This window comes from Micromonospora sp. NPDC049139, assembly GCF_055586845.1.
The window spans coordinates 113,215-158,462 of sequence record NZ_JBVJHK010000019.1 but is presented as its reverse complement, the minus strand read 5'-3'; the positions used below and the strand labels follow the sequence as shown (position 1 = coordinate 158,462).

The 45,248-nt window shown below is 74.3% G+C and carries 43 protein-coding genes, 2 tRNA genes, 1 other RNA gene and 1 pseudogene (1 of these 47 running past the window's edge); 25 read left to right on the top strand and 22 right to left on the bottom strand.

Going from position 1 to position 45,248, the window contains the following annotated elements:
- Positions 1-818: 818 nt before the first annotated feature.
- Positions 819-2,636 (bottom strand): VanW family protein, encoded by a 1,818-nt coding sequence (locus ACZ6Q9_RS27305; protein ID WP_396830060.1) that lies wholly within the window; start codon positions 2,634-2,636, stop codon positions 819-821.
- Positions 2,637-2,818: 182 nt separating this feature from the next.
- Here ACZ6Q9_RS27305 and nudC point away from each other — a divergent pair, with 182 nt between their 5' ends.
- Positions 2,819-3,742 carry an NAD(+) diphosphatase gene (gene nudC / locus ACZ6Q9_RS27300; RefSeq protein ID WP_393271150.1) on the top strand — a complete coding sequence of 308 codons (924 nt, stop codon included), beginning with the start codon at positions 2,819-2,821 and terminating at the stop codon, positions 3,740-3,742.
- Position 3,743: 1 nt separating this feature from the next.
- On the opposite strand, the gene ACZ6Q9_RS27295 is transcribed toward nudC, so the two are convergent.
- Positions 3,744-6,263, bottom strand: coding sequence for a fibronectin type III domain-containing protein (locus ACZ6Q9_RS27295; protein ID WP_396830061.1), 2,520 nt, complete (start codon positions 6,261-6,263; stop codon positions 3,744-3,746).
- A 32-nt stretch (positions 6,264-6,295) separates the two neighbouring features.
- Entirely contained in the window at positions 6,296-7,555 is a 1,260-nt protein-coding gene (locus ACZ6Q9_RS27290; protein ID WP_396830062.1) for a polysaccharide biosynthesis protein, read from the bottom strand.
- 115 nt (positions 7,556-7,670) lie between these two features.
- Between ACZ6Q9_RS27290 and ACZ6Q9_RS27285 the strand changes: the two are divergent.
- Both ACZ6Q9_RS27285 and ACZ6Q9_RS27280 read left to right on the top strand, forming a co-directional pair.
- Positions 7,671-9,203, top strand: a pseudogene (locus tag ACZ6Q9_RS27285) (MmpA family trehalose lipid delivery protein); the annotation flags it as partial.
- A gap of 128 nt (positions 9,204-9,331) precedes the next feature.
- On the top strand, positions 9,332-9,526 hold the full coding sequence (locus ACZ6Q9_RS27280) for a hypothetical protein (protein ID WP_350709619.1): 195 nt from the start codon (positions 9,332-9,334) through the stop codon (positions 9,524-9,526).
- Here ACZ6Q9_RS27280 and ACZ6Q9_RS27275 read toward each other — a convergent pair.
- Complete coding sequence (locus tag ACZ6Q9_RS27275) at positions 9,511-10,722, bottom strand: glycosyltransferase family 4 protein (protein WP_396830063.1); 1,212 nt, start codon at positions 10,720-10,722, stop codon at positions 9,511-9,513. The two genes, ACZ6Q9_RS27280 and ACZ6Q9_RS27275, sit on opposite strands and share 16 nt — an antisense overlap.
- 85 nt (positions 10,723-10,807) lie before the next feature.
- Between ACZ6Q9_RS27275 and ACZ6Q9_RS27270 the strand changes: the two genes are divergently transcribed.
- The gene (locus ACZ6Q9_RS27270; RefSeq protein ID WP_466021441.1) at positions 10,808-15,100 is read left to right on the top strand and encodes an alpha-(1->3)-arabinofuranosyltransferase domain-containing protein; all 4,293 of its coding nucleotides are present in this window, start codon (positions 10,808-10,810) and stop codon (positions 15,098-15,100) included.
- Here ACZ6Q9_RS27270 and ACZ6Q9_RS27265 read toward each other — a convergent pair.
- On the bottom strand, positions 14,992-16,191 hold the full coding sequence (locus tag ACZ6Q9_RS27265; protein ID WP_396830065.1) for an acyltransferase family protein: 1,200 nt from the start codon (positions 16,189-16,191) through the stop codon (positions 14,992-14,994). The two genes, ACZ6Q9_RS27270 and ACZ6Q9_RS27265, sit on opposite strands and share 109 nt — an antisense overlap.
- 111 nt (positions 16,192-16,302) lie before the next feature.
- On the opposite strand from ACZ6Q9_RS27265, the gene pgfA reads away from it, so the two are divergent.
- Positions 16,303-17,415 carry a cell envelope lipid trafficking protein PgfA gene (gene pgfA / locus ACZ6Q9_RS27260; RefSeq protein WP_393271163.1) on the top strand — a complete coding sequence of 371 codons (1,113 nt, stop codon included), beginning with the start codon at positions 16,303-16,305 and terminating at the stop codon, positions 17,413-17,415.
- Between the two features lie 93 nt (positions 17,416-17,508).
- Here the strand turns inward: pgfA and ACZ6Q9_RS27255 are convergent, their stop codons facing one another.
- The gene (locus ACZ6Q9_RS27255; protein WP_393268578.1) at positions 17,509-19,179 is read right to left on the bottom strand and encodes a DUF885 domain-containing protein; all 1,671 of its coding nucleotides are present in this window, start codon (positions 19,177-19,179) and stop codon (positions 17,509-17,511) included.
- A 52-nt stretch (positions 19,180-19,231) separates the two neighbouring features.
- A complete protein-coding gene (locus ACZ6Q9_RS27250) occupies positions 19,232-19,831 on the bottom strand; it encodes a Uma2 family endonuclease (protein ID WP_393268576.1) in 600 nt (199 codons plus the stop codon).
- 117 nt (positions 19,832-19,948) lie between these two features.
- Between ACZ6Q9_RS27250 and ACZ6Q9_RS27245 the strand changes: the two genes are divergently transcribed.
- Positions 19,949-20,926, top strand: a complete 978-nt coding sequence (locus tag ACZ6Q9_RS27245; RefSeq protein ID WP_396830066.1) for a DMT family transporter — start codon at positions 19,949-19,951, stop codon at positions 20,924-20,926.
- Positions 20,927-21,036: 110 nt separating this feature from the next.
- Here ACZ6Q9_RS27245 and ACZ6Q9_RS27240 read toward each other — a convergent pair whose 3' ends face one another.
- Together ACZ6Q9_RS27240 and ACZ6Q9_RS27235 are read right to left on the bottom strand one after the other, a co-directional pair.
- Positions 21,037-22,113: a PHP domain-containing protein gene (locus ACZ6Q9_RS27240; protein WP_393268571.1), complete on the bottom strand. Its 1,077-nt coding sequence runs from the start codon at positions 22,111-22,113 to the stop codon at positions 21,037-21,039.
- Positions 22,114-22,167: 54 nt separating this feature from the next.
- Positions 22,168-22,917 carry a M23 family metallopeptidase gene (locus tag ACZ6Q9_RS27235; protein WP_393268568.1) on the bottom strand — a complete coding sequence of 250 codons (750 nt, stop codon included), beginning with the start codon at positions 22,915-22,917 and terminating at the stop codon, positions 22,168-22,170.
- 60 nt (positions 22,918-22,977) lie between these two features.
- On the opposite strand from ACZ6Q9_RS27235, the gene ACZ6Q9_RS27230 reads away from it, so the two are divergent.
- The 4 genes from ACZ6Q9_RS27230 (at position 22,978) to ACZ6Q9_RS27215 (ending at position 24,931) form a co-directional block, all read left to right on the top strand.
- Positions 22,978-23,364, top strand: coding sequence for a hypothetical protein (locus ACZ6Q9_RS27230; RefSeq protein ID WP_393268567.1), 387 nt, complete (start codon positions 22,978-22,980; stop codon positions 23,362-23,364).
- A gap of 112 nt (positions 23,365-23,476) precedes the next feature.
- On the top strand, positions 23,477-23,644 hold the full coding sequence (locus tag ACZ6Q9_RS27225) for a hypothetical protein (protein WP_350709602.1): 168 nt from the start codon (positions 23,477-23,479) through the stop codon (positions 23,642-23,644).
- 113 nt (positions 23,645-23,757) lie between these two features.
- Positions 23,758-24,285, top strand: coding sequence for a tRNA adenosine deaminase-associated protein (locus tag ACZ6Q9_RS27220; RefSeq protein WP_396830067.1), 528 nt, complete (start codon positions 23,758-23,760; stop codon positions 24,283-24,285).
- A 193-nt stretch (positions 24,286-24,478) separates the two neighbouring features.
- Positions 24,479-24,931: a nucleoside deaminase gene (locus ACZ6Q9_RS27215; RefSeq protein WP_393268592.1), complete on the top strand. Its 453-nt coding sequence runs from the start codon at positions 24,479-24,481 to the stop codon at positions 24,929-24,931.
- Between the two features lie 29 nt (positions 24,932-24,960).
- Here ACZ6Q9_RS27215 and ACZ6Q9_RS27210 read toward each other — a convergent pair whose 3' ends face one another.
- Positions 24,961-26,124 (bottom strand): sensor histidine kinase, encoded by a 1,164-nt coding sequence (locus tag ACZ6Q9_RS27210; RefSeq protein WP_396830068.1) that lies wholly within the window; start codon positions 26,122-26,124, stop codon positions 24,961-24,963.
- Positions 26,121-26,777: a response regulator transcription factor gene (locus ACZ6Q9_RS27205; RefSeq protein WP_396830069.1), complete on the bottom strand. Its 657-nt coding sequence runs from the start codon at positions 26,775-26,777 to the stop codon at positions 26,121-26,123. Before ACZ6Q9_RS27205 ends, ACZ6Q9_RS27210 begins: the two co-directional genes overlap by 4 nt.
- Positions 26,778-26,936: 159 nt before the next feature.
- On the opposite strand from ACZ6Q9_RS27205, the gene ACZ6Q9_RS27200 reads away from it, so the two are divergent.
- The 4 genes from ACZ6Q9_RS27200 to ACZ6Q9_RS27185 are packed head-to-tail and all read left to right on the top strand — an operon-like array spanning position 26,937 to position 30,482.
- Positions 26,937-27,464, top strand: coding sequence for a hypothetical protein (locus ACZ6Q9_RS27200; protein ID WP_396830070.1), 528 nt, complete (start codon positions 26,937-26,939; stop codon positions 27,462-27,464).
- The gene (locus ACZ6Q9_RS27195; RefSeq protein ID WP_396830071.1) at positions 27,461-28,543 is read left to right on the top strand and encodes an efflux RND transporter periplasmic adaptor subunit; all 1,083 of its coding nucleotides are present in this window, start codon (positions 27,461-27,463) and stop codon (positions 28,541-28,543) included. Before ACZ6Q9_RS27200 ends, ACZ6Q9_RS27195 begins: the two co-directional genes overlap by 4 nt.
- Positions 28,540-29,238, top strand: coding sequence for an ABC transporter ATP-binding protein (locus ACZ6Q9_RS27190; RefSeq protein ID WP_396830072.1), 699 nt, complete (start codon positions 28,540-28,542; stop codon positions 29,236-29,238). Before ACZ6Q9_RS27195 ends, ACZ6Q9_RS27190 begins: the two co-directional genes overlap by 4 nt.
- A complete protein-coding gene (locus ACZ6Q9_RS27185) occupies positions 29,238-30,482 on the top strand; it encodes an ABC transporter permease (protein WP_396830073.1) in 1,245 nt (414 codons plus the stop codon). The genes ACZ6Q9_RS27190 and ACZ6Q9_RS27185 overlap by 1 nt, the downstream gene beginning before the upstream one ends.
- A gap of 55 nt (positions 30,483-30,537) precedes the next feature.
- On the opposite strand, the gene ACZ6Q9_RS27180 is transcribed toward ACZ6Q9_RS27185, so the two are convergent.
- From ACZ6Q9_RS27180 to deoD, 3 genes are all read right to left on the bottom strand, one after another.
- On the bottom strand, positions 30,538-31,005 hold the full coding sequence (locus ACZ6Q9_RS27180) for an acyl-CoA thioesterase (RefSeq protein ID WP_396830074.1): 468 nt from the start codon (positions 31,003-31,005) through the stop codon (positions 30,538-30,540).
- Positions 31,002-31,640, bottom strand: a complete 639-nt coding sequence (locus ACZ6Q9_RS27175; RefSeq protein ID WP_396830075.1) for a TetR/AcrR family transcriptional regulator — start codon at positions 31,638-31,640, stop codon at positions 31,002-31,004. The genes ACZ6Q9_RS27180 and ACZ6Q9_RS27175 overlap by 4 nt, the downstream gene beginning before the upstream one ends.
- Positions 31,641-31,757: 117 nt before the next feature.
- A complete protein-coding gene (gene deoD / locus ACZ6Q9_RS27170; protein WP_393268550.1) occupies positions 31,758-32,465 on the bottom strand; it encodes a purine-nucleoside phosphorylase in 708 nt (235 codons plus the stop codon).
- A 75-nt stretch (positions 32,466-32,540) separates the two neighbouring features.
- On the opposite strand from deoD, the gene ACZ6Q9_RS27165 reads away from it, so the two are divergent.
- Positions 32,541-32,627, top strand: a tRNA-Ser gene (locus tag ACZ6Q9_RS27165).
- Positions 32,628-32,774: 147 nt separating this feature from the next.
- Entirely contained in the window at positions 32,775-33,209 is a 435-nt protein-coding gene (locus ACZ6Q9_RS27160; protein WP_396830076.1) for a hypothetical protein, read from the top strand.
- 368 nt (positions 33,210-33,577) lie between these two features.
- Here the strand turns inward: ACZ6Q9_RS27160 and ACZ6Q9_RS27155 are convergent, their stop codons facing one another.
- From ACZ6Q9_RS27155 to ACZ6Q9_RS27140, 4 genes are all read right to left on the bottom strand, one after another.
- Positions 33,578-34,129, bottom strand: a complete 552-nt coding sequence (locus ACZ6Q9_RS27155; protein WP_393268545.1) for a hypothetical protein — start codon at positions 34,127-34,129, stop codon at positions 33,578-33,580.
- Positions 34,130-34,265: 136 nt separating this feature from the next.
- Positions 34,266-34,760 (bottom strand): hypothetical protein, encoded by a 495-nt coding sequence (locus ACZ6Q9_RS27150; RefSeq protein ID WP_396830125.1) that lies wholly within the window; start codon positions 34,758-34,760, stop codon positions 34,266-34,268.
- Between the two features lie 32 nt (positions 34,761-34,792).
- Entirely contained in the window at positions 34,793-35,407 is a 615-nt protein-coding gene (locus ACZ6Q9_RS27145) for a hypothetical protein (protein WP_396830077.1), read from the bottom strand.
- A 144-nt stretch (positions 35,408-35,551) separates the two neighbouring features.
- On the bottom strand, positions 35,552-36,559 hold the full coding sequence (locus ACZ6Q9_RS27140) for a helix-turn-helix transcriptional regulator (RefSeq protein ID WP_396830078.1): 1,008 nt from the start codon (positions 36,557-36,559) through the stop codon (positions 35,552-35,554).
- Between the two features lie 62 nt (positions 36,560-36,621).
- On the opposite strand from ACZ6Q9_RS27140, the gene ACZ6Q9_RS27135 reads away from it, so the two are divergent.
- Both ACZ6Q9_RS27135 and ACZ6Q9_RS27130 read left to right on the top strand, forming a co-directional pair.
- Positions 36,622-37,032, top strand: coding sequence for a VOC family protein (locus ACZ6Q9_RS27135; RefSeq protein WP_396830079.1), 411 nt, complete (start codon positions 36,622-36,624; stop codon positions 37,030-37,032).
- Between the two features lie 5 nt (positions 37,033-37,037).
- Positions 37,038-37,610, top strand: a complete 573-nt coding sequence (locus tag ACZ6Q9_RS27130; protein WP_396830080.1) for a YdeI family protein — start codon at positions 37,038-37,040, stop codon at positions 37,608-37,610.
- Positions 37,611-37,677: 67 nt separating this feature from the next.
- Here ACZ6Q9_RS27130 and ACZ6Q9_RS27125 read toward each other — a convergent pair whose 3' ends face one another.
- Positions 37,678-37,869 (bottom strand): DUF397 domain-containing protein, encoded by a 192-nt coding sequence (locus ACZ6Q9_RS27125; protein ID WP_357456327.1) that lies wholly within the window; start codon positions 37,867-37,869, stop codon positions 37,678-37,680.
- Positions 37,860-38,627, bottom strand: coding sequence for a helix-turn-helix domain-containing protein (locus ACZ6Q9_RS27120; protein WP_396830081.1), 768 nt, complete (start codon positions 38,625-38,627; stop codon positions 37,860-37,862). The genes ACZ6Q9_RS27125 and ACZ6Q9_RS27120 overlap by 10 nt, the downstream gene beginning before the upstream one ends.
- Before the next feature lie 411 nt (positions 38,628-39,038).
- Here ACZ6Q9_RS27120 and ACZ6Q9_RS27115 point away from each other — a divergent pair, with 411 nt between their 5' ends.
- Together ACZ6Q9_RS27115 and ACZ6Q9_RS27110 are read left to right on the top strand one after the other, a co-directional pair.
- Positions 39,039-39,395: a hypothetical protein gene (locus tag ACZ6Q9_RS27115; RefSeq protein WP_396830082.1), complete on the top strand. Its 357-nt coding sequence runs from the start codon at positions 39,039-39,041 to the stop codon at positions 39,393-39,395.
- Entirely contained in the window at positions 39,392-39,640 is a 249-nt protein-coding gene (locus ACZ6Q9_RS27110) for a flavin reductase (protein WP_396830084.1), read from the top strand. The genes ACZ6Q9_RS27115 and ACZ6Q9_RS27110 overlap by 4 nt, the downstream gene beginning before the upstream one ends.
- A gap of 30 nt (positions 39,641-39,670) precedes the next feature.
- Here ACZ6Q9_RS27110 and ACZ6Q9_RS27105 read toward each other — a convergent pair whose 3' ends face one another.
- Positions 39,671-40,465, bottom strand: coding sequence for a sulfite exporter TauE/SafE family protein (locus tag ACZ6Q9_RS27105; RefSeq protein ID WP_396830085.1), 795 nt, complete (start codon positions 40,463-40,465; stop codon positions 39,671-39,673).
- 293 nt (positions 40,466-40,758) lie between these two features.
- Positions 40,759-40,843: transfer RNA gene (locus ACZ6Q9_RS27100), tRNA-Ser, on the bottom strand.
- 82 nt (positions 40,844-40,925) lie between these two features.
- Between ACZ6Q9_RS27100 and ffs the strand changes: the two genes are divergently transcribed.
- The 5 genes from ffs to ACZ6Q9_RS27075 all read left to right on the top strand — a co-directional run.
- An RNA gene (gene ffs, locus ACZ6Q9_RS27095) (signal recognition particle sRNA small type) lies at positions 40,926-41,016 on the top strand.
- A gap of 108 nt (positions 41,017-41,124) precedes the next feature.
- On the top strand, positions 41,125-43,764 hold the full coding sequence (locus ACZ6Q9_RS27090) for a DNA polymerase III subunit gamma and tau (protein ID WP_396830086.1): 2,640 nt from the start codon (positions 41,125-41,127) through the stop codon (positions 43,762-43,764).
- A gap of 121 nt (positions 43,765-43,885) precedes the next feature.
- On the top strand, positions 43,886-44,194 hold the full coding sequence (locus ACZ6Q9_RS27085) for a YbaB/EbfC family nucleoid-associated protein (RefSeq protein ID WP_218106165.1): 309 nt from the start codon (positions 43,886-43,888) through the stop codon (positions 44,192-44,194).
- Between the two features lie 7 nt (positions 44,195-44,201).
- On the top strand, positions 44,202-44,795 hold the full coding sequence (recR, locus tag ACZ6Q9_RS27080; protein WP_396830087.1) for a recombination mediator RecR: 594 nt from the start codon (positions 44,202-44,204) through the stop codon (positions 44,793-44,795).
- 310 nt (positions 44,796-45,105) lie between these two features.
- A protein-coding gene (locus ACZ6Q9_RS27075; RefSeq protein ID WP_393268514.1) for an ABC transporter substrate-binding protein crosses the window boundary here: on the top strand, positions 45,106-45,248 show its beginning. Its footprint extends 1,522 nt past the window's final position; the window shows 143 of its 1,665 coding nt (coding positions 1-143); its start codon is at positions 45,106-45,108; the stop codon falls past the right edge of the window.

Genomic DNA, 45,248 nt, shown 5'->3' with positions numbered 1-45,248 from the left:
GATGGTACTGCACTCGGGAGGGTGTGGGAGAGTAGGACACCGCCGGACAATCTTTCGTTCAGGGCCACCCCTTTCGGGGTGGCCCTGAACGCATTGGGGGTTCATCCGCTGACGCGGAACAGCGCTCCGGTGGGATGCGGTGAAGGCACCCGCGGACCGGGCAAGTTCATCCCGCCGACATGGGGAAAGGGCGCTGCCGCAGGCCCGCAACATGGGCATGAACGCGACCACCGTGGCTGCCATGGTTGTCGAGCATCGCCCTGCCGAGCTGGGCTGGGTCGAGCCGGACGACAACTCCCCGCAGACAGGGAGAAGGCCTATCGCGGGCCCGCAACGTGGGCGTGGACGCGGGCCGGGAGGCGCGGGCGGTGGGTGACCTCGACGGGGGTGGGGGGGGGGGGGGCGGGGGGGGGGGGGGGGGGGGCCCCCCCCCGGGCCGGGGGGGGGGGGGGGGGGGGCCCCCCCCCCCCCCCCCGACACCAAAAAAACACACCCCCCCCCCCCCCCCCCCCCCCCCCCCCCCCACCCCCACCCACCCGACACCGCAACAAACGCCTCAGACAGCGCCCACCCCCACCCACCCCGACACCGCAACAAACGCCTTAGGCAGCGCCCACCCCCACCCCACCCGGGCCGCCACACAGAACGGGACGCGGACCGAGGCAGGCCCACGCCCGATCAGGGCGAAGGAGTCACGCACCCGTCCGAGATCCGCCGCCTGGTGAGGAACAGAGCCCGCGCGGGTGTGCGTACGCCGGAAAGGAGCTGCCCCGCCGGCGGGGCAGGCGGGGCAGCGACGTGCGGGAGTGGGACGGACGTCAGGACGGTTCGCGGGCGCAGATGAAGCGCGGCTCGGCGTCGTAGCGCCAGGTGAACTTCTCCCGCTTGACGACCTTGCCGTCCTTCTTGATGATCCGGAAGGCGTCCTGGGTGAAGCCCTGGCTGCCGCTGGCGGGGATGCAGGTGGGGCCCGGCTCCAGATAGACGGTCTTCGGCTGGGTGATGTTGCGCCGCGGGCTGTACTCCGTCTTCACGCTGTCCCAGATCTTGGTGCTCCAGACGGACACCGTGATGGAACTGGACGTGTACGAGGTGTCGATCAGGACGCCGTACTCGGTGTTGTTGCGGAACTTGAAGTCCAGGTCCGGCCAGAAGATGGTCGACTCGATGACCGCCGGGTACCGGCTGAACCAGTACGAGTGCGGCTTGTGCTCGACGTCCTCCAGGCCCGCGTAGTAGGTCGCGTTGAACAGCGTGGTGGTGAACTGCGAGGTGCCGCCGCCCACGCCCGGCACCAGCTTGCCGTTCAGGATGACCGGGGCGTCCCGGTAGCCCTGGGCGTAGCCGCGCTCACCGGTGTGCCCGTTGAGCGAGAACGTCTCGCCGGGCAGCACGACCGTGCCGTCCACGTCCTTGGCGATCGTGATGATGTTCTGGCTGCGCGGCGAGGAGAGCCCACCGGTGAACCGGGTGGTGAACGTGGACACCCGCTCCTTGATGCCGAGCCCGGCCAGCTTCTCCGTGGTCAGCTCCGGCTCGGCCGGCTTCAGCTCGCCGGTGACCTTCCGGTCCTCCGCCTTCGACAGGACGGCCAGCAGGTCGCGGCCGAGGGCGGCGCTGTCGAGCTGCTGCCCCGGCTTGCCGTCGACGACCTTCGGCTTGCCTCCGGAGATGGTCATCCGGGCGTCCTTCGGCGGCACCTCGATCGTCGCCAGGTCGTCGCCGAGCGCGGCGCGCAGCCGCTTCACGTCGACCTGTGGGGTCAGCTTGCCGGCCTCGTCGGCGGTGAACCGCAGGCTCCTCGCGATCGCCTTCGGCGGGATCTGCACGGAGCCCTTGTCGGTGGTGAGCGTGACCGGCGCGGCGACGGCCGGCTCCGCCAGCTCGGCGACCAGCCGGTCCACCTCCTCGGCGGTGGTCGCCGGGTGCGTCTCGACCAGCGGCACGGTCACCGGCTGGCGGCTCAGCCAGCCCTCCCGCACCACCTGCGCGGAGCGCTCCGGATCCAGCGCGAGGCTCGGCTTCGGGTGCACCGCCTTCGGCGTGGTGCCCTTCCAGGTGATCGCCGGCATCGTCATCTTCCGGCCCTGGCCGCCGGCCACCTTCTTCAGGGCGGCGTCGAGCCGGGCGACGTCCACGGTCACCACCGGCTGGACCGCGCGGGACCCGACGAGCCGGTCGACCGCGTGCGCGTCCGCCTCGGCCGCCGCCGCCACGGTGGCGTCGACGTCGACCGCCAGGCCGACCTCGGCCGGGACGATCTCGGCGGTTCGCTCGCCGACGCGTACCGACAGGGGGGTCGCGAGCTCGGCGGCGCGGCGGTCCAGCGCCGCCCGCAGTTCCCGGGCGGCGTCCGCGCGGCTCTTTCCGCCGAGCTCCGCCCCGAGCACCGTCGTCCCGCGGGGCACGTCACCGGCGTACGCGTAGGCACCCACCCCCGCTACGGAGGCCAGCACCGCCGTGGCGACACCGGCGGCGAGCAGCAGGCGGACCCGGCGCGACCGGGGCCCTCCGCCCGGTCGGCCGGCGGGCACGACGGGCTCCGGCTCGTCACCCGGCCAGGTCACCGCGGCGACCTGCACGGTGGGCCGGTCGTCGGCAGGTGGGTTCTTCTCGCCGTACAGCGTCACGGTCACCTCGATCGGGGCATACCACAAGGGGGGAGCGCGCGCCCCGCCCGGAAGACACCTACGGTAACCGGCGGCCCGGCACGGCGGCAGTCTGCGCCCCTCCCGTTGCGGCAGCGCGTGTCGCGCGGCGTGTTGGCGGGGGGCCGCCCGGGCGCGGGGCGCGGCGGCGGCCATGGCACGGTAGGGGCATGCGAGCGGACGAGGCGGTCCTGGCGTACGGCGGCGGCTGGCTGGACCGGGCGGGGGAGTTGCGCGCCGACCCGGAGCGGATCGCGGCGCTGATGGCCGACCCGGGCAGCGTCGTCCTGCCGTTCTGGCGGGACCGCTGCCTGGTCGCGGAGGACGTGCCGGTGCGGTTGACCGGCGACCTGGCGGCCGGGGTGCTCGCCCTCGCCGACGAGACCGCCTTCCTGGGCCTGGGCGACGACACGTCGGCCGTCTTCGCGGTGGACCTTTCCGGCCTGTCCGAGGCCGCCGCCGTCGAGGCGGCCGGGGCGGACGCCGCCGTGGACGTCCGGGCGTTGGTCGGCCGGCTCGGTCCGGCCGAGGCGGCCGTCCAGGCGTACGCGCGGGGGCTGCTGCACTGGCACCGGCAGCAGCGCTTCTGCGGCGCCTGCGGGGCGTCGACCGTGGCCCGGGGCGGGGGACACGTCCGGTCCTGCACCGGGGCGGACTGCGGCCGGCTCCTCTTTCCCCGGATCGAACCGGCGGTCATCGTGCTGGTCGAGGCGCCCGGAGCCCCGGACCGCTGCCTGCTGGCCCGGCACGCGGGCGCGCGCGAGGGGGCGTACTCGACGCTCGCCGGTTTCGTGGAGGTGGGCGAGAGCCTGGAGGACGCCGTCCGGCGGGAGATGGCCGAGGAGGCCGGGGTGACGGTGACCGACCTGACGTACGTGGGGTCGCAGGCGTGGCCGTTCCCGGCGGGACTGATGGTCGGCTTCCGGGCCACCGCCGCGTCCGAGGAGGTGCGGGTGGACGGCGAGGAACTGCTGGAGGCGCGCTGGTTCACCCGGGACGAGCTGCGCGAGCGGGTGGCCGCCGGGTGGCCGCTCGGCCGGGTCGACTCGATCGACCACCACCTGCTCCGATCCTGGCTCGCCGCCGGAGCCTGACTCACTCCACGAGCACGGCGACGGGCGCGGACGGCGGGCCCGTGTCGACGCCGTCGGTGGCCGCGACCCGGAACTCGTAGCGGTGGCCCCGGGTCAGCAGTACGGCGGTGAAGTCGGTTCCGGCCACGGGGTAGGGATCCGTCCGCCAGCTCGTACCGGACGTGACATCCCGGAGCTGGACGCGGTAGGCGAGGCCAGGGCCGGCCTGACGCCAGCTCAGCCGCGCCTCACCGTTGCCGCTCGCCGTCACCGCCAGCCCGCCCGGCGTGGGCAGCCGCGGCGTGGCCCGGACCGGCCTGCTCAGCCGACCCGGACCGGCCTGGTTGGCGGCGGCGACCGCGAACTCGTACTCGTGGCCGTTGCGCAGCTGGTGGATGGTGGCCTCGGTGCCCTGCACGGCCACCTTCTCCTCGGTGAATTCCCGCTCCCCGGCGGTGAGGTCCCGCCGGTAGACGCGGTGCCATCCGCCGGGGTTGGTCGAGCGCCAGGCCAGCTCCACCTGACCCGGCCCGACCTTCGTCACCCGCAGGCCGGCCGGCACCACCTTCGGCGCGGTGAACCGCGCCCGGGCCCGGACCGGCGGGGAGAGGGGCCCCTCGCCGCCGCTGTTGACGGCGCTGACGGCGAACTCGTACTCGTGGTCGTGTCGGAGGTACCGGGCGAGGTGGTTCGCCCTGGTGTCCAGCGACGGCGAGCCGAGGCGGGTCTCGCCCGCCGTCACGTCCCGTCGGTAGACGCGGTAGGAGACGCCGGGTCCGAGGCCGGCCCAGTTGAGCCGGATGTCGCCGTCCGGCTGGGGGCTGGCGGTCGGCCGGGCCGGCGCGGCCGGCGGGGTGACGAACGCGGTGGCCCGGACCGGCGCGGAGGGTCGGCTGTCCCCGCCGCCGCCGACCGCGACGACGGTGAACTCGTACGTCCGCGCGTGCCACAGCGAGTCGACGGTCGCGCTGGTGCCGGTGAACGTGCCGACCAGGGCCGGTGCCCGCTGGCCCGATGTGACGTCGCGCTGGTACAGCCGGAACAGTTGGACGAACGGCAGCGGGTCCCAGCGCACCGCGACGTCCCCGGTCCGCCCGGCCGCCGCCCGCAGCCCGCCGGGCGGCGCAGGTGGCGGCACGGTGGCGGTCATCCGCGCCACCGGCGACGGCGGGCCTTCGCCCCGGCGCCCGAGCGTGGTCACCCGGAACTCGTACTCGTGCCCGTTGACGAGGAAGTCGGCGGAGAAGCGGGGCTCGGCGGTCGGCTCGCCGATGCGGACGAAGTGGGTCTGGCCGGCGGTCACGTCCCGGCGGTGGACCAGGTAACGCGGGTCGTCATCGGCCCTGACGGGGCGCCAGCGCAGCTCGGCGTTGCCCGCGCCCCGCGCGTCGGCGGTGAGCGCGGCCGGAGCTGGCGGCACGTCGGCCCGGTCCGGCCGGGGGCGGGGCCAGTCGACCTCGACGAAACGCGGCCGGTAGACGCCGGCGTCGGCGTACGTCACCGCGTCGTCGACGTTGTTGACGTTGTACGAGATCAGCAGCTTTCCCGGACGGGCCAGGTCGGGGTGCAGGTCGGCGTCGTAGACGAGGTGCCCGGCGTCGGTCTCCGCGGCGCTGTGCAGGTAGTCCGGCCCCTCGAACGGCCCCGTCGGCCCGGCGGCGGAGTAGGCCACGAGGTCGCCGCTGAACACGAGGTTGTTCTCGTGGGTCACGAGCACGTACCGGTCCCCGACCCGCTGCACGCCGTACGACGTGCCGACGCCGCTGAGGACGCGGGCGGACCGGTCCACCTCGGACGCCCAGCCGCTGCCCGTCCAGAACTCCCACGGGCCCGTGAGATCGTCCCCGGCGACCCGGGCCACGTGCGCGAACTTGGTGTCGCCGCTCGCCTCGGTCCCGTAGATCCAGGTGTGCCCGCCGTCGCGGAGCAGCGCGGAGCCCCAGGAGATCCGCTGCCCCAGCGGCAGCGGCCGGACGGCGGTGGGAGCCAGGCCGGGTAACGCGAAGGTGGCCAGCGACGTGCCCAGCAGGACGTGGTCCAGCGGGCCGGCGCCGGTCCGGCGGTAGCGGTTGACCAGCATCTGGAGGCTCTGGCCGACGACCTGGGCGTCGCCGACCCAGTGGAACTGGTCGGCGGCCGGTGGTGGCACCAGCGAAGCGGGCTCCTCGGCGGTGCCGCCGTGCACGGTCTCGCGCAGTTCCTCGCCCTGCTGCACGACCATCGAGTTGTTGATGAACGACGCGGTGTCGGGCCGGGAACCGTCCGGATCGACCGGGCCGAGGAAGGTGTCGGAGAAGAGCCAGAGCAGCCGGCCGTCGGGGAGTCGGACGGAGGCTGTCCGGTCGGCGCCGTTCCACCGGCCCGAGGTGTCGCCGTAGCGGTCGAAGAGGGCGGTGAGCCGCTCGGCCGACATGCCGCCCTCGGCCCGCGCCCGGCCGGGGACGCCGGCGGTCAGGCTGACCACCAGCGCGGCGGCGTACAGCACGAGCAGCCAGCGGGTGTGCGGACGGGCCTCCCGTCGGCGGGATCCGGTCGTGGCCATGCTGACGCTCACCAGAAACCCCCGTCTCCTGGTTATCCGTCCCGCACTGTGACATGTGCTCCCGGTGGATGGGTAGTGGCCGTCCGGGCGGGTTTCGCCCTGCCGCCGCGTTCGTGGGCCATCGTCAGCAGCCCGGTCGCCACGGCGGTGACGGCCGCCGTCACCAGGGCCGCCCCGGCGATCCCGGCGATGCTCCGTGGCACGACGGTCGCGACCGCGGCCACGTACACCACCGTCGACAGCCACAGTGGAGCGGCAGGCCACCGGGCCGATGCCGCGACCCGGGCGTTCACCAGGATGAAGACCACCGCGTACAGTGCGCCGGTGGCGGCGAAGAGTGGGGCGTAGCGGCCGGACCCGGCGTACGCCGGGCCGCCGGCCAGGCGGAAGGCGAGCCCGCCGGCCAGCGCCGAGCCCAGCACCAGCACCGCCCCGGCGCCGGCGACCAGGGCCAGCGCGGTGACCAGGGCGCGGCGGTCACCCTTCGCCAGGCGGGGCAGCGCGATCACGGTCACCACCTGCGGCGCCCAGAGGGCGCCCTTGGTCAGCACGGTGCCGACGGCGTAGGGGCCGGAGACGTCCGGCGGTAGGAAGCGGCGGGCGAGCAGCAGGTCCACGTACGAGACGACCAGCATCGCCAGCGTGGCGCCGCTGGCGGTGAGCACGGTCCGGGTGGCGAGCGAGGGTGCCGTCGGGTCGATGCCGGAGCCCCGGTTGAGGCGTACCAGCAGGGCGAGCACCAGGACCGAGGTGACCGCCCCGGCCAGCAGCGACCCGGTGAGCCCGCCGCCGAGCGAGAGCCCCGCCACCATGCCCCCGTAGCGTCCGGCGCCGAGCAGCGCCATGCCGCCGGCGAGCCGCAGGAAGCGCTGGTCGCCCTGCAACTCGCCGAGCCAGCGGCCGGCCGCGACGACCGCCACGGTGAGCACGCCGAGCAGCAGCACCGCCGGGGCGGCCAGCCGGAGCTGCACGGCGGCCACCGGCAGCGTCACGGCGAGCAGCACGGCGGTGACGACGAGCGTGAGCAGGGTCGGTCGCGTGGTGGCGGCGTGGCCGTGGCGGGCCCGGTGCACGGCGACCGCGATCTGCAGCCCGGTGCCGGCCACACCGCCTATCGCGCCCAACGCGAGGAGGGTGGCCAGCGCGCTCAGCTCCGCCGGGTCGAGGTGTCGGGCGCCGAGGACGGGCACCACGTAGGCCAGCCCGTTGACGAAGACGCCGGCCAGCGTCACCGCCACCCCTGCGGCGCCGAGACCGGTCGCCCGGCCGCGCCTGTCCGAATCCGTTCCCATCACCGCCCCGGGTCGCCGGCACTCCCGGCTGTGCGGCGGGCGCGCGTACAGTGGCGCCACGCCGGTGCCACGCCCGGTCAGCGTAGTGAGGAGGTCAACCCTGCGGGAGAGGTCGATGCTCGCCGGGCTCGGGCTGGCCGTCACCCTGCTGGTGCTGGCTCCGCTGGCGGCTCCCGGATACGTGCTCAGTTACGACATGGTCTTCGTGCCGCACCAGCCGTGGCGCGCGGAACTCGTCGTCCCGTCCGACTCGCTGCCCCGGGCGGTGCCGTTGGACGCCCTGGTGTCGCTGGCCAGTCAGGTGGTGCCCGGTTGGCTGGTGCAGCGGCTGGTGCTGGTCGCGGTGCTGCTGCTCGCCACCGTCGGCGCCGGGTTGCTGGTGCCGGCGCGGCACCCGGTCACCCGGCTGGTGGCCGCCGTCGGGTACGCGTGGACGCCATACCTGGCGGAACGGCTGCTGATCGGGCACTGGGGCCTGCTGCTGGCGTACGCGTCGCTGCCCTGGCTGGTGTCGGCGGTGCTCCGGTTGCGCGCCGGTGGGCGGCGGGCGCTGCCGCTGCTGGTGCTGGCCGCCGTGCCTGCGGCGGTGACCCCGACCGGCGGCCTCATCGCCCTGGCCAGCACCGTCGTGCTGGCGTCGCGGCGGGCCGGGGGCCGGGTCGGGGCGGCTGCGGTGGGGCTCGTGCTGCTGCTGAACGCGCCCTGGTTGGTGGCGGCGGCCCTGACCCGGGCGGATGCCCGGACCGACCCCGACGGGGTGGCGGCGTTCGCGGCGCGGGCGGAGAACTGGAGTGGCGCGCTCGGCGCGCTGGCCGGCACCGGCGGGATCTGGAACGCGCAGACGACGCCGGAGAGCCGCTCGTCCCCGCTGGCGCCGGTGGCCACCGCCGTCGTGCTGGCCGTGGCGGTCCTCGGCTACCGGACGTTGAGCCGCCGGTGGTCGGGTGGGCTCGCGCACCGGCTCGCCGGGCTGGCGGCCGGCGGTTTCCTGCTCGCCGCTCTGGGCGTGCTGCCCGGCCTGGGCGGGCTGCTGGAGTGGTCGGTGGCCACGGTGCCGGGGGCCGGGGTGCTGCGCGACGGGCAGAAGTTCCTCGTCCCGTACGCCCTGCTGGTCGCCGTCGGGTTCGCGCTCGGCGTGGAGCGGCTGGCCGAGGCGGCGGGTCGGGTCGGTCGGGTGGGCGCGGGTGCGGTGCTCGCCGGGGCGCTGGTCCTGCCCGTGGTGGTGCTGCCGGACCTGGCGTTCGGCGCGGCCGGCCGGCTGCGACCGGTGGCCTATCCGGCGGACTGGAACGCCGTCGCCGCCCGCCTCGACGGCCGGCCGGGCGAGGTGCTCTCGCTGCCGTTCGGGGCTTACCGGGCGTACCCGTGGAACGGCGGTCGGACGGCGCTCGACCCGCTGCCCCGCTATGTCGACGCCGACGTCCTCGTCGACGACACGCTCTGGGTCGGCCCGAGCGAGGTGAGCGGGGAGAATCCGCGGGCGGCGCAGGTGCGGCGGGTGCTCGCCACCGGTGCTCCGGTGACGGCCACCGGTGTGCGCTGGGTGGTGGTGCAACGGGTGGCCGGCGGCCACCGGGTGGACCCGGCGATGCTGGTCGGGCTCCGCGAGGTGCACGCCGGCACGGACCTGACCCTGTACGAGAACCCGATGGCGGGCGGCTGACCGGCCGCGAGCGCGCCCACCGGCTGGTATCGATCGTCCTCGTGGCCCTCCCCACCGTCGCTACTTGGTGGTAACGTCCCGCGCACGCAGCTCACGAGGAGGAAGTCAGCACCATGCGCAGTGCTCTCTCGTTGGTTCTCGCCGGAGTGATCGCGGTCGCTCTCGGCGTCTTCGGGTCGGTGGCGCTGGCCACCACCCTCACCGGCACCTCGTCGTCCGAGGCCGCCAAGGCCGAGCAGTCCGCGCGGACCAGCTCGGACGGTGGCAGCGGTGGCGCCAACAAGCCGCTGGTCTACGGCGCGAGGTAGGACGGCTCCACCGGCTCCATCTGCTCCGCCGGCACCACCACCCGAACGTTCGCGGCCCTCGCCACGAGGGCCGCGAATTTTTCGCCCGAGACCGGCCAGGTGAAGCGGGCCGCGTGCGCCCGCGCCGCCGCGCCCATCGCGGTACGCAGGGCATGGTCGGTGAGCAGCACGCGCACCTTGGCGACGAAGTCGTCGATGTCGTCCGCGAGCAGGCCGGTCTCGCCGTCGACGAGCGCCTCCTCGACCCCGCCGGCGCCGCGGAACGCGATCGTCGGCGTGCCCACCGCCCCGGCCTCCACGATGGTCAGCCCCCAGCCCTCCTTCAGCGAGGGAGTGAGCGCGACCCACGCGCTGGCCAGCAGTTCCCCCTTCTCCGCGTCGCTGACGAAGCCGGTGAACCGGACCCGGTCGGTGATGCCCAGCTCGCTGGCGAGCCGGCGCAGGTGCGGCTCCCACCAGCCCTGACCGGCGACCACGAGGGTGAGGCCGGGCAGCTCGCCGGCGAGCCCGGCGACCGCGTGCAGGGCCAGTTCGACCTGCTTGTGCGGCACCAGCCGGCCGAGCACCACCAGGGACGGGTGCGGGGTGCGCGGCACCGGCCCGACTGGCATGTCCGGCGTGCCGTTGTGCACGACGGCGATGCGGGCGAGATCGATGCCGAGGGTGGCCAGCTCCCGGCGGGTGGCCTCGGAGACCGTCACGTACCGGCACCGGCGGTAGACGCGCGGGGCCAGCCAGGACTCCACCCACCAGCCGAAGCGCGCCAGCCAGCGGCCCAGCACCACGGGCCACTGCTCCCGGTGCACGTGGTGTACCAGCGCGATCACCGGACAGAGGGCGTACAGGGCGGAGAGGAAGGGCAGGCCGTTGCCCACGTCCACGATCACGTCCGGTCGGCCACCCCGGCGCCGGGCCAGCGGCCCGAGGCCCAGCGCTCCGGCCAGGTAGATCAACGCGGCACGCAGGTAGACGGTGTGCCGCCCGCCGCGACGCAGCACCCGCACCCCGTCGGCGGTGACCTCCTCGGCGGGACCGGCGGAGTGCGTGGCGCAGAGCAGCGTGGCGCGGTGGCCCCGGCGTACGAGTTCCCCGGCGATCCGCTCGACGTACACCTCCGAGCCGCCGCCCTCGGGGTTCCGGATGTCACGCCAGTTGAGGAAAAGTACGTGCCGGTTGGCGGCAGGCGGTGCTTCCACACTTACTCCTACTGCCGAGTAGTCTTCGCGTCGCGTCACACTATGGGCTTCGTCACGCCCCCCGCAATGCCCCATCGGAGGCGACATGCAGCAGGCGCCGGCCCGTCCGGAGCTGACCGACCGGCCGGACGACACATCGACAAGGGTGTGGCGTCTTCGCTTGGTCGCGGTCTGTCTCGGTTTGTCGGCCCTGGCGTTCCTCCAGGATCCAGGCCTGATCGCCATCGACACCAAGGTGGACCTGGCGGTCGATCCGGCCGGATGGTTGAGTCGCGCCCTGCACGTCTGGGACCCGGACGGGACCTTCGGCCAGCTCCAGAATCAGGCGTACGGCTACCTCTGGCCGATGGGCCCGTTCTTCCTCCTCGGCAAGCTGCTCGCCATCCCGGCCTGGGTGGTGCAGCGGCTCTGGTGGGCGCTGCTCATGACGGTGGCCTGCACCGGCGTGGTCCGGCTGGCCGAGCGGCTGCACGTCGGCACGCCGGGGGCCCGGCTGGTCGCCGGGGTCGCCTTCGCGCTCTCCCCCCGGCTGGTCACCGAGCTCGGCCCGATCTCGGTGGAGGCGTGGCCGAGCGCCCTCGCCCCCTGGGTGCTGGTGCCCCTGGTGGGGCTGGCCCGAGGCGGGTCGGTGCGCCGCGCGGTCACCCGGTCCGCGCTGGTGGTGGCGTGTGCCGGGGGCGTCAACGCGACGGCGGTACTGGCCGTCGTGCCGCTGGCCGGCCTCCTGCTGGTCGGCCTGCACCCGTTCCGGCTGCGGATCACGGCGTTGGCCGCCTGGGGCCTGGCGGTGGGCGCGGCGACCGCCTGGTGGCTGGTGCCCCTGCTCCTGCTGGGCCGGTACAGTCCGCCGTTCCTCGACTACATCGAGACGGCGCCGGTCACCACCGCACCCACCGACACGACCACCGTGCTGCGCGGCGCCTCGCACTGGCACGCGTACCTCAACGGCGCGTACGGGCCGCCCTGGTCTGCCGGCTGGCGGCTGGCCACCGAGCGACCGCTGGTCGTCGCGACCCTGGTGGTCGCCGGCCTCGGCCTGGTCGGCCTGGCCCGGCGGGGCATGCCGCACCGGCGTCTCCTGATCACCGGCCTGCTGGTCGGGCTGGCCCTGGTCGGGCTCGGTCACGTCGGCGCGGTCGACGGGCTGGGCGCGCAGACGCAGCGGGACTTCCTCGACGCGGCCGGCGCACCGCTGCGCAACGTGCACAAGTTCGACGTGGTGCTCCGGCTGCCGCTCATCCTCGGCCTGGCCCACCTGCTCGGGCTGGTGGCGCGGGCGGCCCGGGCGGCCGACCGGCCCGACCTGAACCCCGGCCTGCCCCGCCTGCTCCAGCCGGTGCGGCTGCGTGCCACCCTGGTCACCGGCACCGCCCTCGTCGCGGTCGCCGGGGTGGCCGCGCCCGCCCTGGCCGCCGGGCTGCCCGCCCAGGGCAGCTTCCGCGAGGTGCCCGGCTACTGGCACCAGGCGACGTCCTGGCTGGACCGCAACCTCGGCATGGACCGGGTGCTGGTGGTGCCCGCCGCCCGTTTCCCCCGCTACCTCTGGGGCAGCCCGAGCGACGAGGTCACCCAGCCCCTGTTGGAGAGCGGCTGGGCGGTGCGCAGCTCCGTGCCGCTCACCCCGCCGGGCACGATCCGCCTGCTCGACACCGTCGAGGCCGCGCTGGCCAACGGCGAGGGCTCCGCCGGGCTGGCCGACCTGCTCGCCCGCTCGGGCGTGCGGTACCTGCTGCTCCGCTCCGATCTCGACTACGGGCGCTCCGGGGCCACCCAGCCGGTGGTGGTCCGGCAGGCGCTGCAACGCTCACCCGGCATCCGTGCGGTGCGCGCCTTCGGGCCGGAGGTCGGCGGCGGCCAACTGCCCGGCAACTTCGTCGACCACGGGCTGGACGTGAAGGTCCGGGCCCTGGAGGTGTACGAGGTCGAGAAGCCGGTCAGCCCGGTCGTCGCGTACGACACGGAGGGACTGACCACGGTGGTGGGCGGGCCGGAGTCGCTGCTCCAGGTCGCCGCGGCCGGCCGGCTCTCGGACGCCCCGACGGTGCTGGCGGGGGACCGGCCGGCGGGGCTGGCCGGCAGCCCGGTGGTGCTCACCGACGGGTTGCGTCGGCGTGAGGTCGCGTTCGGCCAACCACACGACAACGCCTCGGCGACCATGACACCCGCCGACGAGTCGCGGCTCGGCGCGCCCGCCCGGGACTACCTGCCGCCGTGGGGCGAGGACCAGGCGACCACCGTGCGCTACCTCGGCATCGAGTCGGTCACCGCGTCGAGCTCCTGGTCGGACGCCCAGCCGTTGGTCGGCGGCCGGCCGGCGCACCAGCCGTACGCGGCGCTCGACGGCAGCCTCGCCACCTCCTGGCGCTCGGCGCCGGGCACCCTGGCCACCGAGCAGTGGCTGGAGGTGGAGTTGACCGAGCCGCAGGTGGTCCGCGACGTGGGGCTCGTTTTCGACACCGGCGCCGACTCCCTGCCCACCCGGATCACCGTCGCCGCCGGCAACCAGCAGGCGGTGGTGGAGAACCCGGGCCAGAGCGTGCAGGTCACGGTGCCCGCCGGCCACCCGACCCGCCGGATCCGGGTCTCCGTCGACCAGGTCTTCGACATCCGGGCCGGCTTCGGCGGCGTCGGCATCGCCGAGTTGTCCATCCCCGGCCTGCGGGTCGAGCGGACCCTGGCCGTGCCGGCGCCGCCGGCCAGCGCCGCCCCGGCGGCCGTGGTGCTCACGGCCGCCGCCGGCGCCTCGCCCTGCGTCTTCGACGAGGGCCGGCCGATCTGCGACGGCGGGCTGGCCAGGGAGTCCGAGGACGGCGACCGGATCGACCGGACGCTGAGCCTGCCGATCGCCGCCGGCTACGACGTGGCGCTGCGGGTACGCCCCCGGGCGGGGAGCGCCCTGAACGCGTTGCTCGACGGCGGTGGCGAGGCGGCCGTCGCGCGCGGCGTCAGCCCGGCGGTCGCCGCCTCCAGCATCGGCGTTCCCCACCCCGCGGCCCGGCCGGGCGCGGTCGTCGACGGCGACCCGGCGACGACGTGGTACGCCGCCGCGTCCGACCGGCAGCCGTGGCTGCGCCTGACCTGGCCCAAGGCGCGCCAGATCGCCGGGCTGAAGGTGACCCTGCCACCCACGGCAGCGGCCGCCCGCCCGTGGCAGGCGACCGTGATCGGGGACGGCGGCATGCGCGGCGGCGTCTTCGACGAGGGCGGCAGCCTGGTCTTCGACCGGCCGCTGAAGACCGACCAGATCACCGTGCTGATCTCCGACGTCGTGCCGGCCAACACCTTTGACCCGTACCGGCGGTTGTCGCGGAGCCTGCCCGTCGGCGTGGGCGAGCTGATCGTGCTGCCCGAGGGCCCGGTGCTGCGCAACGACCCGGAGGAGCACGTCACGCTTCCCTGCGGCACCGGGCCCACCGTCGAGGTCGGGACCCACCGGCGCCGGACGGCGCTCGTGGCCAGCCGGCGGGAGTTGGTGGAGCTGCGCGAGGTGGACGCGGTGCTCTGCGGCGCCCGTGCGGAGGATCCGCTGCCGCTGGCCGGCGGGGAGGTGCGGGTGGTGGCGACGGCGAGCCGCCTGGCAACGCCGGCCCGGCTCGTCCTCACCCCCGACGCCGTCGTTCCGGGGCGCACCGACGGCGGCGCGGCCGGCACGGCGGGCGTGCCGGAGGCCACCCAGACCCCGGTCCGGGTGGACGGCTGGGCGGCCACCCGGCGGTCGCTGCACCTGGACGCGTATCCGGGCCAGCGGGTGCTGGCCCTGCGGGAGAACGCCAACGCGGGGTGGGAGGCCACCGCGGGCGGCAGGCGGCTCACCCCGTTCGTGGTGGACGGCTGGCAGCAGGGCTGGCTGGTGCCGGCCGGTTTCTCCGGCGAGGTGCTGCTCCGGTTCGCCCCGGACGACGGCTACGTCGTGGCGCTGGGCGTCGGCGCGATCCTGCTGGGCGGGGTCGGGGTGGCCGCCGCGCTGCCGAGCCGGCGTGTCCCGCCACCGCTGGCGGCTCCGGCGCGTCGCCGCCGGCACCGACTGCTCGCCCTGCTCTTCGGTGGGGTGGCGCTGCTGCTGTTCGGTGGCCTGGCGGCGGTCGCGGTCGCGCTGCTGGCGGCGGCCGGTGTGCTGGCCGGTCACGTGCTGGAGCCGCAGCTGCACCCGCCGGACCGGCACCGGCTGCACCGGCTGTACCGGGTGGCCGGACGCTGGCTGCCGGTGGGCTGCTTCGCGCTGGCCGGCTGGTACGCGGTGACCCGCGGCGGGCACACCGCGGCGGCGCCTCAGCTGGCGGCGGTCGCGGCTGTGACGGTGCTCTGGTTCTCGGTCGTGCTCCCGCCGCGGCGCGGCCACGGCCCGTTCCAGCGTTGGAAGGGGCGCTCGACGGCGTAGTAGCTGAGCGCGGCGAGGACCAGCCCGCCGGCGACGGTGAGCAGGAAGATCTGGCCCGTGTCGCCGGTGAAGTTCGGCCGGTCCGTGAGGAGGTAGACCCCCTCCAGCACGAAGGGGTGCCAGAGGAACAGCCCGTAGGAGACCCGACCGAGCCACCGGCCGACGACGCCGCCGAGGACGGCCTTGGTCCGGGTGTCCGGCCCGAACGCCACCGGCAGCACCAGCATCACCGCCACCACGGCGTACAGCGCCATCTTCAGCCCGAACTGGGCGGCGGTGGGTTCGGCCAGGTCCCGGGGCCCGACGATCGGCGTGGTGGCGACGGCCAGCGCGGCCAGCGCGACCGACCAGCACGCCAGCGGCGCCGTGCCGAGGTCGTCCAGCCACCGCCACCGGTGCCCGGTGCCGGTGCGCAGCGACACGTGGACGGTGGCCAGCGCCATGCCGGCGCCGAACCAGCCGGCGTAGGACGGCAGCCACATGGTGTGCAGGCCCAGGTCGAGCAGGTCGAGCCCCATCAGGGCCACCCAGCCGGCGGTGACCGCCAGCCCCGCCACGACGATGACGACGGTCGTCCGGCCGGGACGCCAGCGCCGGCCGAGCAGGAGCGCGGCCAGCAGCGGGAGCAGCAGGTAGAAGGCCGCCTCGGTGGCGAGGCTCCACGTCTGGCTGAGGCCGTGCCGCAACTGCCGGGGCTCGTAGATCTGGGCCAGCGCCAGGTGCCGCCACCAGTCGCCGGCGGACGCCGGCCGGTTCTGCGGCAGCACCAGCAGGCAGACCACCACGGTCACCCAGTACGCGGGCAGGATCCGGGTCGCGCGTCGCCACAGGTAGCGCCGGGCGGACGGGGGCCGCTGCCGGGTCGCCAGCGTGTGCGCGTACGGGCGGAAGAGCAGGAACCCGGAGAGCACGAAGAAGACGGCGACGCCCACGTCGAGCCGGGACAGCCAGCTGCCCAGCCCCGAGTCGCCGGTGTTCGCGCCCGTGGCGAACCCGACGTGGTGCCCGACGACGGCCAGCGCGCCGATCACCCGTACGGCGTCGAGCGCGGGCAGCCGGCGGAGGCCCTGATCGGTGGTGGGGGCAGACATCAACCGTCCAGAGGGTCGCGTGAATATGTAACCCGGGAGTAACCTGCGGCCAAGTTTAGGGACAGGACCCCCTCGCCGGACACCGGCTGACTGTCTTTGTTGGGAGGATCAGTGAAGGCTCGCCTGGGCGCCCTGCTGTTCGGGATAGGCGTCTTGTGTCTCGTGCTCGCCGCGGGAGCGGCGTTCTTCGTGGCACCGACGGTGACGAAACTGCCGTACGACCTCGCACTCTGCAACGCGGAGGGCAAGCCCGAGGGGTGCCTGAAGCCAAGCGTCGCGGTGGCGGAGAACGCGAAGTTCCTGCAGCTGAAGAAGGACGCCCCGCCGACGGTCCAGACCGGCACGCTGGAGGCCACCACCGAGGTGGCGCCGCAGGCCGGCGTTACCGAGGCGGAGATGACCGGCGACCTGGAGGGCGAGGCGGTCGTCTGGGGCGCGTACGGCACGGTCAAGTGGACCCAGACCGGTGAGGTGATCAGCCAGTACTCCGCGGAGTTGGCGCTGGACCGGCGGACCGCTGCCGCGGTCGGGTGGGACAAGCAGTTCCTCCAGGCCGACGGGCCGGAGGGGCCGAGCGAGGTCACCTTCGGCGGGCAGGTCTACAAGTTCCCGTTCCACACCGAGCGCAAGGACTACGAGTACTTCGACCGTGACGTGCGCAAGGCGCTGCCGATCCGGTTCGACGGCACCGAGAAGGTCGACGGCATCGAGGCGTACCGGTTCCAGCAGGTCATCGAGGAGACCGACCTGGGCCTGCCGGCCGACCGGGTCAGCGGCCTGCTCGGGGCGTTCGCGCCGGGCGCGACCAGCGGCAAGGTGATGTACAGCAACACCCGCACCATCTGGGTCGAGCCGGTCAGCGGCAACTTCGTCAAGGTGCGGGAGCAGCAGAAGAAGACGCTGGTGCCGGACCAGGGCACGGCCACCGCGCTGCTGGACGCCGACTTCGTCTACACCGACCAGACCATCGCCAACAGCGTGGAGTCCGCCGGGAACAACCGGGACAAGTTGCAGTTGATCGGTCGGACCATCCCGCTCGGGCTGGCGGTCATCGGTGCGCTGGCGCTGCTCGTCGGCCTCTGGCTGGTGCTCTCGGGTCGGCGGGCCACCGCCGCCGCGCGGCACCGCGCCGACGACAGCGACGCCGCCGCGTCGGCAGAGCAGCAGGAGGTCACGTCCGGGGCGCCCGTGCGGGGCGGCGACGGCGAGGCCGGGGACCGGTAGCAGGTCGCCGGGCGTCGCCCACCGTGGCAGGTGGGTGACGGTCCTCCGACATCGAGGTGCGGGGCCGGTGTCCCTCCGGCCCCGCACCGCACCTCAGAGGCGGGCGAGCGCCCTGCGCAGCGGGTCGAGCCCGAGCGAGCCCAGGTCGAGCGCCTGGCGGTGGAACTCCTTCAGGTCGAAGTCGGCGCCCTTGCGGGCCTTCGCCTCGTCGCGGGCCTGGAGCCAGATCCGCTCGCCCACCTTGTACGAGGGGGCCTGCCCCGGCCAGCCGAGGTAGCGGTTCAGCTCGAAGCGCAGGTTCTCGTCCGGCACCCGGCAGTGCGCCCGCATGAACTCCCAGCCCAGCTCCGGTGTCCAGCGCTCGCCCGGGTGGAAGCCGAACGGGTTGTCCTTCGGGATCTCCAGCTCCAGGTGCATGCCGATGTCGACGATCACCCGGGCAGCCCGGAACGCCTGCCCGTCGAGCATGCCGAGCTTGTCGCCCGGGTCGTCCAGGTAGCCCAGATCGTCCATCAGCCGCTCCGAGTAGAGCGCCCAGCCCTCGCCGTGCCCGGAGACCCAGCAGAGCAGCCGCTGCCAGCGGTTGAGCAGCTCGGCGCGGACCGCGGTCTGGGCGACCTGGAGGTGGTGACCCGGCACGCCCTCGTGGTAGACGGTGGTCACCTCGCGCCAGGTGGAGAAGTCCGTGACGCCCTGCGGCACCGCCCACCACATGCGACCGGGGCGGGAGAAGTCCTCGCTCGGGCCGGTGTAGTAGATCGCGCCGTCGCTGGTCGGGGCGAGGCAGCACTCGATCCGGCGGACCTGCTCCGGGATGTCGAAGTGGGTGCCGTTCAGGTCGCTGATCGCCTTGTCGGCGAGCGCCTGCATCCAGTCCCGGAACGCCTCCTTGCCCTGGATGGTCCGGGCCGGGTCGGCGTCCAGCGCCGCGACCGCCTCGTCGATGGTCGCGCCGGGGCCGACGATCCGGGCGGCCACCGCCCGCATCTCGGCCTCCAGCCGGGCCAGCTCCTCGAACCCCCAGGCGTACGTCTCGTCGAGGTCGACCCTGGCGCCCAGGAAGTACTGCGAGGCCAGCTCGTAGCGCTCGCGGCCGGCGGCCTGCTTCTCCCGGCCCAGCGGAGCCAGCTCGGTGCGGAGGAACTGCCCGAACTCGGCGGTCGCCGCGGTCGCCGCCGCCGCGCCTCGGCGCAGCTCGGCACCGAGGCTGCCGTCGGCGTCCAGCCGCTCGACCAGCCCGTGGAAGAAGTTGTCGCCGTCCGGGTCCGTCCAGATGTCGCACTGCTTGGCGACCTCGACCAACTGCACCCGGGAGCTGACGTGGCCGGCGGCGGCCGCCTCACGCAGCGTCGCCTTGTAGCCCTCCAGCGCGCCCGCGAAGCCGTTCAGCCGGGCGGCGATGTTGGCCCTGGCGTCGTCGCCCTCGGTGGGCATCAGGTCGAACACCATGCGGACCTCGTGCAGGCCGCTGGCGATCACGTTCACCTCGCTGGTCGTCTCGCCCGCCTCGTAGCGGGCGAGGTCGAGGCCCAGCCGCTCCTGCATGGCCTCCTTGGCGGTCCGTTCCGACTCTGATTCCGGCTCGGTCACGTCCAGGTCCGCCAGGGTCTGTCGGATCAGCCCGGCCCGGGCCGCGTATCCGTCCGGTGACAGATCGTCGAGCTGGCCGTCGTAGCCGGCAATGCCGACGTAGGTGGCGCCGGTCGGGCTCAGCGGCGCCCAGTCGGCCACGTACCGGTTCGCGAGGTCATCGATTCGTCCCACGCTGCGACCCTACGCGACGCGACCGCCGAGTTGTCGAGCGTGTTTGCGGTGTTCAGGGCAGCAGGTCGGCAGGGTCGAAGTCGATCGGGAACGGTGCGTCGGCGTGGAGCCGCTGCCCGCCGAGCGCCTCCGCCAGGATGACGTACGCACCTTCCTCGTCGAGCGAGTACAGCTCGACCGACACGTGCCGCAGCCGTCGGGTGATCTCGATCCGCATGAAGTAGGGCACCCCGCCCTCGGCGCAGCGGCGCGGCTTGTCCACGAAGTCCTGCCGCCGGCTCCCGGGGGAGACGAACTCCACGGCCATCGTGCACAGCTTCACCGGGATCCAGCGGTCCTCCTCGTCGTCCGCCGGGAGGGTGTGCAGGACGGTCACGTCCGGCTGGATCCACCGCTGCGGAGTGAAGGTGAGGTTCACCTGGCCGTACACGTAGAGGCCGGCTGTCTCCGCGGCCGGCCCGAGGAGACGGATCAGCTTGGCTTCCCCGTAGCTGTTGGTGCCCACCTCGGCGGGTGTCATGACCAGCCTTCCGTCGATGCACTCGTAACGCGCGGCCGGCACTTCCGGCAGCGGGAGGTAACGGTCGGCGAGTCGCGTCGTCCACATCCCGTCGAAATCGGTGAGCGGGTCGAACCGCATCGGCATCGCCATCGGGTGGCCACCTCCTCGGCTGGTCAACGTCTCCAATGTAAGTCGGTTGCTGTGGCGGTCGACACGGCGTCCGAAAGTCGCGGGACATTGTCGTGGGGCTGCGGCAGAGTGTCAGGAGTGACAGCGGATATCACCCCTGACCGGGCGGCGCTGCGGAGCTGGCTGCCCGGGTTCGTCGCGCTGGCGGCGATCTGGGGCTCCAGCTTCCTGTTCATCAAGGTCGGCGTCGAGGAGCTGCATCCGCTGCATCTCACCCTCTACCGGGTCGTCGCCGGCGCGGTGACGCTGCTGGTGGTGCTCGCCGTGCTCCGTGACCGGCTGCCCACCGAGCCCCGGGTCTGGGCGCACCTGGCCGTCGTCGCCGCGTTCGGCGTCGCCGTGCCGTTCACCCTCTTCGGCTACGGCGAGCAGCGGGTCGAGTCGATGCTCGCGGGCATCTGGAACGCGACCACCCCGCTGATCGTGCTGCCGCTGGCGGTGCTGGTGTTCCGCACCGAGCGGCTGACCGTCCGCCGCGCGGTCGGGTTGGCGCTGGGCTTCGTCGGCGTGCTGGTGGTGCTCGGTGTCTGGCAGGGCGTGGGCGGGGCGCACTTCGTCGGGCAGCTGATGTGCTTCGGCGCGGCCGCCTGCTACGGCGTCGCCATCCCGTACCAGAAGAAGTTCGTCGCCGGCAGTGCGCACTCCGGGCTCTCGCTCTCGGCGGCGCAGTTGCTGATGGCGGCGGCCCAGCTCGCGGTCGTCGCGCCGTTCGTCGCGGGGGCGCCGCCGGCGCCGACCGGCCTCTCGGTCGAGGTGGTCGCCAGCGTGCTGGCGCTCGGCGCGCTCGGCACCGGCCTCGCCTTCGTCATCAACATGCGCAACATCCGGGTCGCCGGGGCGAGCACCGCCTCCACCGTGACCTACCTGATCCCGGTCTTCGCGGTGCTGATCGGCGCCCTCGCCCTCGACGAGCGGCTCACCTGGCACCAGCCGGTCGGCGCACTGATCGTGCTGCTCGGCGTCGCCGTCTCGCAGGGCCTGATCGGCCGGCGTCGGCCGGCGGCCGACGCCGCCGCGCCGCCCGCGCCGGCCATCGTGCCGGCCACCCCTCGCTGAGCGGCCCCGGCCGACGTCGCCGGGCGGGCTGCGCGGGCCACCTACCGCTGGGCGGCGCCGCGCGGTGTCGACGGGGCGCCCCGGCCCGGGGCGGCCGGCGAGGCGAGGGTTCAGCGCGCGGCGTGCTCGCGCGCCCAGTCGACCAGCCGGTCGGCGTCCCACGTGTTGACCACCCGGTCGGCGGGCACCCCGCAGAGGGCGGCGCGCTCGCAGCCGAACCGCTGCCAGTCGAGCTGCCCCGGGGCGTGCGCGTCGGTGTTGATGGCGAAGTCGCAGCCGGCCTCCAGGGCCCGACGGATCAGCCGCTTCGGGGGATCCTGCCGCTCCGGCCGAGAGTTGATCTCCACGGCCACCCCGCGCTCGGCGCACGCGGCGAAGACGGCGTCCGCGTCGAAGTCGCTCTCCGACCGGGTACGCGGCCGGTGCGCCCGGTCGCCCGGCCCCTTCACGCCGGCCGGCCGGGACGACACCATCCGCCCGGTGCAGTGGCCGAGGATGTCCAGGTGCGGGTTCGCGATCGCGGCCAGCATCCGCCGGGTCATCTTCGTCCGCTCGTCGTTCAGGCCGCTGTGCACCGAGCCGACCACCACGTCGAGGCGGGCCAGCAGCTTCTCGTCCTGATCCAGCGAACCGTCGGCGAGGATATCGACCTCGATGCCGGTCAGGATCCGGAAGCCCTCCGGCAGCGCCTCGTTGACCTTCGCGACGTGGTCGAGCTGGCGGCGCAGCCGGTCCGCGGTCAGGCCCCGGGCCACCTTCAGCCGGGGCGAGTGGTCGGTCAGCACCAGGTACTCGTGGCCCAGCTCGACCGCGGCGAGCGCCATCTCCTCGATGGGGGAGCCGCCGTCGGACCAGTCGGAGTGGGTGTGGCAGTCGCCGCGCAGCGCGGTGCGCAGCGCGGTCGCCGCCGCGTCGAGGTCGGTGCCCTCGGTGGCGACCAGCCGGCGCAGGTAGACCGGCTCCTCGCCGGCGAGCGACTCGGCGACGCAGCGGGCGGTGACGTCGCCGACCCCGGACAGCTCGGTGAGCTTGCCGGTGCGGGCCCGCTCGGCCACCTCCCTCGCCGGCAGCGCGGCGAGGGCCGTGGCCGCCGACCGGAACGCCCGGACCCGGTAGGTCGCCTCGTTCGCCCGCTCCAGGAGGAAGGCGATCCGGCGGAGATCGGCGATCGGGTCCCGGGCGCTCATTCCAAGGAAAATACGCCTCCGCGCCGCCGGTCGCAGGGACGACCTGCGGCGCGGTCAGCCGGTCGTCGCCGGGGCCTTCGGGCAGCCGTGCCGGCGGTGCCACGCGGCCACCTCGGCGGCCGGCTCGCGGTTGCCCTTGCGCCGCCACGAGTTCAGGTAGGGCGCCGGCCAGACCACGCCCCGCCGGATCCACCAGCCGTCCCGGCCCGTACACGGCGGGGAGATGCCGAAGTGCAGGTGGCAGACGTTGTTCGCGTTGCCCGTCCGGCCGACCTCGCCGAGCAGCCGCCCCGCCCGCACCCGCACGCCGGCGTCGATCCCGTCGGCGATCCGGCGCAGGTGCGAGCCGTAGTAGCGCACCCCGTCGTCGCCGAGCAGCGAGACCGACAGCCCGCCGTTGTAGGGCCCTCGCGGCCCCCGCTTGTCGAACCGGTCCACCCGGCTGACCTCCAGGACGAGGCCGTCGGTCACCGCCACCACGGGCTCGCCGCAGTCGGCGAAGATGTCCGTCCCCGGGTAGGCCGAGTGGGTCGGGTGGTAGGCGACGTTCGCCGCGCGTACCGGAAAGACGTGCGGCAGCCCGGCGCGGGTCGGCACCGCCGACGGGCCGGTCGGGGCGGCGTCGGTCGGGACGGCGGACGACGGCGCCGGTTGCGCGGCCGTGGCCGGCAGGCTCGGGCGGGGGGTGCCGGGTGCCGTCCCGGGCCGGCTCGTCGCGCAGCCGGCGGCCAGCACCGGCACGAGCAGCAGCAGGACCGGGTACGCCGGACGCGCGCGGCGGCGTCGGATCGTCGGCGAGGGCATCCGGACATCCTGACAGAGTCGGTACGGTGGGACGAGCCGCACGGCAGAGGGGAGGCGCAGGTGACGACCGGACCGTACGCCTTCCCGCCCGACCCGGACCTGCGCCCGGCGCCGCGTGCCCCCTCGGGGCTCTTCCCCGCCGGGCCGCCGTCGCGGCCCACCTACCGCGAGCCGCACCCGGTCACCGGCGTGGGCGTCGCCGTGGGCGGCGGCGCGGCGACCGTCTGGCTGCTCCTGTTCGGCCTGCTCGGCCGCAGCGTGTCCGAGTACGCCTGGTGGACGGTGGCGGCTGGCGGCCTGGCCTGGCTGGCCGCGCTGCTGCTGGTCCGCGCCGGCGACCGGGGGGTGGCCACCGGGGTCGCGATCGTCACCGCCGGCGGGTGGAGCATCGCCGCCGCCGTCGTGGCGGTGCGCTGGGCGTCGAGCGGGGACTGGCCGCTCTGGTAGTCCCCGGTCCCGGGGAGGTCCGGGCGGCGGGCGCGGCTGCGCTGCGTCGCGGGTCGGCTGCGCAGCGAATCCCGTCTTGACGTGGCCGCACGGACTCGGCACTCTCGGCGGTATGGCCTGGACCACTCCGCGGCTCGATCCCGAGCGCAGCCGTCGTCGCCAGCAGCTCCTCGCCGAGTTGGCGGGTGCCCGGGCGGTCCGCCAGCGCGAGCGGCCGCAGCGGGTGCGGAGCGAGCGGCTGCGGGAACTCATCGCCACCCGCCGTCGCGTCGCCGGCTGAGAGAGTTTCCTCAGGATTGACCGGCCCTTCGGGGCGTTGACCGGTCGTCTGCCGACCCGACCGGCTAACGTGCACGCGTAACGGGTCGGCGTGCCGAGGCTTTTGGGGGGACCGTGTCGTACTTCGCTGCGGCGGTCGTGCGTGACGGCGGCGGCTGGACCGCGGCCGAGGTCAACCTGCGGGGCGTCACCGACGTCGACGACGTCGCCGACCGGCTGCGCGACGTCGACCAGGATGCCGACCTGTCGCTGCTCTTCGTCGAGGCGGACGACGCGTACCTGGTGATCCTGCGCCTGGACGAGGGGGAGGACCTGCGGGTCTTCGGCTCCGACTCGGCGTACGCGGAGGAGTCCCGGCTGGGCGCGCTGCTGGTGGGAGACCTCAAGACCTCGGTGACGGGGGTGGACGACACCGACGAGCCGCGCCCGGCCCCTTCCGGCGACGAGGAGAGCCAGCAGCCCGCCGTCGACCCCGAGGCCGACCCGGTCGGCGACGCCGACATCCTGGCCGACCTGGGCATCCCCGCGCAGAAGCTGCTCAACCTCTGCGTACAGGAGGGCATGATGCCCGCCGACGTGACCGCCGAGGTGTGCCTGATGCTCGGCTGCGCCGACGAGGTCGAGGAGCTGCGTGAGGTCTGACCCGTCCGGTGCCGCCGGGCCGGGTCGGTCGGGGGCCGGCGGCGGGGAGCCGGCCGACGCCACCGATCCGGCGCTGGAGACCGTACGGCCGGGGCAGCCGACCCCCGGCTCGGTCGGCCGGGTCGGGCCCGGCGCGCACGAGGGGCTGGCCGACCCGGACGGCGCCGGCCGGCGGCAGCGGCACGAGCTGTGGATGCGCCGGGCGCTGGAGGTCGCGGTCACCGGGCCGGCGGAGCCCCCCGGCGGCACGGGCGAGGACGCCTCCGACGACATCCCCGTCGGTGCCGTGCTCTACGGGCCGGACGGCGCCGAGCTGGCGACGGGGCGCAACGAGCGGGAGCTGACCGGCGACCCGACGGCGCACGCCGAGGTGCTGGCGCTGCGCCGGGCGGCGGAGCGGCTGGGCCGCTGGCGGCTCGACGGCTGCACACTGGTGGTCACCCTGGAACCCTGCACGATGTGCGCGGGCGCGCTCGTGCTGGCCCGGGTGTCCACTGTGGTGTTCGGCGCGTGGGAGCCGAAGACCGGGGCCGCCGGCTCGCTCTGGGACGTGCTGCGCGACCGCCGGCTCAACCACCGGCCGGAGGTCTACGGCGGCGTCCTGGAGTCGGAGAGCGCCGCACTGCTGCGCGCCTTCTTCCGCTGAGGCCGGGGCCGGTCCGCCCCGGGTGGGAGTCAGGCGGGCGGCAGCTCGACCGTGACGTCCAGCCCGCCGCCGTCGCGGGGCCGGGCCGTCACCGTGCCGCCGTGCGCCCGGGTCGCCGCCCGGACGATGGACAACCCGAGGCCGAACCCGCGGCCGCCGCCGACCCGCTCACCGGCGAGCCGGCGGAACGGCTCGAAGATGGCCGCCATCTCGTAGCCGGGCACCACCGGGCCGGTGTTGCTCACGGTCAGCGTCGACCGCCCCGCCACCACGCCGGTGCGGATCCCGACCCACCCGTCGGTCGGCAGGTTGTGCCGCAGCGCGTTCTCCACCAGGTTGGTGGTGATCCGTTCCAGCAGCACCGGGTCGCCGGTGACCGGCGCCGCCGCCAACTCCCGGTCCACCACCGGCCCGGTGCCCGCCCGGACCGCCTGGTCGACGACGTGCGCGGCCACCTCGGCCAGGTCCACCCGGGACCGGGCGGTGAGTTCGTTCTCCGAGTCGGCCAGGGTGAGCAGACCGTCGATCAGCCGCTCGTGCCGCTCGTTCACCGAGAGCAGCAACTCGCCCAGCCGACGGACGTCCTCGGACGCGCCCGGCCGGGTGACGGCCAGCTCGATCAGCGAACGGTTGAGCGCCAGCGGGGTACGCAGTTCGTGCGAGGCGTTCGCGACGAACCGGCGCTGCCCGTCGAACGAGCGGTCGAGCCGCTCCACCATCTCGTCGAAGGTGTCCGCCAGCTCCCGGACCTCGTCCCGTGGCCCGGAGAGGGAGATGCGTTCGTGCAGCCCGCGTCCGGCCACGTCGGCGCCGGCGATCCGCCGGGCGGTCCCGGTGATCTGGTGCAGCGGTTGCAGCGCCCGGCCGGCGACCAGCCAGCCGAACGCGATGGCCACCACGGAGACCAGGATCAGCGCGATACCGCCCTGGGTGAGCAGCGAGTACAGGGTCTGGTCCCGGGCGTCGTCCTGGGCCCTGCTGACCAGCACCCGCAGCTGTTCGGCCTGGACACCGTTGATCTTCGGCTCCACCCCCTGGACGACCGGCTTGGCGTCGCGCAGCGCCATCCCGAACGGCTGCGTCGTGCGCTGTTCGACCAGTACGTAGGTGACCGCGAGCAGGACCAACCCGGCGACCAGGAAAAGGCCGCCGTAGATCAGGGTCAGCCGGGCCCGGAGGGAGAGGCGCTTCACGAGATCCGGTATCCCACACCGGGCACGGTCTCGACCACCGGCGGGTCGCCCAGCTTGCGGCGCAGCTTCATCACGGTGACCCGGACGACGTTGGTGAACGGGTCGATGTGCTCGTCCCAGGCCCGCTCCAGCAGCTCCTCGGCGGAGACCACCGAGCCGTCGCCGCGCAGCAGCTCGACCAGCACCGCGAACTCCTTGCGGGACAGCGGCACGTACCGGCCGTCCCGGTGCACCTCGCGGCGGCCGGGGTCGACCACGATGCCGGCCCGGGCCAGCGTGGGCGGTGCGGCGGGGCGGGCCCGCCGGCTCAGCGCGTGCACCCGGGCGGAGAGTTCGACCAGGGCGAACGGCTTGGTCAGGTAGTCGTCGGCGCCGAGCGCCAGGCCGGCCACCCGCTCCCGGACGGCCGCCGCCGCGGTGAGCATCAGCACCCGCGTCTCCCCGCCGCCGTCCACGATCGCCCGGCACACCTCGTCGCCGTGCACCAGCGGCAGGTCCCGGTCGAGGACGACCACGTCGTAGTCGTTGACGCCGAGCCGCTCCAGCGCCGCGTCGCCGTCGTACGCGACGTCGACCGCGAACGCCTCCCGGCGCAGCCACTCGGCGATGCTCTCCGCGAGCAGGCTCTCGTCCTCCACCACCAGCACTCTCACCCGCCAATGGTGCCGCGCCCCGGATAACGCCGCCGTTAACGCCGCCGGTTACGCCCCGGATACGCCCCCTGTCGTCGACTGGTCGGGACGCCCGGTGGAGCGCCGGGCCGAACGGGGGGTGCCCGGCGACGTCCGCCGGGCCCGGAGAGGAAGCGTGTCATGCGACGAGGACTACTCGCGGTGCCGCTGCTGGTCGCCCTGGCCGTCGCCGGCTGCGGCGGGTCGGGCGACGGGCCGGCGGTGGCGACGGCGGGCGGAGGCGGCGGTGCCGAACCGGTGCCCGCCTCCGCCGCCGCCCAGCTCAGCGACGAGGAACGGCAGTTGAAATTCGCCGAGTGCATGCGGGAGAACGGGGTGGAGGTGCCGGACCCGGAGCCGGGCGGCGCGCGGCTGTTCCGGTTCGACGGGAAGACCGACCCGGGGAAGGTGCAGGCGGCCATGGAGAAGTGCCGGCAGCACCTGCCGAACGGCGGGGAGAAGCGGAAGCTCGACCCGGAGCAGGTGGAGCGGCTGCGCAAGTTCGCCGCCTGCATGCGCGAGAACGGCGTGCCCGAGTTCCCGGACCCCTCCGCGGACGGTGGCATCCAACTGCGGCCCGACGCCATCAAAGTCGACGACCAGCAGGTGAAGGCCGCGATGGAGAAGTGCCGGCAGTACTCGCCGAAGATCGCCGGAGCCGCCCGGTGAGCGCTCGTCGGTTCCGGCTCCGGACGGTCGCGCTGGCCGCCGCCGTCGTGGTCGCGGCCGGCGTCGGGGTCGCCGCCGCCGTGGGCTTCGACGGGACCGACCGCAGCACCGCCGCCGCCGACACCGCCCCGCCGGCCACCGCCACGGTCACCCGGCAGACGCTGACGGACGCCCAGACCGTCGACGGCGAGTTGGGGTACGGCACCACCCGCACCGCCTCCGCCCGGCTGAGCGGGACGATCACCGCGGTGCCGGACACCGGTGCGACGGTGAAGCGGGGTGGGCGGCTCTACGCCGTGGACAACGACCCGGTGGTGCTGCTCTACGGGTCGCTGCCCGCGTACCGGGTGCTCCAGCCCGGGGCGGAGGGGGCGGACGTCGAGCAGTTCGAGCGGAACCTGCGGGCGCTCGGCCACGACGGCTTCACGGTCGACGACGAGTACACCGGCAGCACCGCCGACGCGGTCCGGCAGTGGCAGGAGGAGCTGGGGCTGCCCGAGACCGGCCGGGTCGAGCCGGGCCGGATCGTCTACGCCGCCGGCGCGGTCCGGGTGGAGAGCCAGCAGGCGGCGCCCGGGGACGCGGCCCAGCCGGGCCAGGCGGTGTTGACGTACACCGGCACCAGCCGGTTGGTCACGGTGGAGCTGGACGTCGACGACCAGCGGCTGGCGAAGAAGGGCGGCGCGGTCTCCGTCAGCCTGCCCGACGGTGGGCCGGTCGACGGAAAGGTCGAGACCGTGCAGACGGTGATCGACGCCGGCACCGGCGGCGCGCCGGGCCAGGACAGCGAGGCCGAGACGAAGATCGAGGTCACCGTGTCGGTTGCCGACCCGGCGAAGCTCGCCGGCTACGACCAGGCGTCCGTGGAGGTCACCTTCACCGCGGCCGAGCGGCCAGACGTGCTGACCGTGCCGGTGGCGGCCCTGCTGGCCCTCGCCGAGGGCGGCTACGGGGTGGAGGTGGTCGACGCGGGGCGGAGCCGGATCGTCGCGGTCACCACCGGGCTATTCGCCGCCGGCCGGGTCGAGATCAGCGGCCCGGACGTGGCCGAGGGCATGACCGTGGGGATGCCGGCATGACCGCCGACGCCGTCGTGCTGGACGGGGTGAGTCGGACGTACCCGGGCGGGGTCGTGGCGCTGCGTGAGGTGTCGCTGCGGATCCGGCACGGCGAGCTGCTGGCGATCGTCGGCCCGTCCGGGTCGGGCAAGTCCACCATGCTGCACCTGATCGGCACGCTGGACCGCCCGTCCGACGGCCGGGTCCGGATCGACGGGTACGACGTGGCGACCCTGCCGGACCGCCAGCTGGCCGCGCTGCGGGCCCGCCGGATCGGCTTCGTCTTCCAGCAGTTCCACCTCGCCGTCGGCACGCCCGTGCTGGACAACGTCGCGGACGGGCTGCTCTACGCCGGCGTACCCCGGCGGGAGCGGCGGCGGCGCGCGGAGGCCGCGCTCGACCGGGTGGGGCTCGGGCACCGGCTGACGCACCGGCCGCACGAGCTCTCCGGCGGTGAGCGGCAGCGGGTCGCGGTGGCCCGGGCGGTGGTCGGGGAGCCGGCGGTGCTGCTCGCCGACGAGCCGACCGGCAACCTCGACTCGGTGGCCGGTGCCGGGGTGCTGACGCTGCTGCGCGAGTTGCACGTGGCGGGCACCACGGTCGTGGTGATCACGCACGACCGGGAGATCGCCGACGGGCTGCCGCGGCAGGTGCGGATGCGGGACGGCCGGGTGGTGGCCGACTCGGCGGCGCTGGTCTCCGAGGGGGTGTGCTGATGGCGGTGGACACCCGGCGCGACCGGCGTGGGCTGACGGTGGTGGACGACCGGCCGCGGCTGGTGCCGGCCCGGCTGGGGCCGGCCGACGTGCTCCGGGTCGGCGGGGTCGGGCTGCGCACCCGGCCGCTGCGCGCGTTTCTCTCCGCCCTGGGCATCGCGATCGGCATCGCGGCGATGGTGGCGGTGGTCGGCATCTCGTCGTCGTCCCGCGCCGACCTGGACCGCACCCTGGACCGGCTCGGCACCAACCTGCTCACCGTGGCCCCGGGCAGCACGCTCTTCGGCGACCAGGCGCGGCTCCCGGTGGAGTCGGTCGCCATGATCGGCCGGATCGGGCCGGTGACCGCGGTGGCCGCCACCGGGCAGGTGCCGGAGACCCCGGTCTACCGCTCCGACCGCATCCCGCCGGGCGAGACGGGCGGTATCGCCACCCGGGCCGCCCAGCTCGGGCTGGTCGACACCGTCGGCGCGACGGTACGCAGCGGCACCTGGCTGAACGCGGCCACCGAGCGGTACCCGGCCGTGGTGCTCGGCGACGCCGCCGCCCGGCGGCTCGGGCTCGGCGCGGCCGGCCCGGACGTGCAGGTGCACCTCGGCGGGCGCTGGTTCACCGTGGTCGGCATCCTGGCGCCGGCCCCGCTCGCCCCGGAGCTGGACGGCTCGGCGTTGGTCGGCTGGCCGGCCGCGGAGACGTACCTGAGCTTCGACGGGCACCCGACGACCGTCTACACCCGGTCGCGGGAGGCGTCGGTGGAGGCGGTCCGGTCGGTGCTCGGCGCGACCGCGAACCCGGAGGCGCCGAACGAGGTGGAGGTGTCCCGGCCGTCGGACGCGCTGGCGGCCGCGGAGGCCACCGACGAGGCGTTCACCGGCCTGCTGCTGGGCCTCGGCGCGGTGGCGTTGCTGGTCGGCGGTGTCGGGGTGGCGAACACCATGGTCATCTCGGTGCTGGAGCGGCGTGCCGAGATCGGGCTGCGGCGCTCGCTGGGCGCCACCCGGGGGCAGGTTCGCACCCAGTTCCTGGCCGAGTCGCTGCTGCTCTCCGCGTTGGGCGGGGCGGGCGGGGTGCTGCTCGGCATCCTGGTCACCGCCGGCTACGCGCTCTCCCGGGGGTGGCCGACCGTGGTGCCGGCCTGGGCGGTGGTCGGCGGCGTGGCGGCGACTCTGGCGATCGGTGGTGGCGCCGGCCTGTATCCGGCCGTCCGCGCCGCCCGGCTCGCCCCCACGGAGGCGCTGGCCTGACGGTTCGGGTGCGTCCGTGGTCGCCTGCGCGACCGGCGGACGCACCCGAACCGCGTCAGGCGGGGCTCGGGGCGGGGCGGAGCAGGGTGGCGGCCACCGCCTGCGCGGTCTCGGTCCACGGCGCCGGGCGCAGAGTGGCCGGGTCGAGCCGGACGATGGCGCGCCGGCCCTCGGCGTGCACCACCCGGCCGTCGACGGAGCGGAACTGGTAGGCGTACTCGGCGCTGCTGGTGCCGAAGTGTTCGAGCCAGAAGTGCACCGCCACGGGCCCGGTGCCGGTGATCGGGGCGCGGTAGGTGATGGTGAACTCGCGTACCGCGTGGAACACGTCGGGGGCGCTGCGCTGCCCGCCCTGGAACGAGACGCCCCGGGCGGCCCAGTACGGCGTCAGGGCCCGTTCCAGCAGCACCGCGTACCGGGCGTTGTGCAGGAGGCCGAGGGCGTCGAGGTCGTCGAAGTGCACCGTGACGTGCTCGACGTGACCGAACTCGACGGCGGGCTGGTCGGCGATGGCGTGGCTCATGAGCGGCCTTCCGGTAGCAGGGTGGGGTCGGGGCACAACGCCCGTAGGCGGTTCAGCAGGCCCTGGCGGGCGTGCCGGTAGGCGGTGTCGGGGTCCAGCAGCCGGGAGCGCAGCGCGGCGGTGATCCCGAGCGCGTCGATCTCGTACGCCAACTGCGGGACGTCGGTGTCGGCGGGCAGCTCGCCGGCGTCGACGGCCTCCCGGACGAGCCGCTCGAGGAACGCGGCCCAGCGGCCGAACACCTCGGCGAGCCGGTCCCGGACCGGGCCGGGGCGGGCGTTGTACTCGAAGTCGGTGCTGGCGAAGAAGCAGCCGCCGGGGAGCACCCGGGCGGCGTAGAAGTCGATCCGGGCCTGGTGCAACGCCCAGAGCCGCCGTACGCCGCCGGGGGCGCGCAGGGACGGGGCGACGATCCGCTCCTGCCACTGCTCCACGGCCCGGTCGATGGTGGCGAGCTGGAGCGCCTCCTTGGAGCGCCAGTGCGCGAACAGCCCGGACTTGCTGACCCCGAGCGTGTCGGCGAGCTGGGCGAGGGAGAGCCCGTGCAGGCCGACCTCGGTGGCCAGCACCACGGCGGCGTCCAGCGCGGCCGTGCGGGTCCGGTCGCCCCGCGCGACTCGTCCGTCGAGTGTCATGGGCAGAGGCTAATAAATAAGCACGACCGGTCGTATAGTTTTGTCGGGTGACGGTCGTCACGACACCGCCCCGCCGTCCAACGGACGACGGGGCGGCGGAGCCGAAGGGGAGGGGGATCAGGCGATGATCGTGTCCAGGGCGATCTCGACCATCTGGCTGAAGGTCTGCTCGCGCTCCTCGGAGGTGGTCTTCTCGCCCGTCTTGATGTGGTCGCTGACCGTCAGCAGGGTCAGCGCGCGGGCCTTGAACCGGGCGGCGATCGTGTAGAGCGCCGCCGACTCCATCTCCACCGCCAGCACGCCGTAGTCGGCGAGCGTGTCGTAGAGGTCCGGGCGGTCGGTGTAGAAGGCGTCCGCCGCCAGGATCGGGCCCACCCGCATGGCGATGCCGCGCCGCTCGGCCACCTCGACCGACGTGCGCAGCAGCCCGAAGTCCGCGACCGGGGCGTAGTCGATCAGCCCGTCGAAACGCATCCGGTTCATGTTCGAGTCGGTGGACGAGCCGATCGCCGCGATCACGTCGCGCAGCCGCAGGTCCTCGGTCAGGGCACCGCAGGAGCCGACCCGGATCAGCGACTTCACGCCGTACTCGTTGACCAGCTCGTGGGCGTAGATCGAGGCGGAGGGCATGCCCATGCCGGAGCCCTGGACGGAGACCTCGACGCCGTTCCAGCGCCCGGTGAAGCCCAGCATGCCCCGGACCGTCGAGTAGCACTTGGCGTCCTCGAGGTAGGTCTCCGCGATCCACTTGGCCCGCAGCGGGTCGCCCGGCATCAGGACCCGCTCGGCGATCTCTCCCGGCTTCGCGCCGATGTGCGTACTCATGGCAAAGATCCTGCCAGGCCGGAGGCGGGGACACCGGTTCGGCATCCAGACCCGCTGTCCTGTACCCTCGTCGGCGGTGGCGTGTCCGAGTGGCCTAAGGAGCACGCCTCGAAAGCGTGTGAGGGTTTACGCCCTCCGCGGGTTCAAATCCCGCCGCCACCGCTCGTGAACAGCGAGAACGCCCGGTCGATCCGCGAGGATCGGCCGGGCGTTCCGCTTGGTGGTCTCAGTTCTGGTCTCAGTTGGGTGCTAGTGCCGCGCGGCGGTGAGTGGTCATGACAGCTGGACCGATCTCGTTACGGTGTGCTCGTGGCGAATGGGACAGCTGGCTGGGGGATGAAGTTCCTGCTCTGGGTTGGGCTTCCTTTCCTCACCTTCCTCGGGCTGGCCCTCGCCGTACCCGACGTCGCTCCGGCCTTGCAGGCGAAGTCCGGTGACGGCACGGCGGGCACATTCACCGCGCGCTACGAGACGTGCGGCCGCAACTGCACCTGGCACGGCGACTTCGTCCCGGACGGGGGCGGGACGCCGCGTAACGACGTCATCGTTTACGACGGGCCGGATGGGCTGACCTCGGGGGCCACCGTGGCGGCCCGTGACACCGGCGCCCGCAGGGGTGTCTTCGCCGCCCAGGGCGGCAGTACTTGGCTGCTCTTCACCGGGCTCGCCGTGGCCGGCGCGCTTGCCGCGATCGGCTGGGTGGTCCTCCTGGTCCACGCGATAGCCAACCGGCGCCGGACGTAGCGGGAACCGACCGGGCCGGGCGACCGAGGAGTCCCCGGCTGGGGACGATCACACAGGTGACCGGGGTCGAGGCGACGGCGTGGCAGGGGCGTCTCATTTGTGGTCTCGTTCGCCACGGTCCGCAGGTGCACGCCTCCATTCGTCGGAGACCGTCATACCTGCTCGCGGCCACTACCGAACCACCACGGATGCATGGTCGCAGACCTCGAAAGCGTGTGCGGGGTTACGCCCTCCGCGGGTTCAAATCCCGCCGCCACCGCTCGTGAACAGCGAGAACGCCCGGTCGATCCGCGAGGATCGCACCGGGCGTTCCGCGTGTGGTCCCGGTTTCGGCGGTACGCGAGCGGGCGCGGCAACCCGGACGCCCGTCAGCGCCGGTCGAGTTCCGACTCCAGCCGCTGGATGAGCGTCTTGCGACCCTTGTTGTCGCGTTCGTTCCGCAGTGCCGCCTTGAGTTGGCCCGTGTCGAGGCCCCGGACGAGCTTGGCCGCCTCGGCAACCGGCAGCTCCGACAGCCGCCCGACCGACGTGGCGTTCCGGCGTGCGCGGCTGGCCCGCTCGGTGTTGGCGACGTACTGCTTGCCGGACCTCGACTCCTTCCGCTTCTTGGCGTCGGTCTTGCGCTGCTCCTCGTCGGAGAGCTGCTCCCAGGCCTGTTTGGGCAGGTATCGACTCGTCTCGTCGCCGTGCCGCGCCCGGGTGTCGCCTTCCCTGGTCTGCCAGTGCTCGCCGCCCCAACGCTGCAGGGACTTCTGCCGCTCGTCCTTCGGGCCCTCGTAGCCTCCGCCGCGCTTCTGGTACTCCTTGGTGAGCCGTTGCGACTTGCGCGCCGACCACTGCCCCTGCCTGCCGCCCTTGTCGGAAGCCATGATCTCTTCCTTGAGCTGTTCTCTCAGCTCGGGCTTCGTGTACCGCGCCATGTCCGGCGGATACCCGGCACTCCGCTGCACATGCCTGCCGCGCCCCCGACCCCGTCGACGCCCGGTCCATCCGCAAGGCGTAGCCGTCGGGCCGCGGTACCGCACGCCGCTGGTGTCGAAGACCGACCGGCGGAGTTCAGCAGGGGCTGTGGCCCTCCTCGAAGAGGCGCTCAGCCCACTCGGCGTACCCGACGATGATCTTGCGGACCGTACGCCCGTCGTGCAGGAACAGGTACGCGCGGTCGCCCCGCCGGGCGAGCAGCCCGGCGAACCGGTGCGTCCCCTGTGGAGCCTCCAGCTCCCGCGCCGACGGGTAGCGGCCCCAGACCTCGTCGACGGGGCTGCCAGCGGTGACGCCCTCCGGGGTGCGCGTCGCGTCGCCGAGCCAGAGCAGCACGAGCCGGTCGTCGACGAAGATCGGGCTGGTCGTGTCGTGTCCGGCGAGGGACGGGCCGCAGGCGTCGACGTCGGTACGCAGGATGCCCCGCCGGGTCAGCTCGTCCTCGGTGTCGCCGAACTCGACGTTGTGGAGCCCGTTCAGGCCGACCACGTCGAGGGCCCCGGCGGGCCGGCCGTCCATTTCGGGCAGTTGCGGGCGCGCGCCACTGCCCGCGATCGAGGCAGCCGTCAGCAGCGTCGCGATGAAGACGAATTGTCGCAATTTCATAGAATCCCCCAGTCCCCAACGGGGCCGGGGCGCTCAGGTTGCTGGTCGTTTCCAGATTGCCGGCTTTCCCACTCCTCGGCCAGCTCGTCCCAGTAGTCGGCGCTCAGCCGCCGGCGGCCGTGCGCGAGCCACCCGGCGGTGCTCCGCTCGACGTGCAGGCCCAGCTCGGCGAACGGGTCGATCCACGCGCCGGGCTCCGCGCCGAGCCGGGCGAGCGCGGCGTTGAGCGGCCACTCCGACCGCGGCCCGTCGAAGAGGTGGTCGACGCGCGGCCCCCAGCTCACCCCGCCGCCGAGCCACACCATCGCCGACTGGTAGCCGGCGCCGCCGGCGAACTCCGCCTCCAGGTACGCCACCGGACCCGACCGCGACCAGCCCGCGAGGACCCCGGCGAGGGCGGCCGACAGCACCAGGTGGAACGGCTCCGTCGGCGACCGTTCCGCCACGGAGAAGTCGGGCAGCGCCCCGGTCAGCTCCTCGACCAGTTGCGGGGTGACCGGCAGCAGCGCGAAGTCCTGGCGCAGCTCGCCGAGGACCGCGTGGTCGAGGTCGGCGGTCTGCTCGCGGAGCAGCTCGGCGTCCGCGACGACCGCGCTGAGCTGGTAACCCATCGGAGCCCTCCGCCGTCCACAGCCTGTGGATGGAACATGTGTACGACGGAACCGGCTCCGCCACCAACCACCGCACGCTACCCGCCCATCCCCGCCGCCGTGGGGACCGTCGACCCCCGCGATCTTGCACTTTCGGCCCCCGTTTCAGGCGGAATGCGCGCCTTCGCCCGGGCGCGAAGTGCGAGATCGCCGGGGTGGGTGGGGGAGGGCGGCGAGGTAGCGGGTGGCGAGGGTGTGGAGGAGGTCGTGGAGTTCGGGGGGAGCCAGGACCGTGAACGGGACGTCGAACTTGCTCAGGTACGTGGCCAGGTCGTGCAGCGAGTCGGTGCCGGTGACCAGCTCGCACGTCGCGTCGTCGATCGGGATGATCTCGCCGGAGGTGGGGGTGCTCCGCTCGGCCACCACGGCGGCCGGCGCCTGGAACCGGATGCGCGCCTGATACGCCCAGACCAGCGACCGGACCCCGCGCAGCACGTGCGCCGCCGCGTCGCCGCCCGGCGGCTCGCGCGGCACGAACCGTGGCCCGGCCGGCGGCAGCGGACGCAGCCGGTCGGCGCGGAACGTGCGCCAGTCCCGCCGGTCCGTGTCCCAGGCCAGCAGGTACCAGCGGCGGCCCGTGTAGACGAGGGTGTGCGGCTCGACGTCGCGCACGCTGGTGCTCCCGTCGTGGCCGGCGTACTCGAACCGCAGCCGTTCGTGCCGGTGGGCCGCCGCCGCGACGGTGGTCAGCGTGTCGGCGTCGACGGTCGGCCCGCCACCGGCCGCCGAGACCGTGGTGGTGCGCAGGGCGTCGACGCGCGGGCGCAGCCGCGCCGGCAGGGTCCGTTCGAGCTTGGTCAGCGCCCGCAGCGACACGTCCTCGATGCCGGTGACCGAGCCCGCCGCGGCCGCCCGCAGACCGACCGCGACCGCCACCGCCTCGTCGTCGTCGAGCAGCAGCGGCGGCAGCGCGGTGCCGGCGCCGAGGCGGTAGCCGCCGGCCGGGCCGGTGGTCGAGTCCACCTGGTAGCCGAGCTGCCGGAGTCGGTCGACGTCGTTGCGGACGGTCCGGGTGGTGACCGCCAACCGGGCCGCCAGGTCGGCGCCGGACCAGTCGCGCCGCTGCTGGAGGAGCGAGAGGAGCCGCAGGAGCCGTACCGAGGTTTCCAGCATTTTCCCGATTCTGCCCGAGATTGAGGAAGCTGGTGTTCCTCAACCCGTCCTAGCGTGAGGCCATGACGGAGACACTGAGACTGCGCGGCATGGCCAACGTCAGCTACTGGGCGGCGGACTGGCAGGCGGCCAAGGGCTGGTACACGGAACTGATCGGCTTCGAGCCGTACTTCCTGCGCGACGGCTACGCGGAATGGCGGCTCGGCGACCACCAGGACGAGCTGGGCCTCATCGACAGCCGCTACCGGCCGCCGGGCGCGACGTCCGGGCCGGGCGGCGTCGTCCTGTACTGGCACGTCGACGACGTGCACGACATGTTCGCGCGGCTGCTCGCCATGGGGGCCACCCCGCACGAGCCGCCGCAGGACCGCGGCAGCGGCTTCGTGACCGCCACCGTGGTCGACCCGTTCGGCAACCTGCTGGGCGTCATGTACAACCCGCACCACGTCGAGATCCTCGCCGGGCAGGGCTGACGATCGTGGACGAGGTCGAGATAATCCGGTGCGCGGACGCCGACGAGTGGGACGGGTGGCTCGCCGCGCACGCCGGCACCCGGTCCGAAGCCTGGCTGGCGATTCCCCGCAAGGGCTCGGGTGCGGTCGCCATGAGCGCGGCGCAGGCCGGCGACGTCGCCATCTGCCACGGCTGGATCGACAGCCACCGCCGCCGCCTGGACGCGACGCACTTCCTCCAGCGCTACTCGCCGCGCCGGCCGGGCAGCCCCTGGTCGCGGATCAACGTCGACCGCGTGGCCGCCCTGGAGGCGGCCGGCCGGATGCGCCCCGCCGGCCGCGCGCAGGTCGACGCCGCGAAGGCCGACGGCCGATGGGCGAGGGCGTACGCCCCGCAGCGCAGCGCCGCCGTACCCGAGGATCTCGTCGCGGCGCTCGCGGGCAGCGACCGTGCCCGCGTGGCGTTCGAGGCCCTGAGCCGCAGCGACCGGTACGGGATCTTCCTGCCGCTGCTCAAGGCGCGCACGCCGGCCGGACGGGCCCGCGCGCTGCGGCGGGCGCTGGCGACCCTGGAGGCCGCCACGATGCCGGCGGAGTGACCCCAGGTCGTCCGGGGCGGCGGAGTCTCCCGCCGCCCCGGACGCCGACCCGGTCACCGCCGCTCGGTCAGGGGCGCTCGGCGATCCGGCTGACGAACGCGCGCCACGCCGCCGGCGGGAAGGCGAGCGCCGGGCCGGCCGGGTCCTTCGAGTCGCGCACGGCGACGACGCCGGGCAGGTTGTCGGCGACCTCGACGCAGTTGCCGCCGTTGCCGCTGCTGCGGCTGCTCTTGCGCCACCGCGCGCCATTCAGCTCCATGTCTCCGCCACTTCCGAGATGAGATCGACAGACTGCCAGTGGGTCAGCGCCTCGCCGCGCACGTTCTCCCACGCAGCCATCATGGCGGCGATGTCCGTCGGGTCGCTAACCACTTGGCCCTGGAGTTGGTTGTCGAGATAGCCGGCGATCCGGTGGTCGTGGCTGTTGGCGATGACGAACGGCCCGTTCAGCCCCGCGTAGGCACCGACCGACGACGGCACGACGTGCACCCGGACGTGCGGCTCGGCGCACACCGTGACCAGGGCGTGGAGCTGCTCGCGCATGGTGGCCCGGCCGCCGACCGGGCGGCGCAGCACCGCCTCGTCGACGACGGCCGTGAACTGCGGCGGCTCGTCCTGCCGGAGGATGCCCTGCCGGGCGAGCCGGGCCGCCAGGTGCCGCTCGACGTCGCCCCGGGGGAACAGGCCTCCGCCGGTCAGCACGGCCCGGGCGTACGCCTCGGTCTGGAGCAGCCCGGGCAGCACCACCGACTCGTACGACCGCAGCGACACCGCCTCGCGCTCGATCTCCTGCCACGGACGGAACCAGATCGGGTCACGACGTCTCGAAGTGTCCGGCCAGATGTCCGACACGTCCCGGTGGAGGGCCTCCGCCGCCGCCAACCGATGTCGGGGATGCGGGATGCGGTCCTCCGTCAGCCAGCGGCCGACCGTCTTCGGATCGACCCCGACCTTCTCGGCGAGGGATTCGGTCGTGTGCCCGGTGTCGCTGAGCGCGACCCGCAGCGCGTCGTTCACGGGCTCCTCCCATCGGATGTCCCAAATATCTGGCGACCATACATTTACGCGGTGTATCTGTCTGCTCACTATCGGCAAGTTGGGGTGACGAAGGCGGCGCGGCCGGTGGAGGCGAGGGAGCCCGGCGGTCGTGCCAGTCGCGGGGCCGCCCCGGCGGGGAGGGCGGGGCGGCCCCCTCCAGCCAGCCCGCTCGTCGCGTTCCTCGTCGCGCTCCCGGAGGAGGCCCCGCCCGTGCCCACCCGCCAGCCGCCCGTGTCCACCCGCCAGCCGCCCGGCCCGGCACCGTTGCCCGTCCGGCCCGATGCCGTCGCCGGTCAATGCCAGCCGACCCCGCCCGCGCCTCGCCGGGAGCCTGCGCTTGACCGGGGGCCTGCGCCTCGCCGGGAGCCTGCGCCTCGCCGGGAGCCGCGGATGCCCCTGGCCGTCGGCGCGACGATCCGCGTGCCGGACGACGCGTACCGCTTCGGCGAGGGCCCGCTGACCCTGCGGATCACCGAGGTGCTGAGCATCGGCCCGTTCGAGGGACGGGTGTGGGCCGAGGTACGCGGCCACGAGGTCACCCCGGACGGCACCCTCCGAGCCCGCGCGCGCTTCGCCTTCGTCCGCGTCGACCGGGCCATGCTGATCTCCGCCGGCCCCGAGCCGGCCGGATCGACGACGCGACCCGCGCCCCCGTCGAACCACCCGGTCACGGTCGTCGCCGATCCGTCCGGGTCGGGCACCGGCGGCCCAGGGTCCGCAGAGGCAGCGGGGGCGGCCCGGCGGTGAGTCGACGCCGCGAGCACGTCCCGACCCGGCCCACCTGGCGCTGCCGGGTGTGCGGCATCGCCTGGCCCTGCTCGGCGGCGAAGCTGCGGCTGCTCGGCGAGTACCGCCACGACCGCGTCGCGCTCACCGTCTACCTGGCGACCCTCCAGGCCGAGGCCGCCGAGCAACTCGCCGGGCTGGACCACGACGTCAACCCCGCCGACCTGGCCGACCGCTTCGTCTCGTGGACCCGTGCGCGCGGATGACCGGCCAGGCTCACGTCGGGCGGCGCCGGCTCAGGCCAGCAGGTTGACCAGGGCGGCGAGCCCGACGACCACGATCGCGGCGCGCAGCGCCGCCGGCGGCAGCCGGCGCCCCCACCGGCCGCCGACCAGGCCACCCACCACGGAACCCACGGCGATCAGCAGCGCCGGCTGCCAGGCCACCGTGCCCAGGGCGATGAACAGGACCGCCGCGACCCCGTTCACCAGGCCGGCGAGCAGGTTCTTGACCCCGTTGACCCAGCGCAGGTCGGTGGAGAGCAGCACCCCGAGCAGCCCCAGCAGCAGCACACCCTGGGCGGCGCCGAAATAGCCGCCGTGCACCCCCGTGGCGAACACACCGAGGAGCAGGAGCGGCCCGATGTGCCGGACCTCCCCGTCGGCGGGCGGCGGCGCGTCCGCCCGGCCCTGCCGCCGGCGGGCCAGCGCCCGGGCCAGTTGCGGCTGCACCACCACCAGCACCAGCGCCAGCCCGATCAGCGCCGGCACGATGGCCCGGAACGCCCCCGGCGGCAGCCGCAGCAGCAGTACGCCCCCGGTGATCCCCCCGAGCACGCTCGCGACGCCCAGCCGCGCCAGCAGCCGGCCGTGCCCGGCAAGGTCACGGCGATAGGCGTACGCCCCGGAGAACGACCCCGGCACCAGCCCGACCGTGTTCGACACGTTCGCCACCACCGGTGGATAGCCCAGGGACAGCAGGACCGGGAAGGTCACCAGCGTGCCCGAGCCCACCACCGCGTTGATGGCACCGGCCGCGACCCCGGCGGCCAGCACCGCCAGCATCTCGGCGGCGTTCAACATCGTGTTCATCTGTGTCCGCGCCTTCCCCGGGCCGGTCGTCGCCCTCAGGTCGCCGCCGCCCGGATATCTCGCTGTCGAATGCGGCTGCCAGCGTATGGTTCCGGCCCTGCCGGTTGATCGACCTGCGTCGGAGATCACCTCTCGACCGGACGCCCGGGGCCGACGCGGAACAGCTGGACCCGCCGCTCGACGGCCGACCGACTCGGCAGGGGTCTGTCCCGAGCTGGGACCAAGTAGCTGGGAGACGACGAAGGGCCGGTCCCCGATGGGGCCGGCCCTCGCGTTGATGCTGCTCAGGTGAGCGGAGGATACGAGATTCGAACTCGTGAGGGTGTGAACCCAACACGCTTTCCAAGCGTGCGCCCTAGGCCTCTAGGCGAATCCTCCGCAGAAGAGGATACAGGTCCCCGGCGGGTCGGCCACCCCACCACCCCCTGAAGATCGACCCGGAGTCGGGTAGGCTTGGTGGCACCCCCCGTGCGGCGTGCATCTCGTGAACCTCCCCAGGGCCGGAAGGCAGCAAGGATAAGCGGGCTCTGACGGGTGCACGGGGGGCCTTTCTGTCTCCGGGTGCCGGTAACGTCCCTGCGGGTCAGGTCACCGGCGGGGTGGGTGGTCACCCGCGGCTGACCGGCGCAGAATGGCTCGGTCGAGAGGAGGCGGGACGGGTGGCACTGGCGCTCTACCGCAAGTACCGGCCACGCACCTTCGCCGAGGTCATCGGGCAGGAGCACGTCACCGAGCCGCTGTCGCAGGCGCTGCGCAGCGGGCGGCTCAACCATGCGTACCTCTTCTCCGGTCCCCGGGGCTGCGGCAAGACCTCCAGCGCCCGCATCCTGGCCCGCTCCCTCAACTGTGAGCAGGGTCCCACCCCGGAGCCGTGCGGGCAGTGCGAGTCGTGCCGCTCGCTGGCCACCGACGGCGCCGGCTCGATCGACGTCATCGAGATCGACGCGGCCAGCCACGGTGGCGTCGACGACGCCCGCGAGCTGCGCGAGAAGGCGTTCTTCGCGCCGGCCCGCAGCCGCTTCAAGATCTATGTCATCGACGAGGCGCACATGGTCTCGTCGGCCGGCTTCAACGCCCTGCTCAAGCTGGTCGAGGAGCCGCCGGAGTACGTCAAGTTCATCTTCGCGACCACCGAGCCGGAGAAGGTCCTCGGCACGATCAAGTCGCGGACCCACCACTACCCGTTCCGGCTGATCCCGCCGAAGGTGCTCCGGCCCTACCTGGAGCAGCTGACCGAGGCGGAGGGCGTGGCGGTCGAGCCGGCGGTCTTCCCGCTGGTGGTGCGCGCGGGCGGCGGCAGCGCCCGGGACAGCCTCTCCGTGCTCGACCAGCTCATCGCCGGGGCCGGGCCGGAGGGGGTCACCTACCCCCGCGCCGCCGCGCTGCTCGGTGTCACCGACGCCGCCCTGATCGACGAGATGTGCGACGCGCTGGCCGCTGGCGACGGGGCGGCCGCGTACGCGACCGTCGACCGGGTGGCCGAGGCCGGGCACGACCCGCGCCGGTTCGCCTCGGACCTGCTGGAGCGGCTGCGCGACCTGATCGTGCTCCAGCAGGTGCCGGACGCCGCCGCCAAGGGCCTGATCGACGGCCCGACCGACCAGATCGAGCGGATGACCGCCCAGGCCCAGCGGCTCGGCCCGGGCACCCTGTCCCGCTGCGCCGACATCGTGCACAACGGTCTCGTGGAGATGCGCGGCACCACCGCGCCTCGGCTGCTGCTGGAGCTGATCTGCGCCCGGATGCTGCTGCCCGGCGCCGACGACACCACCGGCGGCCTGCTCCAGCGCCTGGAGCGCATGGAGCGCCGGCTCACCCTCGCCGGCACCGACGCGCCGCTGGCCGTCGCCGGCCCCGCGCCGGCCGCCCCGGCTCCGGTACGCCCCGACGCTCCCGCCGCGACCGCGGCTGTCGCCGCGCCCGACCCGGGGCCCGCCGGCCCGCCGGCGGCTGCCGCCGCTCCGTCCGGTGTCGCCGCCGCCCGCGCCGCAGCCGGGGCTGCCACCGGTTCCCGGTCGGCGGAGGCGGTCCCGGGTGCCGCGGACCCGGTGGGTGCCGGTGGCCCGCCCGCCGATGCTCCCGCCCGCCGTCCGGTGCCGCCCTCGGCGGTGATGCCCGACCCGGCCACCCCGGAGCCGCCCCGCCCCGGCGCGGCTCCGGCGGGCGCGCTGGACGCCGTCGCGGTGCGCCGGGTCTGGCCGGACATCGTCGCCAAGGTCAACCGGATCAAGAAGCCGGCCGCCGCGCTGATGCGCGACGCAGTGGTCCGCGACGTGGACGGCGACACCCTGGTGCTGACCGTCAAGTCGCCGGTGCTCGCGCAGATGATGGGCAACCACACCTCGGTGCTGGCCGAGGTGCTGTACGAGGAGTTCGGCAGCCGCTGGCAGATCCGCTGCGAGGTGGCCGGCGAGCGGGGTGGCGCGTCGCTCGGTGGCCCGTCCCGGCCCGCCGCTCCGGCCCGCCCGGCCTCCCCGCCCCCGGCCGCCCCCGTCCACCAAGCCCCGGGCGGCGCCGGCCCGTCCGGCAACGGCGCGGGCGGCGGCATGTCCGGCGGTCCGAGCGGCCCGAGCGGTGCAACCGGCGGGCCCGATGGCGTGGCCGGTGGGCCTCGTGGCGGCGCGGGCGGCCAGGGCGGGCCGGCCCGTCCGGCGTCCGGCGCGGGTGCGGCGCGGGGCGGCAACACGTCCGCCGACGACGCCGGGGACTGGCCCGAGGCGGCCCGGCCCGGCGGGGGCGAGGACTGGCCCGAGCCGGCCCGCCCGGGTGGCGCGGCCGGGGGCGCCGACGACTGGCCGGAACCGGCCCGGCCGGGTGGCACGTCGGGAACCACGTCGACGGCCACCTCGACGGCGGGCGCGGCGACGACCACCGCACCGGCGGGCAGCGCGTCGGTGACCGCCGCGCCGGCCGTACCGCAGCCGGCCGGTCCCTCGGCGGCGCCGCAGCAGGCCGCGCCCGCCGGTCCCCCGGTGAGCAGCGCGATCGCGGCGGCGCGGGCGGCTGCGGCGGGACGCGGTCCGCGGCCCGCCCAGGCGGCCCGGAAGACCGCGGACGCCGACTGGGCCGGCGAGCCGCCGTACGACCCGGACTTCGACGGGCCGGTGCGCGGCGGCGGGGGACGCCCCGGCGGCGCCCAGCCGGCGAGCCCGACCTACGAGGGCTTCGACCCGGGCGACGAGCCGCTGGACGAGGTGCTCGACGAGAAGACCGCGCGGGAGTCCAGCGAGGAGCAGGCGGTACGGCTGCTGCGCGAGGCGTTCGGCGCGGAGAAGATCGACGAGGTGGACGCCCGGTAGGGCAAGGCCGGGCGGGGAAGCACCGGGCGGGGCGAGGCCGCTTCCAGCGGATAGGCTGAGCGGCGGCCGAGCAGACGAGTGCGAGAAGGAGCCATCCGTGCGCCCAGGTGGACAGCCGAACATGCAGCAGATGCTGAAGCAGGCGCAGAAGATGCAGCAGCAGATCGCCAAGGCCCAGGCCGAGCTGGCCGAGGCCGAGCTGACCGGCACCGCCGGGGGCGGCCTGGTGACCGCGACCGTCGCCGGCACCGGGGAGCTCAAGGCGATCAAGATCGACCCCAAGGCGGTCGACCCGGAGGACGTGGAGACCCTGGAGGACCTGGTCGTCGCGGCGATGCACAACGCCGCCGAGGCGGCCCGGGAGCTGACCGAGAAGAAGATGGGCCCGGTCACCGGCGGCATGGGCGGCCTCGGCCTGCCCGGTTTCTGAGCGGCAGATGTACGAGGGTGCCATCCAGGACCTGATCGACGAGCTGGGGCGGCTGCCGGGCGTCGGCCCGAAGAGCGCGCAGCGGATCGCCTTCCACGTCCTGTCGGCCGACCCGGCCGACGTCAACCGGCTGGCCGGCGCGCTGCGCAAGGTCAAGGAGCTGGTGCGGTTCTGCACCAGTTGCTACAACGTGGCCGAGTCCGACCAGTGCCGGATCTGCCGCGACCCGCGCCGCACCGACGAGGTGCTCTGCGTGGTCGAGGAGCCGAAGGACGTGGTCGCGATCGAGCGGACCGGTGAGTTCCGGGGCCGCTACCACGTGCTCGGCGGGGCGATCAACCCGCTGGAGGGGATCGGGCCCGACAACCTGCGCATCCGCGAGCTGATGACCCGCCTGGGCGGGGGCACGGTGCGGGAGCTGATCCTGGCCACGGACCCGAACACCGAGGGCGAGGCCACCGCCACCTACCTGGCGTTGATGGTCAAGCCGATGGGCATCGCGGTGACCCGGCTGGCGAGCGGCCTGCCGGTCGGCGGCGACCTGGAGTACGCCGACGAGATCACCCTCGGCCGGGCCTTCGAGGGGCGCCGCGCCGTCTGATCCGCCGATCGTGGCCGGCACCGGATCCCGGTGCCGGCCACTGTCGTACGCGCTCGGACATCCACTGTGGGCTCTGACATGTGGACGAAGCGCGCGTCGATAGATGTAACAAATTTGCATCGGTCAACCTGGACATTTCGCCCCTTTGATGGCGGTCCGGCGCTGCCTCCGGGGCGGGACGCCTCGGTTAAGACACGATCCGGTACCAACCGCTTCGACGAAGGTTTCCCGGCGGTCCGAACGAAGGCTAAGGTCACGCCCATCGGTGACCCCTGTCACCACGTTGTCCGTACCCCCAAGGAGAAGCACCATGCGTGCATCCAGGCCGAAGGTCGCTATCGCGGCCGTCGCGGTCGCGGCCCTCGCGGTAGCAGGCTGCGCCGAGAGCGACCGCGGTGACAGTTCCGGCGGTAGCAAGAAGGACACCCTCGTCTTCGGCGTCGCCGGAGACCC

Excerpts from the sequence above, each read along its gene's own strand:
- ACZ6Q9_RS27225 (WP_350709602.1), top strand. The coding sequence starts at position 23,477 with ATGGCCTGGACCACTCCGCGGCTCGATCCCGAGCGCAGCCGTCGTCGC.
- ACZ6Q9_RS27280 (WP_350709619.1), top strand. The coding sequence starts at position 9,332 with ATGCGCAGTGCTCTCTCGTTGGTTCTCGCCGGAGTGATCGCGGTCGCT.
- ACZ6Q9_RS27190 (WP_396830072.1), top strand. The coding sequence starts at position 28,540 with ATGACCGCCGACGCCGTCGTGCTGGACGGGGTGAGTCGGACGTACCCG.
- ACZ6Q9_RS27290 (WP_396830062.1), bottom strand. The coding sequence starts at position 7,555 with ATGGGAACGGATTCGGACAGGCGCGGCCGGGCGACCGGTCTCGGCGCC.
- ACZ6Q9_RS27250 (WP_393268576.1), bottom strand. The coding sequence starts at position 19,831 with ATGGCGATGCCGATGCGGTTCGACCCGCTCACCGATTTCGACGGGATG.
- ACZ6Q9_RS27145 (WP_396830077.1), bottom strand. The coding sequence starts at position 35,407 with ATGGGTTACCAGCTCAGCGCGGTCGTCGCGGACGCCGAGCTGCTCCGC.
- deoD (WP_393268550.1), bottom strand. The coding sequence starts at position 32,465 with ATGAGTACGCACATCGGCGCGAAGCCGGGAGAGATCGCCGAGCGGGTC.
- ACZ6Q9_RS27270 (WP_466021441.1), top strand. The coding sequence starts at position 10,808 with ATGCAGCAGGCGCCGGCCCGTCCGGAGCTGACCGACCGGCCGGACGAC.
- ACZ6Q9_RS27295 (WP_396830061.1), bottom strand. The coding sequence starts at position 6,263 with ATGGCCACGACCGGATCCCGCCGACGGGAGGCCCGTCCGCACACCCGC.
- ACZ6Q9_RS27180 (WP_396830074.1), bottom strand. The coding sequence starts at position 31,005 with ATGAGCCACGCCATCGCCGACCAGCCCGCCGTCGAGTTCGGTCACGTC.
- ACZ6Q9_RS27265 (WP_396830065.1), bottom strand. The coding sequence starts at position 16,191 with ATGTCTGCCCCCACCACCGATCAGGGCCTCCGCCGGCTGCCCGCGCTC.
- ACZ6Q9_RS27085 (WP_218106165.1), top strand. The coding sequence starts at position 43,886 with ATGCAGCAGATGCTGAAGCAGGCGCAGAAGATGCAGCAGCAGATCGCC.
- ACZ6Q9_RS27155 (WP_393268545.1), bottom strand. The coding sequence starts at position 34,129 with ATGGCGCGGTACACGAAGCCCGAGCTGAGAGAACAGCTCAAGGAAGAG.
- ACZ6Q9_RS27185 (WP_396830073.1), top strand. The coding sequence starts at position 29,238 with ATGGCGGTGGACACCCGGCGCGACCGGCGTGGGCTGACGGTGGTGGAC.
- ACZ6Q9_RS27235 (WP_393268568.1), bottom strand. The coding sequence starts at position 22,917 with ATGCCCTCGCCGACGATCCGACGCCGCCGCGCGCGTCCGGCGTACCCG.
- ACZ6Q9_RS27200 (WP_396830070.1), top strand. The coding sequence starts at position 26,937 with ATGCGACGAGGACTACTCGCGGTGCCGCTGCTGGTCGCCCTGGCCGTC.
- ACZ6Q9_RS27135 (WP_396830079.1), top strand. The coding sequence starts at position 36,622 with ATGACGGAGACACTGAGACTGCGCGGCATGGCCAACGTCAGCTACTGG.
- recR (WP_396830087.1), top strand. The coding sequence starts at position 44,202 with ATGTACGAGGGTGCCATCCAGGACCTGATCGACGAGCTGGGGCGGCTG.
- ACZ6Q9_RS27175 (WP_396830075.1), bottom strand. The coding sequence starts at position 31,640 with ATGACACTCGACGGACGAGTCGCGCGGGGCGACCGGACCCGCACGGCC.
- ACZ6Q9_RS27115 (WP_396830082.1), top strand. The coding sequence starts at position 39,039 with ATGCCCCTGGCCGTCGGCGCGACGATCCGCGTGCCGGACGACGCGTAC.
- ACZ6Q9_RS27240 (WP_393268571.1), bottom strand. The coding sequence starts at position 22,113 with ATGAGCGCCCGGGACCCGATCGCCGATCTCCGCCGGATCGCCTTCCTC.
- nudC (WP_393271150.1), top strand. The coding sequence starts at position 2,819 with ATGCGAGCGGACGAGGCGGTCCTGGCGTACGGCGGCGGCTGGCTGGAC.
- ACZ6Q9_RS27125 (WP_357456327.1), bottom strand. The coding sequence starts at position 37,869 with ATGGAGCTGAATGGCGCGCGGTGGCGCAAGAGCAGCCGCAGCAGCGGC.
- ACZ6Q9_RS27105 (WP_396830085.1), bottom strand. The coding sequence starts at position 40,465 with ATGAACACGATGTTGAACGCCGCCGAGATGCTGGCGGTGCTGGCCGCC.
- ACZ6Q9_RS27140 (WP_396830078.1), bottom strand. The coding sequence starts at position 36,559 with ATGCTGGAAACCTCGGTACGGCTCCTGCGGCTCCTCTCGCTCCTCCAG.
- ACZ6Q9_RS27215 (WP_393268592.1), top strand. The coding sequence starts at position 24,479 with ATGCGCCGGGCGCTGGAGGTCGCGGTCACCGGGCCGGCGGAGCCCCCC.